Annotated in this window: 51 protein-coding genes (1 of these 51 running past the window's edge); 24 read left to right on the top strand and 27 right to left on the bottom strand. The window is 67.9% G+C overall.

Annotated features, from left to right (window positions below; all coding sequences use genetic code 11):
• Both ACZ4TW_RS20695 and ACZ4TW_RS20690 read right to left on the bottom strand, forming a co-directional pair.
• Positions 1–1,286 carry the start of a helix-turn-helix transcriptional regulator gene (locus tag ACZ4TW_RS20695; RefSeq protein WP_465545918.1) on the bottom strand. The gene continues 1,321 nt to the left of window position 1, outside the view, so only the first 1,286 of its 2,607 coding nucleotides appear in the window; the start codon lies at positions 1,284–1,286; its stop codon lies beyond the left edge, outside the window.
• 51 nt (positions 1,287–1,337) lie between these two features.
• Complete coding sequence (locus tag ACZ4TW_RS20690) at positions 1,338–2,132, bottom strand: hypothetical protein (RefSeq protein WP_465545916.1); 795 nt, start codon at positions 2,130–2,132, stop codon at positions 1,338–1,340.
• A 190-nt stretch (positions 2,133–2,322) separates the two neighbouring features.
• Here ACZ4TW_RS20690 and ACZ4TW_RS20685 point away from each other — a divergent pair, with 190 nt between their 5' ends.
• From ACZ4TW_RS20685 to upp, 5 genes are all read left to right on the top strand, one after another.
• Positions 2,323–2,811 (top strand): Fur family transcriptional regulator, encoded by a 489-nt coding sequence (locus ACZ4TW_RS20685; RefSeq protein ID WP_465545914.1) that lies wholly within the window; start codon positions 2,323–2,325, stop codon positions 2,809–2,811.
• A 36-nt stretch (positions 2,812–2,847) separates the two neighbouring features.
• The gene (gene katG / locus ACZ4TW_RS20680; RefSeq protein WP_465545912.1) at positions 2,848–5,064 is read left to right on the top strand and encodes a catalase/peroxidase HPI; all 2,217 of its coding nucleotides are present in this window, start codon (positions 2,848–2,850) and stop codon (positions 5,062–5,064) included.
• 263 nt (positions 5,065–5,327) lie between these two features.
• Positions 5,328–6,566: a GTP cyclohydrolase II gene (locus ACZ4TW_RS20675; RefSeq protein WP_465545910.1), complete on the top strand. Its 1,239-nt coding sequence runs from the start codon at positions 5,328–5,330 to the stop codon at positions 6,564–6,566.
• Positions 6,566–7,792: a URC4/urg3 family protein gene (locus ACZ4TW_RS20670; protein WP_465545908.1), complete on the top strand. Its 1,227-nt coding sequence runs from the start codon at positions 6,566–6,568 to the stop codon at positions 7,790–7,792. The genes ACZ4TW_RS20675 and ACZ4TW_RS20670 overlap by 1 nt, the downstream gene beginning before the upstream one ends.
• A gap of 20 nt (positions 7,793–7,812) precedes the next feature.
• Complete coding sequence (gene upp / locus ACZ4TW_RS20665; protein WP_465545906.1) at positions 7,813–8,463, top strand: uracil phosphoribosyltransferase; 651 nt, start codon at positions 7,813–7,815, stop codon at positions 8,461–8,463.
• Positions 8,464–8,492: 29 nt separating this feature from the next.
• On the opposite strand, the gene ACZ4TW_RS20660 is transcribed toward upp, so the two are convergent.
• A complete protein-coding gene (locus ACZ4TW_RS20660) occupies positions 8,493–9,191 on the bottom strand; it encodes a lysostaphin resistance A-like protein (RefSeq protein WP_465545904.1) in 699 nt (232 codons plus the stop codon).
• A gap of 95 nt (positions 9,192–9,286) precedes the next feature.
• On the opposite strand from ACZ4TW_RS20660, the gene ACZ4TW_RS20655 reads away from it, so the two are divergent.
• Entirely contained in the window at positions 9,287–10,900 is a 1,614-nt protein-coding gene (locus tag ACZ4TW_RS20655; protein ID WP_465545902.1) for an L-lactate permease, read from the top strand.
• Between the two features lies 1 nt (position 10,901).
• Here the strand turns inward: ACZ4TW_RS20655 and ACZ4TW_RS20650 are convergent, their stop codons facing one another.
• The 4 genes from ACZ4TW_RS20650 to ACZ4TW_RS20635 are packed head-to-tail and all read right to left on the bottom strand — an operon-like array spanning position 10,902 to position 14,261.
• Positions 10,902–11,510 (bottom strand): TetR/AcrR family transcriptional regulator, encoded by a 609-nt coding sequence (locus ACZ4TW_RS20650; protein WP_465545900.1) that lies wholly within the window; start codon positions 11,508–11,510, stop codon positions 10,902–10,904.
• On the bottom strand, positions 11,507–12,343 hold the full coding sequence (locus ACZ4TW_RS20645; protein ID WP_465545898.1) for an ABC transporter ATP-binding protein: 837 nt from the start codon (positions 12,341–12,343) through the stop codon (positions 11,507–11,509). Before ACZ4TW_RS20645 ends, ACZ4TW_RS20650 begins: the two co-directional genes overlap by 4 nt.
• Before the next feature lie 38 nt (positions 12,344–12,381).
• Complete coding sequence (locus ACZ4TW_RS20640) at positions 12,382–13,203, bottom strand: ABC transporter ATP-binding protein (protein WP_465545896.1); 822 nt, start codon at positions 13,201–13,203, stop codon at positions 12,382–12,384.
• Entirely contained in the window at positions 13,200–14,261 is a 1,062-nt protein-coding gene (locus ACZ4TW_RS20635) for an ABC transporter permease (protein WP_465545894.1), read from the bottom strand. Before ACZ4TW_RS20635 ends, ACZ4TW_RS20640 begins: the two co-directional genes overlap by 4 nt.
• Positions 14,262–14,332: 71 nt before the next feature.
• On the opposite strand from ACZ4TW_RS20635, the gene ACZ4TW_RS20630 reads away from it, so the two are divergent.
• Complete coding sequence (locus tag ACZ4TW_RS20630; protein WP_465545892.1) at positions 14,333–15,316, top strand: arsenic resistance protein; 984 nt, start codon at positions 14,333–14,335, stop codon at positions 15,314–15,316.
• A gap of 100 nt (positions 15,317–15,416) precedes the next feature.
• Here ACZ4TW_RS20630 and ACZ4TW_RS20625 read toward each other — a convergent pair whose 3' ends face one another.
• The gene (locus tag ACZ4TW_RS20625; RefSeq protein ID WP_465545890.1) at positions 15,417–16,151 is read right to left on the bottom strand and encodes a glucose 1-dehydrogenase; all 735 of its coding nucleotides are present in this window, start codon (positions 16,149–16,151) and stop codon (positions 15,417–15,419) included.
• 169 nt (positions 16,152–16,320) lie between these two features.
• Between ACZ4TW_RS20625 and ACZ4TW_RS20620 the strand changes: the two genes are divergently transcribed.
• From ACZ4TW_RS20620 to ACZ4TW_RS20610, 3 genes are all read left to right on the top strand, one after another.
• On the top strand, positions 16,321–16,662 hold the full coding sequence (locus tag ACZ4TW_RS20620) for a hypothetical protein (RefSeq protein ID WP_465545888.1): 342 nt from the start codon (positions 16,321–16,323) through the stop codon (positions 16,660–16,662).
• Positions 16,662–17,393, top strand: coding sequence for a hypothetical protein (locus ACZ4TW_RS20615; protein WP_465545886.1), 732 nt, complete (start codon positions 16,662–16,664; stop codon positions 17,391–17,393). Before ACZ4TW_RS20620 ends, ACZ4TW_RS20615 begins: the two co-directional genes overlap by 1 nt.
• Before the next feature lie 80 nt (positions 17,394–17,473).
• Positions 17,474–19,216: an alpha/beta hydrolase gene (locus ACZ4TW_RS20610; RefSeq protein WP_465545884.1), complete on the top strand. Its 1,743-nt coding sequence runs from the start codon at positions 17,474–17,476 to the stop codon at positions 19,214–19,216.
• Positions 19,217–19,235: 19 nt separating this feature from the next.
• Here ACZ4TW_RS20610 and ACZ4TW_RS20605 read toward each other — a convergent pair whose 3' ends face one another.
• From ACZ4TW_RS20605 to ACZ4TW_RS20590, 4 genes are all read right to left on the bottom strand, one after another.
• Complete coding sequence (locus ACZ4TW_RS20605; protein ID WP_465545883.1) at positions 19,236–19,718, bottom strand: nuclear transport factor 2 family protein; 483 nt, start codon at positions 19,716–19,718, stop codon at positions 19,236–19,238.
• Complete coding sequence (locus ACZ4TW_RS20600; RefSeq protein WP_465545881.1) at positions 19,711–20,214, bottom strand: hypothetical protein; 504 nt, start codon at positions 20,212–20,214, stop codon at positions 19,711–19,713. The genes ACZ4TW_RS20605 and ACZ4TW_RS20600 overlap by 8 nt, the downstream gene beginning before the upstream one ends.
• Before the next feature lie 331 nt (positions 20,215–20,545).
• A complete protein-coding gene (locus tag ACZ4TW_RS20595; protein ID WP_465545879.1) occupies positions 20,546–21,517 on the bottom strand; it encodes an amidohydrolase family protein in 972 nt (323 codons plus the stop codon).
• 74 nt (positions 21,518–21,591) lie between these two features.
• On the bottom strand, positions 21,592–22,266 hold the full coding sequence (locus tag ACZ4TW_RS20590) for a PaaI family thioesterase (protein WP_465545877.1): 675 nt from the start codon (positions 22,264–22,266) through the stop codon (positions 21,592–21,594).
• A gap of 75 nt (positions 22,267–22,341) precedes the next feature.
• Between ACZ4TW_RS20590 and ACZ4TW_RS20585 the strand changes: the two genes are divergently transcribed.
• Positions 22,342–23,169, top strand: coding sequence for a crotonase/enoyl-CoA hydratase family protein (locus tag ACZ4TW_RS20585; protein ID WP_465545875.1), 828 nt, complete (start codon positions 22,342–22,344; stop codon positions 23,167–23,169).
• 99 nt (positions 23,170–23,268) lie between these two features.
• On the opposite strand, the gene ACZ4TW_RS20580 is transcribed toward ACZ4TW_RS20585, so the two are convergent.
• Together ACZ4TW_RS20580 and ACZ4TW_RS20575 are read right to left on the bottom strand one after the other, a co-directional pair.
• Positions 23,269–23,706 (bottom strand): nitroreductase/quinone reductase family protein, encoded by a 438-nt coding sequence (locus tag ACZ4TW_RS20580; RefSeq protein ID WP_465545873.1) that lies wholly within the window; start codon positions 23,704–23,706, stop codon positions 23,269–23,271.
• Positions 23,707–23,786: 80 nt separating this feature from the next.
• Positions 23,787–24,410: a TetR/AcrR family transcriptional regulator gene (locus ACZ4TW_RS20575; RefSeq protein ID WP_465545871.1), complete on the bottom strand. Its 624-nt coding sequence runs from the start codon at positions 24,408–24,410 to the stop codon at positions 23,787–23,789.
• A gap of 77 nt (positions 24,411–24,487) precedes the next feature.
• Here ACZ4TW_RS20575 and ACZ4TW_RS20570 point away from each other — a divergent pair, with 77 nt between their 5' ends.
• Both ACZ4TW_RS20570 and ACZ4TW_RS20565 read left to right on the top strand, forming a co-directional pair.
• Entirely contained in the window at positions 24,488–24,913 is a 426-nt protein-coding gene (locus ACZ4TW_RS20570; RefSeq protein ID WP_465545869.1) for a hypothetical protein, read from the top strand.
• 36 nt (positions 24,914–24,949) lie between these two features.
• Positions 24,950–25,909, top strand: coding sequence for an N-acetylglucosamine kinase (locus tag ACZ4TW_RS20565; RefSeq protein ID WP_465545867.1), 960 nt, complete (start codon positions 24,950–24,952; stop codon positions 25,907–25,909).
• Between the two features lie 4 nt (positions 25,910–25,913).
• Here ACZ4TW_RS20565 and htpG read toward each other — a convergent pair whose 3' ends face one another.
• Complete coding sequence (gene htpG, locus ACZ4TW_RS20560) at positions 25,914–27,872, bottom strand: molecular chaperone HtpG (RefSeq protein ID WP_465545865.1); 1,959 nt, start codon at positions 27,870–27,872, stop codon at positions 25,914–25,916.
• Positions 27,873–27,993: 121 nt separating this feature from the next.
• Between htpG and ACZ4TW_RS20555 the strand changes: the two genes are divergently transcribed.
• Positions 27,994–28,752: a PIG-L family deacetylase gene (locus ACZ4TW_RS20555; protein WP_465545863.1), complete on the top strand. Its 759-nt coding sequence runs from the start codon at positions 27,994–27,996 to the stop codon at positions 28,750–28,752.
• Between the two features lie 62 nt (positions 28,753–28,814).
• On the opposite strand, the gene recD is transcribed toward ACZ4TW_RS20555, so the two are convergent.
• The 4 genes from recD to ACZ4TW_RS20535 are packed head-to-tail and all read right to left on the bottom strand — an operon-like array spanning position 28,815 to position 38,208.
• Positions 28,815–30,662, bottom strand: a complete 1,848-nt coding sequence (gene recD / locus ACZ4TW_RS20550; RefSeq protein ID WP_465545861.1) for an exodeoxyribonuclease V subunit alpha — start codon at positions 30,660–30,662, stop codon at positions 28,815–28,817.
• Entirely contained in the window at positions 30,659–34,120 is a 3,462-nt protein-coding gene (locus tag ACZ4TW_RS20545) for a UvrD-helicase domain-containing protein (protein ID WP_465545859.1), read from the bottom strand. The genes recD and ACZ4TW_RS20545 overlap by 4 nt, the downstream gene beginning before the upstream one ends.
• The gene (recC, locus tag ACZ4TW_RS20540; protein ID WP_465545857.1) at positions 34,117–37,698 is read right to left on the bottom strand and encodes an exodeoxyribonuclease V subunit gamma; all 3,582 of its coding nucleotides are present in this window, start codon (positions 37,696–37,698) and stop codon (positions 34,117–34,119) included. Before recC ends, ACZ4TW_RS20545 begins: the two co-directional genes overlap by 4 nt.
• 9 nt (positions 37,699–37,707) lie before the next feature.
• Positions 37,708–38,208 carry an acyl-CoA thioesterase gene (locus tag ACZ4TW_RS20535; RefSeq protein WP_465545855.1) on the bottom strand — a complete coding sequence of 167 codons (501 nt, stop codon included), beginning with the start codon at positions 38,206–38,208 and terminating at the stop codon, positions 37,708–37,710.
• A gap of 250 nt (positions 38,209–38,458) precedes the next feature.
• On the opposite strand from ACZ4TW_RS20535, the gene ACZ4TW_RS20530 reads away from it, so the two are divergent.
• Both ACZ4TW_RS20530 and ACZ4TW_RS20525 read left to right on the top strand, forming a co-directional pair.
• Complete coding sequence (locus tag ACZ4TW_RS20530) at positions 38,459–39,034, top strand: GNAT family N-acetyltransferase (RefSeq protein ID WP_465545854.1); 576 nt, start codon at positions 38,459–38,461, stop codon at positions 39,032–39,034.
• A gap of 135 nt (positions 39,035–39,169) precedes the next feature.
• Positions 39,170–40,594 carry an NAD(P)/FAD-dependent oxidoreductase gene (locus tag ACZ4TW_RS20525; RefSeq protein ID WP_465545852.1) on the top strand — a complete coding sequence of 475 codons (1,425 nt, stop codon included), beginning with the start codon at positions 39,170–39,172 and terminating at the stop codon, positions 40,592–40,594.
• Between the two features lie 18 nt (positions 40,595–40,612).
• Here ACZ4TW_RS20525 and ACZ4TW_RS20520 read toward each other — a convergent pair whose 3' ends face one another.
• The 8 genes from ACZ4TW_RS20520 to ACZ4TW_RS20485 all read right to left on the bottom strand — a co-directional run bounded on the left by ACZ4TW_RS20520 (position 40,613) and on the right by ACZ4TW_RS20485 (position 47,013).
• Entirely contained in the window at positions 40,613–41,341 is a 729-nt protein-coding gene (locus ACZ4TW_RS20520; RefSeq protein WP_465545850.1) for an urease accessory protein UreD, read from the bottom strand.
• A 7-nt stretch (positions 41,342–41,348) separates the two neighbouring features.
• Positions 41,349–42,059 (bottom strand): urease accessory protein UreG, encoded by a 711-nt coding sequence (ureG, locus tag ACZ4TW_RS20515; RefSeq protein WP_465545848.1) that lies wholly within the window; start codon positions 42,057–42,059, stop codon positions 41,349–41,351.
• A 55-nt stretch (positions 42,060–42,114) separates the two neighbouring features.
• Positions 42,115–42,777: an urease accessory protein UreF gene (locus ACZ4TW_RS20510; protein ID WP_465545846.1), complete on the bottom strand. Its 663-nt coding sequence runs from the start codon at positions 42,775–42,777 to the stop codon at positions 42,115–42,117.
• 10 nt (positions 42,778–42,787) lie between these two features.
• On the bottom strand, positions 42,788–44,509 hold the full coding sequence (locus ACZ4TW_RS20505) for an urease subunit alpha (RefSeq protein WP_465545844.1): 1,722 nt from the start codon (positions 44,507–44,509) through the stop codon (positions 42,788–42,790).
• A complete protein-coding gene (locus tag ACZ4TW_RS20500; protein WP_465545842.1) occupies positions 44,509–44,841 on the bottom strand; it encodes an urease subunit beta in 333 nt (110 codons plus the stop codon). Before ACZ4TW_RS20500 ends, ACZ4TW_RS20505 begins: the two co-directional genes overlap by 1 nt.
• A 12-nt stretch (positions 44,842–44,853) precedes the next feature.
• A complete protein-coding gene (locus tag ACZ4TW_RS20495; protein ID WP_465545840.1) occupies positions 44,854–45,156 on the bottom strand; it encodes an urease subunit gamma in 303 nt (100 codons plus the stop codon).
• Positions 45,157–45,266: 110 nt separating this feature from the next.
• Entirely contained in the window at positions 45,267–46,541 is a 1,275-nt protein-coding gene (locus ACZ4TW_RS20490) for a DUF6986 family protein (protein WP_465545838.1), read from the bottom strand.
• 31 nt (positions 46,542–46,572) lie between these two features.
• Positions 46,573–47,013 carry a PaaI family thioesterase gene (locus ACZ4TW_RS20485; RefSeq protein ID WP_465545836.1) on the bottom strand — a complete coding sequence of 147 codons (441 nt, stop codon included), beginning with the start codon at positions 47,011–47,013 and terminating at the stop codon, positions 46,573–46,575.
• Positions 47,014–47,366: 353 nt separating this feature from the next.
• Between ACZ4TW_RS20485 and ACZ4TW_RS20480 the strand changes: the two genes are divergently transcribed.
• The 8 genes from ACZ4TW_RS20480 (at position 47,367) to ACZ4TW_RS20445 (ending at position 57,541) form a co-directional block, all read left to right on the top strand.
• Positions 47,367–47,756, top strand: coding sequence for a BlaI/MecI/CopY family transcriptional regulator (locus ACZ4TW_RS20480; RefSeq protein ID WP_465545834.1), 390 nt, complete (start codon positions 47,367–47,369; stop codon positions 47,754–47,756).
• Between the two features lie 49 nt (positions 47,757–47,805).
• Positions 47,806–48,750, top strand: a complete 945-nt coding sequence (locus tag ACZ4TW_RS20475) for a M56 family metallopeptidase (RefSeq protein ID WP_465545832.1) — start codon at positions 47,806–47,808, stop codon at positions 48,748–48,750.
• Positions 48,751–48,819: 69 nt separating this feature from the next.
• On the top strand, positions 48,820–50,265 hold the full coding sequence (gene gndA / locus ACZ4TW_RS20470) for an NADP-dependent phosphogluconate dehydrogenase (protein ID WP_465545830.1): 1,446 nt from the start codon (positions 48,820–48,822) through the stop codon (positions 50,263–50,265).
• Positions 50,266–50,275: 10 nt separating this feature from the next.
• Entirely contained in the window at positions 50,276–51,712 is a 1,437-nt protein-coding gene (guaB1, locus tag ACZ4TW_RS20465) for a GMP reductase (protein WP_465545828.1), read from the top strand.
• Between the two features lie 2 nt (positions 51,713–51,714).
• Entirely contained in the window at positions 51,715–53,154 is a 1,440-nt protein-coding gene (locus ACZ4TW_RS20460) for a hemolysin family protein (protein ID WP_465545826.1), read from the top strand.
• Positions 53,147–54,223 carry a hemolysin family protein gene (locus ACZ4TW_RS20455; RefSeq protein ID WP_465545824.1) on the top strand — a complete coding sequence of 359 codons (1,077 nt, stop codon included), beginning with the start codon at positions 53,147–53,149 and terminating at the stop codon, positions 54,221–54,223. The genes ACZ4TW_RS20460 and ACZ4TW_RS20455 overlap by 8 nt, the downstream gene beginning before the upstream one ends.
• Before the next feature lie 2 nt (positions 54,224–54,225).
• Positions 54,226–55,152, top strand: a complete 927-nt coding sequence (locus ACZ4TW_RS20450; RefSeq protein WP_465545822.1) for a 3-methyladenine DNA glycosylase — start codon at positions 54,226–54,228, stop codon at positions 55,150–55,152.
• 205 nt (positions 55,153–55,357) lie between these two features.
• A complete protein-coding gene (locus tag ACZ4TW_RS20445) occupies positions 55,358–57,541 on the top strand; it encodes a malate synthase G (protein ID WP_465545821.1) in 2,184 nt (727 codons plus the stop codon).
• Positions 57,542–57,671 lie beyond the last annotated feature (130 nt).

Genomic DNA, 57,671 nt, shown 5'->3' with positions numbered 1-57,671 from the left:
AGCGTCGCGATGCGCTGCAGACCCCAGATGAGCAACTCCACCTCGGGCAGGGCGTCCGCGTCGAAGGCCAGCATGACCTGCTCGGCCTCCTGCCCGCGCCCCTGCCACATCAACGCGCGGGCCAGCAACGATGCGGCCGCGATGCCGCCGCCGGCGTCGGTGGCGCCGCGGGCGAAACGCTCGCCGAGCGGAACGTCGCCGAGCATCAGGGCGTCCCGTGCCGCGTGACCGAGGAGATCGGCGTCGACCGACTCGTCGCTGTCGAGGGCGAGACCGGCGAGCCGGATCCGGTCCGACGCGGTGACGACGTTGCGGGCCCCGAGCGCCTTGACCAGTTGCCCGCGCAGGCGGCGCGACGACGCGAACCCGAGGCGCCGGCGGATGACATCACCGAAGAGCGGGTGGGCGTAGCGCACGCTGAGCGCACGGCCCTCGCGGCTGATGCGGATGAGTCCGTCCACCTCGGCGCCCTCCACCGCCTCGTCGCCGGCCAGATCGGCGAGGACGTCGAGGTCGATGGGTTCACACAGAGCGAGCAGCTTCAGCAGGTGGAGGACATCGTCGTCGAGTTGATCGACCCGATTCTCCAGCAAGGACGCCAGTTCCGACGTGACCGAGGCACGTCCACGTAACTGCCACACACCGCCGACCTGTCGCAGCGCACCCGATTCCAGCGCGCCCTGCACCAGATGCTTGAGGAACAGGGCGTTGCCACCGGAGGCCTCCCACATCAGACCGGCGGAGAGCCCTTCCAACTGACCCCCGAGCATTCGCTCGATCAGTTCCACACTCTGCGCTTCGGTGAACGGAGACAACGTGATCCGCAGGACGTGATTGTCCTTCCACAGATTGGTGATGGCGTCCGGGACGGATTCGCCGCTGCGGATGGTGGCGATGATGTGCACGGCCCGGTCGATCGCGAGTTGATGCAGCAGCGTCGCGGACAACTCGTCGAGGAGATGGGCGTCGTCGACGCCGATGACCAGATGACCGTCGGCGAGCAGCGACTCGCGCGCCGCGGCCAGATACGTGACGGGGTCGCTGGATGTCGCGGGGCCCACCAGATGAGCGAAGACACCCAACGGGATTCCGCGTGCGGACTCGGTGCCCGCGACCCACCGGACGCTGAGATCCATGTCCCCGATGGCGTGGCGCGCAAGGGTCGTCTTGCCGACGCCTGCATCCCCGGTCAGGATGACCCCGCACCCCGCCGACGTCGCCGTGAAAGCGTCACGGATTCGCTGATATTCGCGCTCGCGCTCCAGTATGGGCCAACTCTGTGGCATACCTGAGAGTTTAGGCCCTGATCCGGCCTTCTAGCAGCGCAATCAGGGGTTTTACGAGCGTTGATCTCGGGTTGCAGGAAGGCGTGTGAGGCGGCGCTCACCGAACTTCGCAAACCCGACGCCGTCGAGGATCGGGGAGGACATGTGCTCGGCGTGCACGATCGCGAGGTCGGCGCCGTGGGCGTGCGCGTCCCGCAGTCGCGCGGCGGTCAGCGCGCGGTACACACCCCGGCCCCGCGCGGACTCCCGCACGGCCGCGCCGAACATCCGGGCCACCGAACCGACCTGCATGTACCCGGCGGCACCGACCGATGACCCGTCGACATCGGCGAGGAAGAGGCCCGCGTGATCGGAGATCTCGCCGAGACCCTCGAGTGCGGTGCGCTCGTGCAGGATCGGCGGCGGATATCCGAACACCTCGGTGGTGATCGCGGCGAATTCGGCATCCGATGCCGGCGAGTCGGCGGGGCGGATGACGATGTGGTCCGGATTGGGCAACGCGGCGAGCGTGGCGTCGGTGATGATCAGTGCACGGATGTCGATGACCGCCACCGTCTGCGCGCCGCGCCGACGCAGATCGGCGTCGTCGATTTCGGCGAACAATCCGGGCCCGACGGTCATGCGTAACGACGCGGCACCGCGCCCGCGCGCCAGAGCCAACGCGGCGTCGAGGACGTGCAGCGGATCGGTGACGTCACCGCGGTAATTGAGCAGCGTCACCTCGTAGTCGAGGTGATAGAACTCGAGGCCGTCGACGATTCCGTAGACCGAACGCGGCGGATGCCACGACGAGCGCCACCGCTGCGACTGCGCGACGATCCGTTCGGCAGTCCAGCCTGCTGACACCCCGGGACTCCTGTCGATAGGCATTACCGCGGATTCCACCCTATTAGGTGAGCCTCACTTGAGGTCCGAGAGAGGCACACACCGCCGGCGCGCCGTTCATCGCAGCATCCTGACCGGGACTTTCTGCCCTATTTTTGATCAGTTCCAGAAATGCGAGACATCCGGCCAGCCGCGCCCTATGGTGTAGATCGTGAGTACAGCCCAGGAACTCGCGGAACAGTTGCGCGCCGCCGACCTTCGGGTCACCCGGCCGCGGCTCGCAGTGCTCGCGGCTGTTGCGCAACACCCTCACGCCGATACCGACACCCTCGTCGGTGCCGTGCGCACCACCCTTCCGGACGTCTCGGTTCAAGCGGTCTATGACGTACTGCGTGCCCTGACCTCGACCGGACTCGTGCGTCGTATCCAGCCCTCCGGACACGTCGCGCGCTACGAGACACGCATCGGCGACAACCACCATCACGTGGTGTGCCGAGTCTGCGGCGTCATCGGCGACATCGACTGCGCTGTCGGCGAGGCCCCGTGTCTGACCCCCTCCGATGATCACGGCTTCATCCTCGACGAGGCCGAGGTCATCTACTGGGGCCTGTGCCCCACCTGCGCCGCAGCCGCGGCACCCCCGGCGAACGAGGAGACCTCGTCCGCACCCACGTCATCCGACTCGGGATCACACTCGTGATCACAGCCCGAATCACCCTCTCCCGAAAGGAAAGTCATGGCTGACAACGCCGCCGAGCATCCGCCCATCGCGGAGGCCAACACCGACGCCGGAGAAGCCGGCGGGTGTCCGATGCGCATCAAGCCGCCCGTGGAAGGCGGTGGCAACCGCGACTGGTGGCCCAACCAGCTGAACCTCAAGCTGCTCGCCCATGACCCCGCCGTCGTGCGTCCCTACACCGAGGACTTCGATTACGACGCCGAGCTCGCCGGCCTCGATGTCGACGGCCTCGTCGCCGACCTGAAGTCGCTCATGACCGACTCGCAGTCCTGGTGGCCCGCCGACTTCGGCCACTACGGCCCGTTCTTCATCCGCATGTCGTGGCACGCCGCCGGTACCTACCGCGTCGAGGACGGCCGCGGCGGTGCGGGTGCGGGTATGCAGCGTTTCGCACCGCTCAACAGCTGGCCGGACAATGCGAGCCTGGACAAGGCCCGCCGACTGCTGTGGCCGATCAAGAAGAAGTACGGCAAGGCACTGTCGTGGGCGGACCTGCTGGTGCTCGCCGGCAACGTGGCGCTGGAGGACATGGGCTTCCGCACCGCGGGATTCGCCTTTGGCCGCAAGGACGAGTGGGAGCCCGAAGAGGTCTACTGGGGCCCCGAGGCCGAGTGGCTCGGCGACGAGCGCTACACCGGAAAGCGGGATCTGGAGAACCCGCTCGCGGCTGTCCAGATGGGTCTGATCTACGTCAATCCCGAAGGCCCCAACGGCAATCCGGATCCGCTGGCCTCCGCCGTGGACATCCGCGACACCTTCGGCCGGATGGCCATGAACGACATCGAGACGGCCGCCCTGATCGTCGGTGGCCATACCTTCGGCAAGACCCACGGCGCGGGCGACGCCGAACTCGTCGGTCCCGAACCGGAGGCGGCACCGATCGAGCAGCAGGGTCTCGGCTGGAAAAGCGGCTACGGCACCGGCAAGGGTATCGACGCCATCACCAGCGGCCTGGAGGTCATCTGGACCCATACGCCGACCAAGTGGGACAACAGCTTCCTGGAGATCCTGTACGGCAACGAGTGGGAGCTGTTCAAGAGCCCGGCCGGCGCCAACCAGTGGCGTCCGAAGGACGGCGGTTGGGCCAACTCGGTCCCGGAAGCGTTCGGCAACAAGAAGACTCACCCGTCGATGCTGACCTCCGATCTCGCGATGCGGATGGATCCGATCTACGGCGAGATCACCCGCCGCTGGCTCGATCATCCCGAGGAGCTCGCCGACGAGTTCGCGAAGGCATGGTTCAAGCTGCTCCACCGCGATCTCGGTCCGGCCGTCCGCTACCGCGGACCCCTGGTGCCGTCGGAAACCTACATCTGGCAGGACAATGTGCCCGCCCCGCAGGGAACCGTCGTCTCCGACGCCGAGATCGATTCGCTCAAGAATCAGATCCTGTCGTCGGGCCTCACCACCTCGCAGCTGGTCAAGACCGCGTGGGCGGCGGCGTCGTCGTTCCGTGGCAGTGACAAGCGCGGCGGCGCCAACGGCGGCCGCATCCGTCTGCAGCCGCAGGCCGGCTGGGAGGTCAACGAGCCCGACGAACTGGCCCAGGTCCTGAGCAAGCTCGAGTCGATCCAGGAGTCGTTCAACGCCGAGGGCGCCTCGGTCTCCCTGGCCGACCTCGTCGTCCTCGGCGGCTCCGCGGCCGTGGAGAAGGCGGCCAAGGATGCCGGCTACGACATCTCGGTGCCGTTCACCCCGGGTCGCACCGACGCCTCGCAGGAGGAGACCGACGTCGACTCGTTCGCTCACCTCGAGCCCAAGGCCGACGGCTTCCGCAACTACGAGGGCAAGGCGAGCGAACTGCCCGCCGAGTACCGCCTCATCGACAAGGCGAACCTGCTGACCCTCTCGGCTCCCGAGACGACCGTGCTGGTCGGCGGCCTGCGTGTGCTGGGCGCCAACTACAAGGATTCGGCACACGGCGTGCTCACCGCGACCCCCGGGAAGCTGACGAACGACTTCTTCGTCAATCTCCTGGACATGAGCACCGAGTGGAAGCCGTTGCCTGCCGACGACGGCACCTACGTCGGCTCCGATCGCGACACCGGCGAGACACGCTGGACCGGTACCCGCGCCGACCTGGTGTTCGGTGCCAACTCGCAGTTGCGTGCCCTCGCCGAGGTCTACGCACAGGACGACGCCAAGGAGAAGTTCGTCAAGGACTTCGTCGCGGCGTGGACCAAGGTGATGGATCTCGACCGTTTCGACGTCTGATGTTCATCTGATGTCGAGGTGAGACACCTCCACGACGATGCCCCGTGTGCTCGCGCCGCGGGGCATCGTCGTCTTCCGCATCTGCCGTGGAGGACGGTGAGCGGCATTGTCGCCGAACGGTTTTCCGCCCACCCGGCGGGAAACACCGAACGTGGCTATGCTGGTGCCTTCCCGTCGGGCAGTGGCGCCCGTCGGGTTCCGATGTTTTTCGGGTCGCTACTCGAAGGTGCGCACCACGGCACCGACGAAAGAGGTGGAACACCATGGCAGCAGGCCACATCCGGCTGACCTCGCACAGCGGCGGCTCCGACGCGCCGCCGATCCACTGGGGTGCGAGCACCGCAGTCGAACGCGGGCCGGTGATCGGCACCACGGGAACGCGCGGGCATCGCAATGTCATCGGCACCCATAGCGGTTCCTACGGCGTATATCGCGCCCTCGCCGTCGCCGCGGGCGCGCTCTCCCGCGAGCACCGCGCCGACCTGACCAACACCTCACCGACCGACATGATCGGCCCGTTTCCGCAGTGGTCGGACGCCAAGGCGATGGTGAGCATCGATCCGTGGGGCGCCATGATCGCCGACGCCTTCCCCGGGTATCTCGCCGACGGATTCGACATCCGCCCGACCATCGCCGTCACCAAGGCCCATGTCATCCTGCCGGAGGTCGCCGACGCCATCGCCAAGGGACGCCTCGTGCCCGACGGGTCGGTATTGCTTCCCAACGGCGCGGCGCTCGTGACCAAGGCCGCCATCGAGCCCGTGTGGTACCTGCCGGGAGTGGCCGAACGCTTCGGCTGCAGCGAATCCGCTTTGCGCCGAGCGCTTTTCGAAGAGACCGGCGGCATGTATCCGGAGCTCGTCACCCGCTCGGATCTCGATGTCTTCCTCCCGCCCATCGGCGGGCAGACCCTCTACATCTTCGGCGCCGCGGCCGATCTCGCGAATCCGTCGGTCGAGCTGACCGCGCGCGTCCACGACGAGTGCAACGGATCGGACGTCTTCGGCTCCGACATCTGCACCTGCCGTCCGTACCTCACCCACGCCATCGAGGAATGTATCCGCGGCACCCAGCGCGGCGGCGTCGGACTGATCTCGTACTCCCGCAAGGAGGGGCGTGCGCTAGGTGAGGTCACCAAGTTCCTCGTGTACAACGCCCGCAAGCGCCAGGAAGGCGGCGACACCGCCGATCAGTACTTCGCGCGCACGGAATGTGTTGCGGGGGTGCAGGATATGCGCTTTCAGGAGCTCATGCCCGATGTCCTGCACTGGCTGGGCATCACCAAGATCCACCGCCTGGTCTCGATGAGCAACATGAAGTACGACGCCATCACCGGGTCCGGTATCGAGGTCGGCGAGCGCGTCAACATCCCCGACGAACTCGTCCCCGACGACGCCCGTGTGGAGATCGACGCCAAGATGGCGGCCGGCTACTTCACCCCCGGACCCGTTCCCGACGCCGACGCCCTCAAGCAGGTCAGGGGCCGGGGACTGGAGGGCTGATGCCGGCCGTGCACGACACGAGCGCCGTCACGCTGCTGCGCTCCACCGACACCATCCGGGCGCGCGCCCGTGAACTGCTGGCCCGGGCGCGGGCCGGCGAGTCGACGTGGTTCGTCGTCGACGACGCCGCGATGCTCGCGACGGCGTCCACGGTGGCGTCGGTGACCCGCACCAACTATCCGGATCTCGCGATCCCGTATCACAGCCGGTGGCGCCATTTCGAGGCCGGCGGAGTCGATCGTCGGGCGACCCTCGACGCAGCCCTCGTCGGGCACGACACGGCCGAGAAGGCGCGTGCCATGGTCGATCTCACGGTGATCAGCGTGCTCCTCGACGCCGGCGCCGGACCCTCCTGGTCCTTCGAGGCTCCCGACGGGGGTGTGTACGCGCGCTCGGAGGGCCTCGGCGTCGCCAGTTTCCATGCCTTCGTCGAGGGCATGTTCTCGAGCGACCCGAGCGATCCGCTGCGCGCCGACGCCACCGGCCTGCGCGCGGTGACCGTCGACGATCTCGCCCGAGCTTTCGCGGTCACCGAGACCAACCCGCTGGTCGGGCTCGCCGGCCGCGTAGATCTGCTCCATCGCCTCGGCGACGTCGTCGCCTCGACGCAGTCCCCCGCCTGCGACCGGCCGGGAATGATCTACGACGCGGTGATCGACTCCGCCGACGAGCGCGGGCGTGTCACCGCCCACCGAATTCTCGACGAGGTTCTGGAATCGTTCACCCCGATCTGGCCGTCGCGCGGCGAGATCGACGGAATACCCCTGGGCGACTGCTGGTTCCACGCATCCGTCGACGGCCCCGGGCCGACCGCCGGGTGGATGCCGTTCCACAAGCTCTCCCAGTGGCTCACCTACTCGCTGCTCGAACCGTTCGAATGGTCGGGGGTGACCGTCGACGGGCTCGACGCCCTCACCGGACTACCCGAGTACCGCAACGGCGGACTCCTGCTCGACACCGGGGTGCTGACGTTGCGCGACCCGTCGTGGGTCGAGGAGGTCTGGCCGGCGGACAGCGAACTCATCGTCGAATGGCGGGCGCTGACCGTCGCGCTGCTCGACGAGATGGCACCACTGGTCCGCACCGAACTCGGCGTCGACGACGCCGCACTCCCCCTGGCCTGCATCCTCGAGGGCGGGACGTGGGCTGCGGGACGTGTTCTGGCACAACAATTCCGGGGCGGACTCCCGCCTCTGGAACTCGACAGCGACGGCACCGTCTTCTGACAGCAGAGGAGAACCACCCGATGAGCAGCACCTCCACCCCCCAGGACAACGTCATCGTCGTCGAGCATCCACTGGTGCAGCACAAGCTGACCCTCATGCGGCAGAAACAGACCTCCACCAACGACTTCCGACGTCTGCTCGACGAGATCTCGATCCTGATGGCCTACGAGGTCCTCGCCGATGTCCCCATGCACGAGGTGGCCATCTCCACACCGCTGGAGGAGACGACCGGACGCGTCATCGACGGCAAGAAGGTGGTGTTCGCGTCGGTGTTGCGGGCGGGTTCCCCGATTGCCGACGGCATGCTCACCGTGGTGCCGGGTGCCCGCGTCGGGCATATCGGCCTGTACCGGGATGCGCGCTCGCAGGTCGTCGTCGAATACTATTTCAAGATGCCCGGATCGCTCGATGAGCGTGATGTCGTGATCGTGGATCCGCTTCTGGCAACCGGGCATTCGGCCGTGGCCGCCGTCGACCGAATCAAGGAGTACCGACCGAAGTCGATCAAGTTCGTCTGTCTGCTGACCTGCCCGGAGGGCATCGCCGAACTGCACAGCGCGCATCCCGACGTGCCGATCTACACCGCCGCCATCGACCGTGGACTCGATCACAACGGGTACATCCTGCCCGGCGTCGGCGACGCCGGTGACCGCATCTTCGGCACCGAGTAGGTACGGCGCCACGTGCCCGGCCCCCGCGATCAGCGGCCGGGCAAGTGCCAGGCCAGCGCCGCGCCCACCGCGCCGGCGGCGTTGAGGGACCAGTGCAGCGCGATGGGTGTCAGCAGACTGTCGGTGCGGTACCGGAGCCACGCGAGGATGACGCCCGCCGTGCCGGTCGCGATCACCGCGCCCAGGATGCCGGCGAGTTGGGCGAGCGTGCCGCTGCCGAGGACCGATCGGAAGCCGTCGTTCTGCTCGGTGAGCGCCAACGACGAAGCAATGTGCCAACATCCGAAGAGCACTGCACTGACACCGATGCCCACGCGCGGACTCCGGCGTCGGGTCAGCGCGCCCTGCAGCACACCCCGGAACATCACCTCTTCGGGGATGACCGTGCAGAACGGGATCACCACGAACGCGGCGATCACCGCGGTGGGTACTGAGTCATAGCGTTCGTTGAGGAAGAAGTGGCGCGTCGCCGGGATCAGGACGCCGACGGCGATCACCACCAGAACGGCGACGATGATCCGCAGCGCCCACGGCACGCCGCCGCGCAGTTGCCGCCGGGTGATGCCCAGCGCCGCTTGATCGAGATGATCGAGATGATCCGACCGCGCGAGGAGCAGGACGAAGAGGGCAGCGAGCGGCATCAGCACCAGGGCCGCGACGCCCCCGGCGAGGTGCGCGGTGATGTTCACCAACGCCAACACGGCCAGCACGGCGACGATCAACGGCATGCGCCATATCTCACCACAGTCGAGGGTCCGACAGTACGCTCAGACCAGCGGCGCGGCCGTGGCCTGATCACCGATCTCGGCGGAGGAGTCGACCGATGTGGAATCAGCAGTACGCACCGTTCGACAACGTCTACCTGTCCGCCCTCGTCGGCGCGATCCCGGTCCTCTTCTTCCTGCTCGCGTTGGTGGTGCTCAAGCTCAAGGGCATCACCGCCGCGCTGATCTCAGCGGTGCTCGCCGCGGTGGTGGCGTTCACCATCTTCGGTATGCCGTTCCCGAAGATAGTGGGTGCGGCACTCTACGGCGTCGTCTCGGGATTGTGGCCGATCGCGTGGATCGTGGTCCTCGCCGTCTGGCTGTACAAGATCGCGGTGAAGAGCGGGCAATTCACCGTGATCCGAACGTCGATCGGCGGCATCTCCACCGATCAACGCCTGCAGGTCTTGCTGATCGCGTTCTGTTTCGGTGGTCTCCTCGAAGGTGCCGCCGGATTCGGTGTACCGATCGCCATCTGCGCCGCACTGCTGGTCGAGTTGGGTTTCCGTCCGATCAAGGCCGCCATGCTCTGCCTGGTGGCCAACGCGGGTGCCGGCGCGTACGGGGCCATCGGTATCCCGGTCATCCAGGGCGCCAAGGTCGGTGGTGTCGATCTCGGTGAGCTGTCCACCTGGATGATTCCGGTCATCCAGGGACTCACCGCACTGATCCCGCTGATCCTGGTGGCGATCCTCGACGGATTCCGGGGTATCCGGCAGACGTGGCCGGCGTGGCTGATCATCGGCATCGTGTTCTCCGGTGCGCAGTCGCTGGTGTTGTGGTTGGCCGGTCCCGAGCTCACCGACATCTTGCCGCCGTTGTTGGCCATGGTCACCCTCGCCGGTCTGTGCCGGATCTGGCAGCCGTCGTTCACCTACCGGGAGGACTCCGCCGCCGCACCCGATACGACGAAGTATTCCGTCTGGGAGATCATCAAGGCCTGGTCACCGTTCTACTTCCTGACCGGTGCGATCCTGGTGTGGAGCCTGCCGTGGTTCAAGGACCTGTTCACCGAGGGCGGGCTGCTGCATTTCACCGTGCTCAACATCCACATGCCGTGGATCGACAACACCATCGTGCAGCATCCGCCGGTGGCCGCGGCGGCGGCGCCGATGCCCGCGGTGTGGCAGGTCAGCCTCATCGGTGCCAGCGGCACCGCCGTACTGGCGGCGATCCTGGTCACCGGCGCCTTCGCGAAGATCACCGTGCCCGAAGCCATCGATCAGCTGCGTGCGGCCATCTCCGACCTGTGGCGACCGATCCTGTTGATCCTGCTCGTGCTCGCGCTGGCCTATATCGCGAATCTGTCCGGCGCCACCGCGGCGATCGGCTTGGCGCTGGCGAATGTGGGCGAGGTGTTCCCGCTGGTCTCCCCGATCATCGGCTGGATCGGTGTGTTCATCACCGGCTCGGTGGTCAACAACAACACCCTGTTCGCCAAGTTGCAGGCAGTTACGGCTCAGCAGATCGGCGTCGACCCGACGCTGCTCGTCGCGTCCAACACCGGCGGCGGAACGATGGCCAAACTCGTGTCCGCGCAGTCGATTGCGATCGCCGCGGGCGCCGTCGGCGAGACCGGTAACGAGTCGGCGATCCTCCGGGCCGCGCTCAAGTATTCGCTCGCATTCCTGGTCGTGGTGTGTGTGACCGTCTTCCTGCTCGCGCAGCTGTGATCTACAAGTCCCCGGTGAGATAGCGGTGCACCGTCACCCCGACGGTGGATGCGAGCTCGTCGGCCGACGCCTCGGCGATCGGCGGGAGCGCAATAATGAAGCGGGACATCGCCAATCCCATCGTCTGGGAGACGGCCAGCGCGATGCGTTCCTCGGACCGATCCGGGCGGATCAGATCGCCGAGCATCCCCGACACCATCCCGACGACCAATGTTCGAAACGATTCGGCGACGTCGTCGTCGACGAGCGCCACCCGGATCAGGGCGATCATCCGGTGGCGGACCTCCGGGTGCTCATCCCAGAGCGTCACCACCGCCCGGACGAGTTCCACCCCGACCTCCCCCGACCCGGCGCGGACCTCGACGAGGCGTCGACGGACGTCGGCGGTCAGGTCCTCGGGCGGACGCAGCGCCGCGAGCAGCAGCCCCCGCTTGGTGCCGAAGTAGTGATGGATGAGTGCGGCGTCGACGCCGGCGCGGGTGGCGACCGAGCGCATCGTCGTACGTTCGAATCCCTTCTCGGCGAACAACTCACGCGCCGCGCCGAGAATGCCCTCGCGATTGCGCTCGGCGCCCGGCCCGCCCGGCGGACGGCCCCGGGGTCGGCTCACGCGGAGACCTCGCGGGACAGGGCGAGCATCCGCTCCTCAAGGGTCGCCGGGACCGGATCGACCTGCGCGGAGAGTCCGGCAGAGGTGAGCAGGGCGGTGATCGTCGGGATCGGGGTATCGACGACGCGGACATCGCGCCCGGCCAGGATCACCGGCAGGTCGGCGGTGTTGAGCACGTCGAAGGCGCGTGCCCAGTCGTCGACGCGGACCAGCGCGGCGCGGGTGTCCCCGATGACCTCGTCCTCGCTTCCCCGTCCGACGACCCGGCCGGATGCCATGAGCACCAGACGATCACACTGCTGCGCCTCCTCCATGTAGTGCGTGGTGACCAGGACGCCGACCCCGTCGTCGGCCTGGGATCGGATGGTGTCCCACAGCCGGGCCCGGGCCAATGCGTCCACCCCGGAGGTCGGCTCGTCGAGCACGAGTACCCGCGGCCGGTGCGCCAGCGCCACCGCGAAAGCAACCTGGCGCGCCGTACCCAACGGAAGATCCGACACCAGGCGATCACTCGCGGCGGTGAGATCACCGGTCGGCTCAGGAACATCGACACCATAGATCCCGCAGGCGAATTCGAGGTTCTCGGCGACCGTGAGGTCCTGATACAGGCCCAGTCCCTGCGGGACATAGCCAAGGCGTCGACGCCGCTCCCGGTCGGGTGAGCCGCCGAGCAGCGCCACCCGACCGGAGGTGACGCGCGCCAGCCCCAGCAGCATCGTGATGAGTGTCGTCTTGCCCGCGCCGTTCGCGCCGAGCAGACCGACGACGTCGCCGGCCATGACGTCGATGCTGACGTCGTCGACGGCCGTGACGTCACCAAACCGTTTGCTCACCTGTGTCGCGGACAGTACCGGCGCAGGCCGCGGCGCGGTCATGAGGTCACCACCAGACGACGCCTCAACGACAGCGCGATGACGATGTCCTCGAGATCCGGTTCGATGTGGTTCCGCGGGCCCGGATCGGTTCCGGGCGGCCAGTATTCATGCCGTGCCCGCCCCCGCCGCCACGACCACGGGGTACGGGCGGGCACCTCGTCGACGGTGATCGTGCCGGGGAATCCCGCGCGCACGTCGTCGAACGCCCCGTGGACCAAGGTGTGCCCGTCGTCGAGGACGAGTAACTCGCCCGCGCGCTCTGCCTCGTCGAGATAGGTGGTCGCGAGGATGACGCCCGCACCCTCGGCGGCGGCCTGCGACACCATGCGCCACATGTCCACTCGGCTCACGGGATCGACGCCGGTGGTGGGTTCGTCGAGCACGATGAAGGAGGGGCGGTGGATCATGGCCATCGCGACACCGAGCTTGCGGCGCATACCTCCCGACAGGGCCGCGGCCGGGCGATCCGAGGCGTGCGTCAGTCCCGCGCGGGCGATCATGTCGGTGCACCGCAGTGCCAGGCCTTCCCCGGCCAGACCATACGTGCCACCCACGAATTCGAGATTCTGCCGGACCGTCAGCGCCGCCCAACTCCCCGGACCGTCGGGCAGGAAACCGATCTCCCGTTTCCCGGGGGCCACGACGGTCCCGGTATCGACCGGGATCTCGCGGACCAGTGCGCGCAGCAACGTCGATTTCCCGGCGCCGTCACCACCGACCACCGCGACGATGCTCCCCGCCCCGACCTCGACGTCCACATCGGTCAGCGCACGGGTGTGCCCATAGGACACCCCGATGCCCCGTGCCGACGCGATCACGCCGGCACCGTGTCGTCGTCGGCGGTCGGTGACGCACCCGACGACGACCCGGGCGCCAGATCCCGTCGGAAGCGCAGAGTCGCCGCGGTGAAGACGACCACGGCCATCACCGCCAGGACCAGGATGGGCAGCCACAGCGAGGACAGCGTCGCACCGCGCAGCATGACGCCCTGCGAGATCATCGTGAAGTAGGTCAGCGGGAGCAGATAGCCGATCCAGCGGACGCCCGCGGCCATCGCATCGAGCGGAAAGATCATGCCGGACAACAGGATCTGTGGGAGCAGGAAGAAGAAGGCGGTCTGGATGGCCTGCCCCGCCGTCTGCGACAGCGTCGAGATCAGCAGCCCGAGACCCATGACGACGAAGAGGAACAGCGCCGCGCCGAGGACGAAGATGCCGACGTTGCCGTTGAACGGGACGCCGAAGAGCACCATCCCGAGGATCGTCACGATTGCCATGTCGAGTGCGGCGAGGAGGAAGTACGGGATGATCTTGCCCAGGATGACCTGGCTGGGCCGGATCGGCATGACCGCGAGCTGCTCCAGGGTGCCGGCCTCGCGTTCCCGGACCAGTCCGATGCTCGTGATGATGGTGCCGATGAAGGTGAGGATGAGACCGATGATCGCGGGCACCATCACCCACGAGGTCTTGAGGTCAGGGTTATAGAGCACCGTCGTCTGTACCCGGTCGCCCGCCCGGTTCAGCGCCGACACGGTCGATTGCGCGGCGAACAGATTGGAGCCGTCGACCAGTGCGATCACGGTTCCGCCGCCACTCCCGGTGACGAGCGCGACGTCGACCTTGTTGTCGCGCAACAACTCTTCTGCGGTGGCGCGGGTTCCCGCGGAGTCGGAGACGGTCACGTCGAAGAAGTCCGGGAGGGTGTGCTCGGCCTGGCTTGCCGCGGGCCCGACGGCCGCGGTCGTCACCGAGGAGACATAGAAGTTCGCGGCGTATCCGAAGATGACGAGGAGCAGCAACGGCATTGCTATCAGCATCGCGAGCGTCCGCCGATCCCGGACCAGTTCACGGAATTCCTTGACGATCATCGCCTTCATACGGTCGAGCGTATGCCGCGGAAGTATTTAGGTCAACGGTTGGTGAATTATGGATCGGACAGAATGGACGCGTGATCGATGGACGCGTGATGACCGAGACGACGGCGTGGCTGGATCGTCGGCAGGTACCGGTGTACGTCGGGGCGATCATCGTCGGCACCCTCTGCGGGCTCCTGACGCCCGACCTGGGCACAGCGCTGACCGGTCTGATCAACCCCGCACTCGCGGCGCTGCTGTATGTGACGTTCCTGCAGGTGCCCATCGCCGAACTCGGACGTGCACTGCGCGATCTGCGATTCGCCTCGGCGGTGCTGGTCGTCAACTTTCTGGTGGTACCGCTGGTGGTTGCCGGGTTGATCCGGTTCGCGCCGGATGATCGCGGCATCCGGATCGGCATACTGCTGGTGCTGTTGTGTCCGTGCGTGGATTACGTGGTGGTCTTCACCAGACTCGCCGGTGGCGCATCGGTGCGATTGCTCGCGACGACACCGGCGCTCCTGCTGGTGCAGCTGCTCATGCTGCCGCTGTATCTGACGCTGTTCTTCGACGACGATCTGGCCGACGCGCTCGACGTCCGACCCTTTGTCGAGGCGTTCCTCGTCGTGATCGTGATCCCGCTGGCGCTCGCCTGGATCACCCAATGGGCTTCTCGCCGAACTACTCTCGCGCAGCGCGTGGAGCGGGTCGGCGAGGTTGCGATGGTGCCACTGATGGTGGCGGTGCTGGTCATCATCACCGCGTCACAGGTGCCGCAACTCGACGGTCGGTTCGGCGACGTCGTCGCCGTCGCCCCGATCTACGTGGTGTTCCTCGCGGTCATGGTGATCCTGGGCGCCTGGCTGTCGCGGGCGTGGCGCCTGGACGTCGGGGCACGTCGTGCGGTGGCGTTCTCCGGTGCGACACGCAATTCCCTGGTCATCATGCCGCTGGCTCTCGCACTGCCCGCGGGCCTCGAGGTGGCCGCGGCGGTCGTCGTGCTGCAGACGCTCGTCGAGGTCATCGGCATGGCGATCTGCGTGCGCGCCGTTCCCCGACTGATTCCCGACCGGGCCTGATCCGGTCGGGGCCTGATCCGGTCGGGGCCTGATCCGGTCGGGGCCTGATCCGGTCGGGGCCTGATCCGGTCGGGGCCTGATCCGGTCGGGGCAGGCAAAGCTACTTGTGCGGAACGTCGGCGGACAGACCGCCGTCCATGACGAATTCCGATCCCGTCGCATACGACGACTCGTCACTGGCGAGGAAGACGACGAAGGTCGAGACCTCGGCGGAGTCGGCGGCGCGGCCCATCGGCACCTTCACCATGTCCTCCGGGATCCCCTCGGTCATCGGCGTGCGGATCAGGCCGGGATGGATCGAGTTGACCCGCACGTTGTGCGGCGCCAACTCCAGTGCCGCCGACTTCGCGAGTCCCCGCACATCCCACTTCGACGCGACGTAGCCGTGCGCCCACGGGCTGCCGCGCAGACCCTCCACCGACGACACGTTGATGATCGATCCGCCGCCGGCGGCGATCATCGGATCGGCGACGGTCTGGATGCCGATGAAGGTGCCCGTCAGGTTGACGTCGATGATTTGCTGCCACTTGTCGAGCCGGAACTTCTGAATCGTGGAGCCGTTCACGATGCCGGCGTTGTTCACCAACACGTTGAGTTTCCCGAATTCGTCGACGGCGGTACCGACGGCCGCCTGCCAGTCCTCGGGTGAGGTCACGTCGAGGTGCACATACCGGGCGGCGGGGCCGATCTCCTCCGCGAGAGCCTTGCCCTCCTCGTCGAGGATGTCGCCGATGACGACCTTCGCCCCCTCCGCAACCAGTGCCCGCGCATGCGAGGCACCCATGCCCCGTGCGCCACCGGTGATCACTGCAACTTTGTCGTCCACTCGTCCCATGGCGAGCACCCTACCTCGCAGAACGCGAAATGAGAACACGTTCTAGACGGCCGGGCGGCGGCCGTGATCTACTCATATGGACAGGAGTCCGGACATCTGTACATTGACCTGCGGCAACCCCGCGGAGACCCGGATCTCGACACTCACCGACGAGGAGAATCTTTCACCCATGACCATTCGTGTCGCTCATGTCGGAACCGGGAATGTGGGACGTCTGGCGCTCACCCAACTCATCGAGGATCCGCGCTTCGAACTCGTCGGACTCTGCGTCTCGACACCGGAGAAGGTGGGCCGCGATGCCGGTGAACTCGCGGGCCTGCCGGTGACGACCGGGATCACCGCGACCGACTCGCTCGACGAGCTGATCGCCACCGCCCCCGATTGCGCCGTCTACTGCGCGATGGGTGATACCCGCCCGATCGAGGCGTTCGAGGACTGCCGCCGACTCCTCGCCGCGGGCATCGACGTCGTGGGCTCGGCACCGGGCGGACTCCAGTCCCCTGGGGCGTGATGCCGGAGAAGGCCATCGCGAAGATCGAGGAGACGGCGACCGCGGCCGACGCGTCGATCTTCATCAGCGGCGTCGACCCGGGCTTCGCCAATGACCTCATCCCATTCGCCTTCGCCGGCACCTGCCAGCGGGTCGAACAGGTCCGCTGCATGGAGATCGCCGACTATGCGACCTACGACGGCAGCACGGTCATGTTCGACGTGATGGGTTTCGGCAAACCCGTCGACGAGACACCGATGCTGTTTCTGCCCGGCATCCTCGGGATGGCATGGGGCACCACGATGCAGATCCTGGCGGCGGGTTTCGGCGTCACCATCGACGAGATCCGTGAACACCACGACAGCGAGCCCGCACCGGAGGCGTTCGACATCGCCGCCCGGCGCGTGGAGAAGGGCACGCGGGCCGCGGTGCGCTTCGAGATCATCGGCATCGTCGACGACAAGCCGGCCATCGTGATCGAGCACGTCACCCGACTGCGCGATGATCTGCGCCCGGACTGGGCCCGACCGGCACAGGCCGGCGGCTCGTATCGGGTCGAGATCGTCGGCGAACCGTCGTATGTGATCGACATCTGTCCGACGAGTCGGCGGGGCGATCACAATCACGCCGCCATCGTCGCCGGCGCCGGTCGAGTCGTGAACGCGATCCCCGCCGTCGTCGACGCCCCGGCCGGCATCCGGACCACGCTCGACCTGCCGTTGATCATCGGCCCCGGTCTACGACCGTTCTGACCACGGTCGAGTTAAGCTTCTCGCGTCCATCGCCACCGGGCGCCGTCGACTCGCGACTGCCCATCGACATGAGGAGCGCCGTGAGCGACGTCGCCGAGACCGATTCTGCCAAGGTCCCCGAGTCCCCCGAGGTCGTCGACGTCGTCGAGGTCGAAGGCAGTGACGTCGAGCCGGCGCGCCCCGACTGGTGGCGACGCCAGGTCGCGAAGTACGAGTTCACCGGCATGGTGTTCGCGGTGATCTTCATGCTGCTCTCGGGCACACCGTCGTTGCTGCCGCGCGGCTCCTTCTTCCAGGGTGTCGTCACCGGCGCGTCGGCGGCCGTCGGATACGCCGTCGGCGTGTTCGTCGCCTGGCTCGCCCGGTTCCTGATCTCGCGGCCGACACGCTGGAATCAGCCCAAGGCACCGATGTGGATCGCCCTGGGTGTCGCCGCACTCATCGGCGTCATCTTCATGCTGTACGGATTCTCACAGTGGCAGAACGAGATCCGCGATCTGATGGGTGTCGAGCATCTGCGCGGCTGGGACTATCCGATCGCCCTGGTCGTCGCCATCGTCGTCTTCGCACTGTTGATGGCGATCGGTCGCGGCTGGGCGTGGTTGATGCGACGCCTGAGCCACGTGGGCGGCCGGTGGCTACCACCGCGTATCGCCGGGGCGATCGCCGCCGTGATCGTCGTGGTGCTCACGATCTTCGTCCTCAACGGTGTCGTCGCCGAATACGGGATGAAGGCCCTGAACTCGAGTTTCGCGGAACTGAACAACGAGACCACCGCGGACTCCGCACCACCCACCTCGCCGCTGCGCAGCGGAGGTCCGGAGTCGCTGGTGAGCTGGGATTCGCTGGGACGGCAGGGCCGCATCTTCGTCTCGAACGGCCCGACCGTCGAACAACTCACCGAGTTCAACGGCACCCCCGCGATGGAACCGATCCGCGTGTTCAGCGGACTCGAATCGGCCGACAACCTCAGGGAGAGTGCGGAACTCGCGGCCCAGGAACTCGAGCGTGCCGGTGGACTGCAGCGCAAGGTCGTCGCGATCGCGTCGACGACCGGAACGGGCTGGATCAACCGTGCCACCGTCGACAGCCTCGAGTACATGTACAACGGCGACATCGCGACAGTGAGCATGCAGTACTCGTATCTGCCGAGTTGGATCTCGTTCCTGGTGGACAAGGAGCGCGCACGGCAGGCCGGGCAGGCCCTGTTCGAGGCCGTCGACGAACGCATTCGTGCATTGCCCGAAGCTCAGCGACCGAAGGTCGTCGTCTTCGGTGAGAGCCTCGGATCGTTCGGTGCGGAATCGGCTTTCGGCACCATCCCGGACATCGCCGCCCGCACCGACGGCGCGCTGTTCAGTGGTCCGACGTTCAACAATTCGCTGTGGCGCGACACCACGCGCGATCGCGACGAGGGCAGCCCGGAGCGCCTCCCGATCTACGACAACGGCACTCAGGTGCGGTTTGCCGCCGAGGCACAGACCGACCTGTCCCGGCCGAGTGGGCAGTGGGGCGATTCCCGGATCGTGTATCTGCAGCACGCGTCGGACCCGATCACCTGGTGGTCCCCGGGCCTGATCCTCAACGAACCCGACTGGCTGAAGGAACCGCGCGGCAACGACGTTCTATCCGCGACACACTGGATTCCGTTCGTCACCTTCCTGCAGGTGTCCGCGGACATGGCGGTCTCGACCGGGGTTCCCGACGGCCACGGGCACACCTACCTGAGTGACATCCCGTACGCGTGGGCGGAGATCCTGCGCCCGGCGGGATGGACGCCGGAGAAGACCGCGAAGCTCGTACCGCTGCTGCGGCGGGACTGATCCGTGGGCCGACCGGGGCTCAGACGAGACCGGACGCGTCGAACAGCCAACTGGTGTCGGCGGCGGCCAGTTGCTGCATCCAGTCCGTCGGCGCGCCGTTGAGCAGCGTCGCCGAATCCCAGTAGTCCTTCCACACCGTGACCTTGCCGTCGACGACGCGGTGCACCGAGACGAACGGCAACTCGACGACCTCGCCGGTGGCGAAGTGCCACGTCTCGGAGTGTTCGTAGATCACGTCGGCGCCGTTGCTCACGATGATCCCGTCATGATTCGTGTACTGCGGCCAACGGTTCCAGGCCGACCTTGAGACGCTTGACGGTGTCGGCGGGCCGCGGGCCGCCAGCGCGGCTCCGTAGGGCACGTCGAGATAGATCGCGTCGTCGGCGATATGAGCGGCGACGGCGTCCCAGTCCCGGGCGGCCAGGGCGCGCCACATCGCCAGGACGATCTCCGCGTTGGCGTCGGTGTTCGGGTTCTGAGTGGTGTTGTCGCGGTCAGACACCGACGGCCACCTCCTCGGCAGCTGAGTGGGTATCGCCCGAAACCGCCGGCGCGGCAACACCGGCGCGCAGGAACTGGCCGGTCCGGGCAACCCCGGCGATGCCGGTGGGCACTCCCCGGTCGATCACCTTGCGGCCGCTGACGTAGACCGACCGCACCGTCTCGTCGTTGCGGTTGACCATCCGTCGCAGGCCGTCATATGCGGGCACCGGCGCCTCGTGATAGCTCTCGACGGAGTCGTCGAGGTGCTCGGGGTCGATGACGACGAGATCCGCCCGATCCCCCATCCGCAGATATCCCGCGTCGAGGTCGTACCACTTGGCCAGCTCACCGGTGAGCCGGTGCACCGCCGCCTCGATCGTGAGGAACGGCTGTCCGTCCCGCGAGGCATCCCGGACATGTTTGCGCAGACGCAGCCCGCAGTTGTAGAACGCCATGTTCCGCAAGTGTGCGCCCGCGTCGGAGAATCCCATCTGGATACCGGGCTCGCGGGCCATCTGCCGGAGCACCTCGGGGCGGTGATTGGAAATGGTCGTGCGCAGCGCAATTCGCGGCCATGCTCGAGGACGAGATCGAGGAAGGCGTCCACCGGGTGAACCCCGCCGCGCTCCACACCGACCTCCCCGAAGGACTTGCCGATCACCGACGCATCCGGACATTCGACGATGAGCGCGTCGAAGAAGTCGCGATGCCACACGCGGACACCGAATTTCGACTCGTAGTCGTGACGGAAGCGACGTCGGTACTCCTCATCGCGCAGCAACTCGTTGCGTTCGACCTCCTGCGACAGATGCAGCGCCGCCGCACCGGAACCGAACTCCTCGAAGGTCACCAGATCGATGCCGTCGGCGTAGACCTCGAACGGCACCGGCAGATGCTGCCAGCGGAGTCGCCGTCGTGGCGGTTGACGAAACCCGCGAGCGGACCCATCAGCTTGATGGCATACGGATTGGACTTGACGTCGGCCGCCGACAGCAGGCTCGTCTTGAGCAGCGGACGCCCGAAGCCCAGTGATGTCAGCGCCTGAGTGAAGACGTTCGCCGGATTCTGGATGTCGGGACCGGCCTGAAGGACCCGACCCGCCCTGCGCAACAACGACTTCAGCCGACGGAGTTCCCGAGCCTTGGCGTAGGTCGACGGCAGGGTGCGCGACCGGCACGTGTCACCGTCGACCTTGTCGAAGAGCAACTGCTGCGAGGACATGCTGACGAATCCCTCGTCGAGCGCGGCGGCGAGCCAGCGCTCCATGGTGCGTTGTTCGGCGCGCGTCGGTCGAACGGATTTCTGTGTGGCGCGGTCGAGTCCCATCGCGGCGGTCCGCATGTCGGAGTGCCCGATGAACGCGGCGATGTTCGGTCCGAGTGCGCGAGATTCCAGTGCGCTGACATAGTCGGCGGCACCGTCCCAGGTGCGGTGGGCGTCGACGATGCTCAGCACGTGCTCGCGGGGAATCGCCTCCACCCGACCGAACAGATCCCCCGCATCGGAGCCCCCGACGTGGATCGTCGACAGGGAGCACGACCCGACCAGGACGGTGGTGACACCGTGGCGCAGCGACTCCGACAGGTCCGGTTGCGCGAGCACCTCGACGTCGTAGTGGGTGTGGATGTCGACGAATCCCGGGAGTACCCAGTGACCGGCGGCGTCGACGACGTCGTCGCACCCGGTCTCGTCGAGTGGGTCGGCGGAGATCGCGGCGACGTGGCCGTCGCGGAGTCCGATCGTGCGGATCGCAGGCGGTGAACCCGTCCCGTCGAACCAGAGGCCGTCGCGGATGATGGTGTCGTAGCTCACACTCATCGGTTCATTAGAACCGACAACCGGCCATCAGTGGACAGAATTTGAGAAATGTCTACTCAACCCTGGCGGTGCCCTCAGGCGTCGCCGACGCCGGAACGGAGATGGGCGGCACTCGCCTCTCGGGCCCAGCGCGGCAGGATGAACACACCCTCGGCCTCGGCGCAGATACCGTCAGCAGTGGAAATGGTGCCCTTGGCAAAGGACTTCACACCCTCGACGCGATCGAGCCAGGCATCGGCGCGGACCCGTCCGAGTTTGGTGCCCTGCCGGTAACGGATCGTGAGGGTCCCGGTCATGCCGGGAGCGCCCGCGTGCTCGGCGGCGGCGCCCAGTGCCTGATCGAGGATGGCGGCCAACATGCCGCCGTGGACCAGGCCCGCAGGCCCCTCGTAGGCGGCACCGAGATCGAATTCGGCCCAGCAGATCTGATCCTGCGCGTCCGGGTCGGGGAAGACCATGTCGACCGGGGCAGCGATGGGATTCTGCGCACCCATCACCGCGTTACCCCAGGCCCGTTTGGTGCCGTCACGGCCGAAGCGCACGCCGAACGAGCCGTCGAGTTGTTTGTCGGCGAGCAGCGCCGTGGCCGCGGCGATGTGTTCCCGGGCGGCGGCGATCGCGGCGTCGTCGACCTCGGTCCGCACGGTCGCATCGATCAGTGCCCGCACGTCGTTTGTGAGCGGCCCGATCACCGCGTGCAACGCATCGATCTCGGCTGCCGTCAGATCGTCACTGAAATACCCACTCATCTTTTTGTTCTAGCAGGTCGTGCGCGGCAGCCCGCAGCCGAACCTCCGCTCGGGCGCCGGGTAACGTCTGCGTCCATGAGCGATCAACAGTGGAAAGCCTTCGAGGTGTCGGTCGCCGATCATGTCGCCGAGGTGACGTTGATCGGCCCGGGCAAGGGCAACGCGATGGGTCCGGATTTCTGGCGTGAACTGCCCGAGATCATGGGCCAACTCGACGCCGACGAGGCGGTGCGGGCCGTCGTCCTGACCGGTGCGGGCAGGAACTTCTCCTACGGCCTCGATCTCGGCGCGATGGCCGGCGATCTGGCCGAGGTCCTCTCCGAGGGAGCCAGGGCCGCGGCGCGGACCCGCTTCCACGACACGGTCCGTCGGATGCAGTCCGCCATCAGCTCGGTCGCCGACTGCCGCAAGCCGGTTGTCGCGGCCGTGTCCGGCTGGTGCATCGGCGGAGGCGTCGACCTGATCAGCGCCGCCGACATCCGCTATGCCGCCACGGACGCGAAGTTCAGCGTCCGTGAGGTCAAGGTCGCGATGGTCGCGGATGTGGGCACGCTGGCGCGCATCGGAACGCTGATCGGCGACGGCCACGTCCGGGAACTCGCCCTGACCGGCAAGGACATCGACGCCGCGCACGCGCTGCGGATCGGGTTGCTCAACGACGTCGCGGAGTCGCCGGAGGCCGCACTGGCGCAGGCGCGCGCAACCGCTGCCGAGATCGCCGCGAATCCCCCACTCGTCGTGCACGGGGTCAAGGCGGTGCTCGATCACAGTCGTCGGGCCGCGGTGGAGGACTCACTGCGCTACGTCGCCGCGTGGAACGCCGCCTTCCTCCCCTCGGCGGACCTCACCGAGGCCGTCGCCGCTGTCTTCGAGAAGCGGACGCCCGAGTTTCGCGGCGAGTGACCCTGCGCCGCGAGTGACGTTGCGTTGCAAGTGACGTTGCGCTGCGAGTGACGTTGCGCTGCGAGTGACGTTGCCGGCCCGACTGCTGCGCGGTGGGTATCACCGCTCGGTGGCGACCTCGGTGAGGCGGAACAGCGGGATCGCCCGGTTGGTGCGCTGCTCGTAGAGATCGAAGTTCGGCCAGACCGACCGCAGCTGCTGCCACCCGGCCGCACGGGCATCGTCGTGGAGTTCGACGGCGGTCACCGTGCGCGACGCACCCCGGTAGATCACCCCGAAGGACCGACCGTCGAGTGCGCGGATGTTGCCGACCCACTGCGGTGTGGTGTCGCCGCCGAAGAAAGACCCGGCGATGAGCCAGTCGTCGCCGTCGGGGACGGTCAGCAGCCGCGTCGTACGCACGATTCCGCTCTTGCGACCGGGCACCTGCAGGGTGATGTTGGGCAGTGCGGCGATGTCGAGCAAGCCGTAGCGCTGGCCGGTGAGGCGCTGAACTGCGTTGTCGCACTTGACAATCTGTGGGAGAAGCCGGGGCATCCAGCTGATGGAACCGATTTTCACGGCAAGACGTGTACGCAGGGGCATGAGTGTCAGTGTGTCATCCGCATCGCGGCCCGTCACTCGTGCGCGGTGAGGTAGGCGACGATCGCGTTGGTGAGTCCACGCCGAGCCTCGTCGAGATCGGCGTAGGTGCCGAGTTGCTTTTCCGAGACGATGCCGCGCATCGCCCCGGGGATGAACGCCGCGACCTCGCGCACCCGGACCGGATCGACGTCGAGTCCGTCGAAGGCGCTCAGACACAATTGCGCCCAGGTCTCCTTCCACGAGGCGAGTTCGGCTGCGGTACGGGGGAATTGGCGTTCGAGTTCGACATTATCGCGCGGTAGCGCCGCACGCAGGTTCTCGATGGCCCGGGACACGGGTGCGTCCAGTCCGGTGAACAGCGTGTCGACGATCGTCGTGACCCGATCACGCAGCGACAGATCGCCGTGGGCGCGCAATCCCATCCCGCCACGTTGTTCCGCGGTGTGATGCAGGACCGCCGCCCACAGTCCGTCGACGTCGCCGAACTGATACTTCACCGCGCCCCAGGTGGCACCGATGTCCTTGGCGATCCGGTTGGCCGAGACCGACCCGGGTTTTCCGGATGCCAACGACTGCACCGCGGCGGAGAGCATGTTCTCCCGCGTTGCCTGGCCGCGACGATTGGCGCGCCGTCCCTCGACGCCGAGATCGGTCATGGCGAGATCCTAACGTCGGCGCCGGGCCTGTGGATAACTCCGCGGGCCCCGACGCATTGCGCCGCATGATCATCGGCATGACAACACAACCGCATTTCGACGACGATCCCATCGACTCGGACATGATGATCGGCACGCCGGTCGTCGCCGACACCGCACTGCGCGACACCTGGCATCGGATGGTCCTGCCCCTCGGCTTCTCGAAACGGGAACTGTGGGTGATGATGCTGCAGGACGACTGTCTGACCAAGGTGCTCATCCGCATCGACGACTGGCCGCAGTTCGTCGACCGCACCGGTGTCGAAAATCTCATGACGATGATGACCAGACTCGATCTGCCCGACCTGTCCGCGGCGTGCCTGCTGATCCGCCCCGGTGCCGGCACACCGACCTTCCTCGACCGGCAGTGGGCCAAGACCATCGAGATCTGTGCGGCCGAGGCGGGTGTCCGCGTGCGTCGCACCCATCTGGCGACCGACGAGGATGTGCTCACGCTGCGGTGAGCCCAGACGAGGGAGTCGCGGAGTAGGTTGACCTCCATGGCACGGTTGCTCATCGACGGAGGTCAGACCGGCACCCGACTGCGCGTCGTCGACGATGGGCAGGTGCTGGCCGATGTCGAGGCCGGTGGCGTCCACACCGACGCACCGGTCGTACCGCAGATCGCGACGCTGGCCACGCAGGTCCTCGACGGTACGTCGACCAGCACGGCATCGGTGGCGGTCGAGTCGGTATCGGTCGAGTCGGTATCGGTGGGCCTGTCCGGTCTGACGCCGGAGGCCTCCCGCCCCGACGAATTGCGCGACGCGCTCACCGACCGCGGCGTCACGCAGGTTGCCCTGGCCCACGATTCGATCACCGCCTACCTCGCCGCCAACGGGCGCCACCGTGGCGCGGTGACCGCGGTGGGCACCGGTGTCGTGACACTCGGTGTGGGGGCAACCTCCACCGCGCGGGTCGACGGGTGGGGCCATCTCGTCGGTGATGCCGGCAGCGGCTATTGGATCGGGCGCGCCGGTATCGACGCCGCGCTGCGGGCCTTCGACGGCCGCGGTCGCACCACCGCACTCGAGGAAGCCGCCCGCGCCGCCTTCGGTCCGCTGCCGGAGCTCTATATGTCGCTCCAGGGAGATCCGGCGCGGGTCTCGCGCATCGCCGGTTTCGCGAAGACCGTCGCAGCAGTCGCCGATGACGGCGATCTCGTTGCGGCACAGATCAATCGGTCGGCGGCCGAGGAACTCGCGATCTCGGTGCACGCCGCGCTGGTGCGCTGCGGCTGGACGCCGGGCGACGCCGGCCGATGGCGGGTCAGCTGGATGGGTGCGGTACTCAAACACAACCGGCCGATCCGCGATCATTTCACCGAGTCGGTGGTGCGGACCGCACCGGGCGTCATCGTCGAACCTCCCGCCGGGGAACCGCTCGACGGTGTGGGCCTCCTGCTCGACGTGCCGCCGGCGGATCCGCTGTATCGCGAGATCCGCCGGGCGCCGTCGTGATCGGCTAGCCGGCCACCGTTTCGGTGAGGGACTCGGCGAGAAGTCGGGAGAACTCCGCCGGATCCGGTAGGTCGCCGCCCTCGGCGAGCACGGCCATCCCGTAGATGAGCTTGGCGGTGTCGGCGAGGTCCGCCTTGTCGTCGGTCCGCTTGTAGGCGGCGTCGAGACCGGTGATCAGCGGGTGATCGGCGTTGACCTCCAGCGCGCGCTTCGAATGCGGAACCGGCTGTCCCGATGCGCGATACAGCTTCTCGAGCTGCGGCGACATCGAGAACGCGTCACCCACCAGGCACGCCGCCGACGACGTGAGTCGATTGGAGATGCGTGCCTCGGTGATGTCGTCGGCGAGGACCTCCCCGAGCCAGCCCAGCAGATCGGCGTACTCGGCGGCCTTCTCCTCGGTGTCGTCGGCCGTGTCCTCGCCGATGCCGTCGAGATCGACGGTGCCCTTGGCGATGGAGGCGAACGCCTTGCCCTCGAACTCCAGGTCTCCGGCGGCCCACATCTCGTCGATCGGGTCGTCGAGCAGGAGGACCTCGATCCCCTTGGCGCGGAACGCCTCGAGGTGCGGGGAGTTCTCGATCTGCTGCCGGGACTCGCCGGTCATGTAGTAGATGGCCTCCTGACCCGGGACCATGCGGCCGACGTAGTCGGCGAGGGTCGTCGGATCGGTCTCGGAGTGCGTGGACGAGAACGACGACGCCTTCAGGATCGCGTCGCGGTTGTCGTAATCGTTGACGAGGCCTTCCTTGAACACGCGGCCGAAGTTCTGCCAGAAGGTGCGGTAATCGTCGGGACGCGAATCACGCAGTTCGGCGACGGTGGAGATGACCTTCTTCGTCAGGCGACGCCGGATGGCGCGGATCTGGCGGTCCTGCTGCAGGATCTCGCGGGAGACGTTGAGCGAGAGATCCGCCGCGTCGACGACTCCCTTGACGAAGCGCAGGTACTCGGGCATGAGCTCTTCGCAGTCGTCCATGATGAAGACGCGCTTGACGTAGAGCGAGACACCCGTGGTGCGCTCCCGCATGAACAGATCGAACGGCGCCTGCGACGGGATGAACAGCAGCGCCTGATACTCGAAGGTGCCCTCGGCCTTGAGGGTGATCGTCTCGAGCGGATCGTCCCACGCGTGCGCGATATGGCGGTAGAACTCCTTGTACTCCTCCTCGGAGACCTCGTCCTTCGACTTGGCCCACAGTGCCTTGCGGGAGTTCAGCGTCTCCGACTCGATGATCGTCGCCGGGGCGGCCTGGGCATCGGTGTCGCCGGAGGCGTCGTCGGATTCGGTTGCCGGCGCGGGCTTTTCGACGTCCATCCGGATCGGCCAGGCGATGAAGTCGGAGTACCGCTTCACCAGGGCGCGCAGCTTGTGCGGATCGGCGTAATCGTAGAGGTGATCCTCGGTGTCGACCGGCTTGAGCGCGAGAGTGACGGTGGTGCCCTGAGGGGCGTCGTCGACCTCGGCGATGGTGTAGGTGCCGTCGCCGCTCGACTCCCACCGCGTGCCGACGCTCTCCCCCGCCTTGCGGGTCACCAGCGTCACCGTGTCGGCGACCATGAACGTCGAGTAGAAGCCGATACCGAACTGTCCGATGAGTTCCTCGGACGCTGCCGCGTCCTTCACCTCGGCGAGCTTGCGGCGCAGTTCGGCGGTGCCCGAGCGGGCGAGCGTGCCGATCAGCGCGATGACGTCGTCGCGGCTCATGCCGATGCCGTTGTCGGCGACGGACAGGGTACGAGCCTGCTCATCCGGGATGAGTTCGATGTGCAGATCCGAGGTGTCCACGTCGAGATCGGAGTCCTGCAGCGATTCGAGGCGGAGCTTGTCGAGCGCGTCCGATGCGTTCGAGATCAACTCACGAAGGAAGCTGTCCTTGTTCGAGTAGATCGAATGCACCATCAAGTCGAGCAACTGGCGCGTCTCGGCCTGGAATTCATGGACTTCGGGCTGTGCGTTCACGGCGACCTCCTGCGATAGCGACGTTCTGCGGCCGCGGTCGACGAGACCATCCGGCGAGGTCAGTCGGCGTTTCGCGGCCGCGCAAAATTCTACCGGCGCCGCAACCGCTACCCTGAATCGGGTGGTGGGACGATTACTGTTCGTACACGCGCATCCCGACGACGAGTCGCTGTGGACCGGCGGATTGATCGCTGCCCATCTCGAAGCCGGCGGCGATGCGGATCTGGTCGTCTGCACCTGGGCCGAGGGCACCCGGCGGCACCTCGAGGTGACCGCCGCGGCGAAGGAACTGGGGCTACCCCGCCCGCCGATCACGCTGGGCTACGCCGATGACCGCATACCCGAGTCCGCACCCGGCGCGCCGCGGTTCTCCGAAGGCCGGTTCGACACCGCGGTCCGCGCGCTGGTCGCCGAGATCCGTCGCCTGCAACCCGACGCCATCGTCACCTACGACGCGATCGGTGTCTACGGTCATCCCGATCACATCCACGCCAACCGACTCGCCCACGCGGCCGCGACCGCCGCGGCGGTACCGAACATGTATCGGCGACTCGGCCCCGCGTGGCAGACCCGTTCCATCTACGAGGTGACCGGCGCGAAGTGGATGGTCGATCTGCTGTGGGCGACGGTCCTGAAGGAATCGACCGGAGACCGGTTGATGGGCACCCCCGACGATCAGGTCGTCACGGTGGACATCAGCGGCACCGAGGCCCTGGCCCGCAAATCGGCCGCGATCGCCGCGCATGTCACCGAGATGGACCGCAGCCGCACACTGCGGGCACTGATGTCGCTGGAACCGACGTTGCGCACGACCCTGCTGAGCACCGAATGCTTCCTGCGCAGGGACCTCGTGACGGGCGGATACGACCTGGATCTGTGAACTGGGCTGGATCTGTGACGGTGAGCCTGGCCGGATCTTGTGAGTCGAGCGCACCCTGCGCGTCAGGCGACCGGACGCGTCTGCGACCGCAACCCGCTCGCGCGCTGAACGGGCCGCTGCACCGCCGCCTTCAGCACGTCCAGTGTCCCGATGATCCGCACCCGCTGCTTCGCGCGCGTGATGGCGGTGTAGAGCAGTTCGCGGGTGAGCAGTTCCGACCCGGACGGCGGCAACACCACGGTCACCGCGTCGAACTGGCTGCCCTGGCTGCGGTGGATCGTCATGGCGTAGGCGGGCACGATGTCGGCCAGGCGGGCCGGATGAATCCGGGTGACCGTCGGGCCGCGCCGGAACGCCACCATCAGTGAGTCCGGGGTATCGGGATCGGCGCGGACCACGACGCCGCAGTCGCCATTGAAGGTATCGGTCTGTTTGTCGTTGGCGGTCACCAGGATCGGCGCGCCGATCACCGACATCGGTGCCACGAGTTGCTGCGACGACGATCCCCCGCCGTCGGGTCCCGGCCCGAGCCAGTCGACGATGCGCGCCGACCAGCCCTGCACACCCCAGAAGCCCTCGCGGTGCGCGCACAGCACGCGATGCGCATCGAGTGCGTCAAGCGCCGCCGCATCGGAGCCGCGCCATGCTTGGGCCCGCAGCTCCGTTCCCCAGGCGACGATGTCGCGGGCGACGCCGCCCAGGTCGGTCGGATCGACGAGGGTGACATCGGTCAGGCCGCCGGTCGTCAGCAGCTCCGCCACGGTCTCCGCATCGCCGGCGTTGACCGCCTCGGCGACCGCGGCGATGTCGGCGCTGTTGCGGTACCCCTCGCGCAAGGTCACGACACCGTCCCCGCCACCGGCGCGATCCACGAGATCGGCGAGGACGGCTCCGGCGTCCACCGACGCCAGCTGATGCGGGTCACCGACCAGGACGATGCGGGCGTCGCGCCGGACGGCGTCGAGGAGATAGCTCATCGCGGTCATGGACAGCATCGACGTCTCGTCGACGACGATGACGTCGTGCGGCAGGGTGTTCTGGTGATGATGGCGCGGCACCGCTCCAGGGCGCCAACCGAGCAGCGAGTGCACGGTCACCGCGCGCACCGACTGGGGTGCCGCCGGGTCCTTGGCCACCGATGCCTGCAGCGCGGCGGCAGCCCGTCCGGTCGGCGCGCACAAACCGATGCGCAGGCCGCGGGCGGCCAGATGATCGAGTGCGGTCAGAATCCGGGCGACGGTGAAGGTCTTGCCGGTACCGGGGCCGCCGGCGAGCACGGTCACCCACCGCGTCGCGGCGGTGCGTACCGCCAGTCGTTGGGCATCGTTGCCGGGATGCTCCGGATCGGCGTCGAAGGCAGCGGCGATCGCGGCGTCGACCTCGGCCGGATCGACGGTGAGCGTGCGGGATTCGCGGTCGGCGAGGACCTCGCGGATGATCTGTTCCTGTCCGTGGTACTTCTGCAGATAGAGCAGCGGACCGTCGTCGGAATCGACCAGGACGAACGGCCGCAGCGGTCCCGCCCCGGAGCCGGTGATGAGTGGACTCTTGCGGAGCGCGGCGACGAATTCCGCCGACGACGGCACCTGCAGATCGATCTCCGATGCAGCGGGCTCCCCGGCCTCTGCCGTCGCTGCGGGATGACTGTGCAACGCCGTGGCGACCGACGCCGCGACGCCGGCGAGTGCCAGACAGGTGGAACCCTGCCGCACCGCGCGGACGGCGAGCGCGGCGGCAAGCGTGGCCCTGTCGTCCACCGGTTCGGCGCACAGGGCGATGATCCGCGCGGTCACGTGCACGTCGGCGGCGGCGAGGACACCCGCCTCGTTCCACTCCGCGAGGATGCCGTCGGCAGACGAGACCCGCAGCGTCGAACCGACGTCGCGGCGCGGTGAACCGGGTGCGGTCATCGGGCGCCTCCCCTGCCGCCGCCGGCCCGACCGACGGGCCTGCCCGCGGTGGGCGTGCCGGCGATGAGGTCGGACAGGTCGGTGACCAGCGCCGACGGGATGCGCCATTCGAAGACGCCGCACCCCGGTGGCGTCGCCGGACCAACCATCGCCCGCACGAAGTGATACTGCACCGGGCCCAGGCGAACCGACGGATCGTAGCCGGGCAACCGCCACCGCAGATATCGGTGCAGCGCAACCGAATACAGCAGGGCCTGGAGCGGATAGTGGGCAGCCATCATCTCCGCGGCCATCGCGTCGACGGTGAAGTCCTCGGCGGTGAGGAACCCGTCGCGCAGTCGGTTGGTCTTGTAATCGACGACGACGTAGCGACCGTCGTCGGTCCGCAGCACCGAGTCGATGCTGCCGGTGAGAAACCCGCGGTACCGCTCGGCCGGCAGCGCCCGCAATTCGTCGGCGTACCTCGCCAGCGGATCGTCGGCGTCGAGATGAGTGGCGAGCAGATCGGCGACGTCGGCCAGCATCAGCCCCACCTCGGTGTCCGCGACGTGTGTGCCACCGGCGTTCGCGTCGGCACCGGCCGATGCCGCACCGGGCAGCGGGAACTCGAAGTCCAACTCCGCCAACCGGTTTGCCGGGGTGATGTCCCACAGCGTGCCGAAGCCCAGTGGCGTCGTCAGAACGCCGCAGAGCGCCGCGGTGAGCACGTCCACATCGATCTCCGACGATCCGGCCGCCTCGGCGCACAGCTCACGGACATGCGCCTGCATATCGGCGGCGGAGGTGTCGACATATTCGAGGGCTTCATGGACGACGGTGCCGAACGCCGCTCCGAAGGGCAGCCCGTTCATCAGCGACGGCGTCCCGGGCACCGCGTCGGCGACGGCGATCTCCGTCGCGGTCACCACGTCGGTCTCGTCGGGTTCCCATCCGCCGGTGTCCGGCTCGCTGCCGCTGGTGATCACCGGGACCGGCCCGCCGTGCGAGGCGCCGGCGGTGATCGCCGAATACGATGTCCGGCGCCACGTCTGATCGATCGTCCGATCGAACGATGCCACCGAGAGTGTCTGGGAGGCATGCTCATCCGGCGACGGGGACCACCGCTGGGCGCCGTGCTTCCCGGCGGCCTCGATGGCGATCCGGCAGTCGGCACCGACCGCGACGAGAGTCTGACGGACGGCGTCGTCGCCGGGCACCGCGACCCGGTCCGGGATCGTCCACGGCCCCTCGCCCGCGGCGGCGATGGCATCGGCGCGACCGAACAGCAGGCGGTGCAGCGGAGCACGATTCGCGTCGTGGGCGGGTGCCCACCACAGCACCAACTGGGACTGCGCCCGGGTCAGGGCGACGTAGAGCAGCCGCAACTCCTCCCCCGCCGATTCCGCATCGCCGATGGCGCGTCGGGCTGCGCGGCCCGGGGCGTCGCGACCGCCGACGTCCAGGAAACGGGTGCCCGCGGCGTCGTGATAGCTGATCGTGCCCTTGTCGTCGACCCAGATGGAATCCCACCCGAAGGGCAGATAAACGATCGGGAACTGCAGGCCCTTGCTCGCGTGGATGGTCATGATCTGGACCGCCTGTGCATCCCGATCGAGGCGTCGGCTCTGATCCTCGGCTCGGTTGCGACCGTCCTCGTCGATCCGCTCGGACAGCCACTCGACGAGTTCGGCTGGGCCGCAACCGGTGTCGACGACGTGCTTGTTGCACAGCGTCGCGATCTGGAGCAGGTCGGTGAGGGTGCGTTCGCCGTTGTCGAGGGACAGGATCGACGCCGACGCCCCGTACCTATCCATCAGCCGTTGCGACATCGCCGCGAAACCGGTGTCCACCAGGACCCGGCCCCATTCGACGAACTGGGCGGCCAGCTCGGCGAGGGCGGTGTCGTCGGCGTCGCCGAGGGTCTGCTCATCCCACCCGATCAACGGGGTCAACGCGGCGAGCCGGACACGATCGGTGCGGGCGGGCTGTTCCACGGCGCGCAGGACCCACAACCAGTGCCGCGCGGCGTCGGTGTGGAACACACTGGTCCCCGACCGAACCACCGATGCGATGCCGCGCGCCGCCAATGCCTGCTGCAACGGCTCGATCGCGCGGAGCTTGCGGACGAGGATCGCGATGTCGCCGGGTCGCACCGGACGGGTGACGCCGTCCTCCCCGGATGCCGTGCGCGTGGTAAGGGTGACGCCGCTGTTGAGGGTCGTCGCGATGTCCGCGGCGACGTCGGCGGTCACCTTCTGACGGATGTCGTCGACGGGCGGGTACCCGCGCACGCCGTGTGTGGTGAAGTCGGCACTGAGGAAGCCGCGCAGCCGCACGGGCGGCGACCCGGCCAGCCGGGACCCGGCGTGTGCCGCGGATACCGGATGGACGACGATCTCCGGATTGCCCAGTGTCGCACCGCGATACAGTGCGTCGAGGGAATCGACGACGGCGGCGTCGGAGCGGTGATTGGTGGCCAGGAACTGCATCTCGTCGGCGGTGGTGACCGCGGACAGGTAGCTCAGCACCTCGGCACCGCGGAAACCGTAGATCGCCTGTTTGGGATCACCGACGAGGACGAGCGGGGTGTGCCCGTGGAAGCACCGACGCACGATCTCCCACTGTTGCGGATCGGTGTCCTGGAATTCGTCGACGAGTGCGACGTCGAAGGAGGCCCGGATCCGCTCGCAGGCCTGCGTCCCGAAATCGGAATCCACGATGATGCGGTAGAGGATCGACTGGAGATCATCGTAGGTCCGCAGGCGGGACAGGCGCTTTCGGCTCTCGACGAGTTCCCGGATGCGGGTGGTGAAGGCGACCCGGCGGCGGGCCGGACGGGCGACGTCATCGGGGGCCCCCGCCAACTCCGCGGACGTCGGTGACAGCACGGCGGCCGGGTCCCGGACCGCCTCGCGCGCCAGCGAGAGGGCCTCGGCGAAACCGAAATCCGGATCATCGCGGTGGGCGTACCCGGCCAGATACCGATCACGGGCAACCTGCTCGGCGATGTCGTCGACGTCCTCGACGATGGAGGTCACCATCTCCCGCTCGCCGAGAAATCCGAGGGCCTCCAACATCCGGTTGCAAAAGGTGTGGGTGGTGGCGATCGTCGACGAATCGAAGTCCGACAGGGCCCGTGTGAGGTTCGCCCGGCGCCGATCGATCTCCTCGGGCGTACCCGTCGCGAGCAACCGCTCCAGATCATCCCCGGTTGCCCGGGCGACCTCGGGCGAGGCGAGTACCCGCACCAGATCCCGGACGCGTTCACGCATGCGTTCGCGGAGTTCGGCGCTGGCCGCACGACTGAACGTGACCAGCAGCAGCCGGTCGATGTGAGTCCCCTCGGCGATGTAGCGGGCGGCGATCGCCACGATCGCGTACGTCTTGCCCGTACCCGCACTCGCCTCCAGGACCGTGGTGCCCGCACCGGGCGCCGCGGCGATGTCGAACGGGATCGGGGTGCGTGCGGTGTCGGTCATGAGCGGTCCTCGTGAGCGAGCAGCGGCTCCCACACCGCGCGGGCCAGGCCGCAGAACAGCGGATCACCGGGATCGCCGGGCAGCGGTGGGTGCCATCCGTCGGGATCGGCGGCGATCGGCTCGGTCATCAGATCGTCGAAACCGATTGCGGCGTCGACACTTCCGCCGAAGGCCAGGCGCAGCCACCGATCGCGATGATCGCCGAACTTGTCGTCGAAATCCTTGCGTGCACCCAGCAGTCCGATCGACATCCGTTCGCCTCCGCGGCTGCGTTCGGTGTAAATCGCCGCGGCGTCGACCGCACTCGGCAACGGGCGTCGGAGTCCCCGGTCGCGCAGGGCGACGAGGCGCTCGAGGATCGCCACCGCATCCTCGGGTGCGGTGACGCGGGCCATGGCGACCGGATCGCGCGTCGATCCCCGTCCGACGACGACCGAGGAGGTGACCGCCGGGCGGGACGCGGCGGCGGTACCCGCGGTGACCGCGAGCAGCCGAATCCAGGAGGTGAGGCGGTGTTTCGCGCGGACCCGGGAGTAGGTGGCGGTGACGATCGCGTCGTCGAAGACGTCGGCGATGGTCCCGTGAATGCGCCGCCCGTCGGCGAGCGGGATCACCGCGTCGACGGTCTGCGGACGCAGCGTCGTCGAGTTGCGGGTGCGCAGGGGGATGGTGGCGTCGTAGATCTTCTCCACCTGAGGCGCGATCCGGTCGAGTTCACGAGCACCGAACCGGAACGGCGGCAGAGTGCCTCGGCGGAGTTCGGCGGCCTGACATTCCGCGAGTGTGGCGCCGGTGAACATCCGCGCGAGGAACCGGTCGCCGACGCCCCAGCGGTCCAGCGGATCGAGTTCGACGTCGAGTTCGTCGGGATGCGGGCGGTCCTGATCCGGAATCCAGATGCCGAGTCGCTGACGGAAGAAGTTCTCGACCGGCGCCACGTGGAAGGCGATCAGGGCGGCGAGATCGATGTCGACGGGATCACCGGAATCGGTGGGTGCGGCACCGATCCGGACGTGCGCGGGCAGGGTGCGCTCGGTGGCGGCGCCGGATTGCAAGGCGCGGGCGCCCGCGAGCAGTTCGCGATCGTGACTGAGCGGCCCGACGACTCCGACGACGCCGCCGTCGACGAAATTGCGCGCGTCGAAGCCGTGCAGGGTGTGGTGGCCGATGACGGCCTCGGCATCGGTGGCACCGGTCAGCGCGGCGACCGTGTCGGCGAGTTCACTGACGACGACGGCCGGCGGGATCCGCCGACCGGAGACCGGATCGGCACCGCTGTAGAAGACGAGCAGGTTCTCCTGCGCGGCGCAGATCGCGTCGAGGAAGGTCTGGCGGTCCTCGTCACGCGGATGCCGTTCTCCGACAAGGGGTTCGACACCGAGAATGTCGTCGCCGTCGATACGTTGCACACGGGGGAAGGCGTCGGCCTCGATACCCAGCGCGACGATGACGCGGTGCGGCACCGACCGCATCGGCACCATCGAGCACACCGTCAACTCCCCGGTGCGGAAGTTGGAGCGTGTGGGGCGACCCACCGCGAGACCGGCCATGAGGTCACGGACGTCGGACAGGCGCAGCAGCGTCGGCTCGTCGGTGTCGCCATGTGCCGCCGCGCGCGCCCGATCACCTAGGGCACGGTCCACCGTGCGGATCGCGGCGGCTGTCATCCACTCCTCGCCGGCCGGCGGCAGCGTCACCTCGTCGACGACGCCGGTGAGGATATCGGCCCAGGCGTCGACGGTGACAGGCCCGGCGGTCATCCATCCGACGGTGGCGTCGAGCCGGGCGAGAAACTCCTCGAGCCTGCCGACGAGATCCAACGCGGTGCTCTCCACCGCGTCGAGCGGCAGTGCCGCCCCGAGCCACTGGCCGTCGGCGCCGTCGGCGACGGCACCGAGCGCCAGCCGGTCCAGACCCGCGGTGAACGTGCCGTCGGTGAAGTCCCGCAGATCGAATCGAGTGCGTTCACGCTCACCGAGACCCCAGCGAATGTTGCCGCGCGCCAACCAGTCCCGGACCGTTTCCAGATCATCGGGGTCCATCCCGAAACGTTCGGCGACCGGCGCTCGGGTCAGCAGATCCACCACCTCCGAGGTGGTGGCGCGCCCCGCGGCGAGTTCCACCACCGACGCCACCACGTCGAGGACCGGATTCACCTGCCGCAGACCACGATCGGCGAGCCGCACCCGCAGCTGATAGGCCGGATGGTCGCGCCCGGTCTGAGCGAAGGCACCCCGGATCAACGGACTGAAGGTCTCGACGTCCGGGCACATGATCAGCACGTCGCGGGGCTGCAGCGTGGAATCCGCGGAGAACAGGTGCAGCAGCCGGTCGCGCAGCACCTCGACCTGCCGCTCCGGGCCGTGACATGCGTGGATCTCGACGGTCGAGTCGGGTGCGACCGACAGGGTCGGTGGGGTGTCCGCGTGGATGCCCGCCTGCAGCGCACCGAGGACCGTGGCCGGATCCGGTGGCGTGAGCTGCGGGTGATGGAGGTCGTGCTCGGCGAGGCCGGCCAGCCGCACCTGCAGTTCGGTGACGTCGCGGGACAGCCCGGCCGACAACGGGTGTGCGACATGCGGCCGCTGCCACGCCGATCGTCGGAGCGCGCCGACCTCGTCCGCCGGCGGCACCGCCGGAGCCGTCGCCGCCCACAGGGCCGGGCTCGGATGCGGCAGGAACAGGTGCACATCGTGGTGGACCGACACGGCGGCGACGATCTGCCGGAACGACTCGGTGATGCGGGTCGGGCCGAAGACACAGAGTCGTTCGGGCAGGTCACCGGCGGAGGAATCCTCACGCAGCCGACGGCAGACCTCGTCGAGTTGTTCGGCGGGATGAGGGCTGCCGATCTCGGCCCGGACCGCCCGCCAGAAATCCGGTTGCCAGGTCAGATCTCCGGCAATCGTCGATCCCGCCCCATCGGCGTCACCGACATCGGCACCGGGCGATTCGTGGCGGGCCCAGGCGGCGATCATCGCGGGCCGCGCGGTGCCGTACCGGTCGAAGAGATCGGCGATGTGCCGGGCGGTGGCATACCGACGGCCCTGCCGGTGTTCGCGATCGGTCACGGCGTCAGAGGTGGCGGCGTCGGAGGTGACGGCATCGGAGCTAACGGCATCGGAGGTGGCGGAGGTGCGGGAGTCATCGGAGTCGGCCTGAACAGGCACGCCGATGTGACGGGCGATGATGCGCAGGCGGGGATCGTCGAGCGACGCGTCCAGGACGCGCAGAACCGGCCAGACCAATCGGTTGGCCCGCCACGGATTGATCTCCCAATCCCGCCGGGCGGCAACGATCGATGTGTTCGCGAGGACGGCGTCGGCGATCTGCGCGGCCAGCGCGTCGGGCGGATCGAAATCGATGTTCGCCGCGATCCCGTCCGCTTGGCGCACTCCCGCCGCGTCGTCGCCCGTGCCGAGCCGCACCGCGAGGCGCTGCTGCAGCCACCGCTCCACCCCGCGCGCCGGCACGCTGACGATCTCGGAGCGCATCGGATCGGCGAGGGGCACCGCGAGCACCTCGGCCAACGAATCGGCGAGGGTGTCGGTGCGCTCGGCACGATGCAGGACGAGCATGGCGGTGAATCAGCCCTCGCCGTGGAACGCGGGCCGAGTGCCCTGCCAGCGCCGCATGACGGCCTTGGGGCCGTCGGGGATCGGGATCGACCTGCCCGTCGCAGGATCGACGGCGACCATCGAGGTGGCCGCCACCGCGGTCAGCGTGCCCGACGGCGCGCGCAGCGTCGCACCCACGGTGAACGAGGAAGTGCCGATCCGCGTGATTGCGACGGTCATCGTGACCGGTTCGACCGAATAGTCCAACGGCGCACGGAACTCGATATCCTGCCGGGCCACCAGGATCGGCAGCGGACGCACCTCGCCGAACCACGCCGAGAACGCACGTACCCGGCCCTCCTCGAAGAGCCGCGCGAACTGCACGTTGTTGATGTGGTTGTTGATGTCCATATCGCCCCAGCGCAACGAGATCTCGAACTCGATGCCGCCGTCGGCGGCGGGGCGGTACCCGGCGGGCAACTCCCCGGTCGGGGCGGGAGAGATGGTGTCCTCGGCTGTCTGATCGTGCACGTGGAGAACCCTAGCGCCCGACCCCGACAGCGTCGCCGAGGACGCCGTCGAGGACGCCGTCGAGCCCGGCGAGCGGCGCGACACTCCGGCCGACCTGCGACACGCGACGACCGTGCCGCGCGGGCGCTGTGCTGAGTACACTTCTGCCCGGGGGTCACGCCGGTGCGGGAGGTAGCGCCGACGCTATGTTCTTGCTGTTCTTGCCACCGACGAGCGATGTGGGGTCACTGTGATCATCGAGACACCCCGGATGCGGATGGTTCCGGCCGGTGCCGATGACATCGACGTCCTCGTCGCCCTCGACGCCGATCCTGCCGTGATGCGGTATGTGAGCGGTGGTCAGGCGACGCCGCGCGACGTCGTCGAACATTGGGTCCTCCCCCGCGCGAGGACGCAGGAGAACACCGGTCGCGGTGGACTGTGGATCGCGACGGAGCGTCGGGGTGGCCGATTCCTGGGATGGGCGGCGCTGCGTACCCCGCGCCACAGTCCGCGGCCGGAAATCGAACTGAGCTACCGCTTGGCCCGCTCCGCCTGGGGTAATGGCTTCGCGACCGAGGCCGCCGCCGCCCTGGTGATCCTCGCATTCGACGATCTGGGCACCGGTCGGCTCTTCGCGTCGACCACCGCGGCCAACATCCGGTCTCGTCGGGTGATGGAGAAGATCGGGATGCGTCTGGTGGCGGTGAATTACCCGGAGAACGAGTCGGGTACCCCGGACGGCAACGTCGATCTCGCCGAGGTCGAGTACGAGTTGCTGCGTGCACACTGGGAGGCACGGACCGTCGGGTTCGGCGCACGCGGTGGCCGACATCGAGCCGGGTGAGGGTTTCGTCCGATCTCACCGCGACCGGAGCACGATGATTGACTACCGTTACCGGTGGTGGAGCAGATCGCGCGGACCACAGCCAGACCACGTCGCCGATCATGCGACAAACAACCGACAGGAGATGTCACGCAGATGAGCACCAACCGCCCCCATGTGGTCATCATCGGCTCCGGCTTCGGCGGCCTGTTCGCCGCGCAGCGCCTGCGTAAGGCCGATGTCGATATCACGCTGATCGCCCGTACCACCCATCACCTGTTCCAGCCGATGCTCTATCAGGTGGCCACCGGCATCGTCTCCGAGGGCGAGATCGCCCCGGCCACCCGCGTCGTCCTGCGCAAACAGCGCAATGTCCAGGTGCTCCTCGGCGACGTCTTCTCGATCGACCTCGACGGCGGCAAGGTCACCTCCCGGCTGCTCGAGCGGGTCACCGAGACCCCGTTCGACAAGCTGATCATCGCCGCCGGCGCCGACCAGTCCTACTTCGGCAACGATCAGTTCGCCGAGTACGCGCCCGGTATGAAGACCATCGACCATGCACTCGAACTGCGCGGCCGTATCCTCGGCGCCTTCGAGCAGGCCGAGCTCTCCGATGATCCGGAGGAGCGAGCCCGGCTGCTGACCTTCGTCGTGGTGGGCGCCGGCCCGACCGGCGTCGAACTCGCCGGTCAGATCGCCGAGATGAGCGACAAGACGCTCCAGGGCACCTTCCGCAACATCGATCCGACGCAGGCGCGGGTCATCCTCCTCGACGCCGCGCCCGCGGTTCTGGGGCCGTTCGGGGAGAAGCTCGGCCGCAAGGCCGCCGCCCGTCTGGAGAAGATGGGGGTGGAGATCCAGCTCAACGCGATGGTCGTCGACCTCGATTACGACGGCCTGACCGTCAAGGAGAAGGACGGCACCACCCGACGCATCGAGTCGCAGTGCAAGGTGTGGTCGGCCGGTGTGCAGGCCAGCCCGCTGGGCAAGCAGCTCGCCGAACAGTCAGGTGTGGAGCTCGATCGTGCGGGACGTGTGAAGGTCGGTCCCGATCTGGCGATCCCCGGTCACCCGAACGTCTTCGTCGTCGGCGACATGATGGCCGTCGACGGCGTGCCCGGTGTCGCTCAGGGAGCGATTCAGGGCGGCCGGTATGCGGCCGACGCGATCAAGGCGGAGCTCACCAAGGGACAGACGCCCGATCAGCGCAAGCCGTTCAGCTACTTCGACAAGGGTTCGATGGCCACCATCTCGCGCTTCAGCGCGGTGATGCAGGTACCGCTTCCGTTCACCTCGAAGAAGTTCGAGACCGAGGGCTACTTCGCCTGGCTCGGATGGTTGGCGCTGCACCTCGTGTACCTGGTCGGCTTCCGAAATCGCCTGAGCACCATCGTCAACTGGTTCTTCGCGTTCAGCACGCGCGGACGCTCCCAGCTCGCCGTCACCGAGCAGCAGGTCTACGCGCGCACCGCGATCGGCGCGCTGAGTCAGCTCGAGCACAGCCCGATCCCCCGGGTCGAGGCCGAATCCGCCGGTGCGCTCGACGACGAGAAGAAAGCCAAAGAGGCCGAGGCGAGTTAGCACCGGTCGGCGCGGCACTCAGCCCGGCGCGAGTGCCGCGCTCTCCATCCGGTCACACAACCGGCGTGCTGCCGATGTGCCGTCGGCGAGGGCCGTCGTCAGCGATGCGGGTGTGTCACCGACCGGCGCCAACCGCAACCGGGCCACGTACGCGTCGGGATCGACGGCGTCCGGCCGATCGTCGGGGTACCGGAAGACGCTGCTGACCGCGCGAAAACGTGGTGTCGTACCCGATGATTCGCCGGCGGCTCGCGGCGTTGCGCCCAGTGTCATCCGATGCCGCAGCATGGGTATGTCGTCGACGTCGACAGTCAGCCCACCGGCCCAGCGGCCGCGGCCGACCTCCGCGTGCCGACCGAGCTGCGCATGTTCGGCGACGACGACCCGGGCGTCGGCGGCCAGCGACACCGACGTCTGACTGTGGTGCACCGCGTCGGCTGCGACGATCATCGGCTCCGGTTCACAGAACAGCGCGCCGCCCGACGCGACCTCGATCTCCCACCGGGTGCTGGACTCGAGGCAGTGCGCCGAGGGAAGCGCGATCGTCGCGGCGACGGTCCGCAGATCCAACCGCGCACCCTCCGCCACGACGACGCGGATGATGATCTCGTCGCCACCGAGCGGGGTCGCTGCGGTACCGATCAGGTGGATGCCGGTGGCTCCGGTCTGCCGGACCGCCAGCCCACCCTGCTCGCGGTACCGCACCGTCCGGCCGCGGGCGGCGACGATGCTGATCTCGGTACGCACTGATCGATCACCCGGGGGTGTCGGCGGTGTGTGCGTCCGCGTGTGCCGCGGCCGCGAGTTGCTCACGCACCCAAGCGAGTACGTCGGTGGCGGCGGGATCGTCGGTCAGCGAGATCATCGCCGTCGGACGTCCCTCACGGACGCGTTCGGCATCGCGGCGCATGACGTCGAGGTCGGCGTTGACCCGCTCGGCGAGATCGATCTTGTTGATCACCAACAGATCCGAGAACGTCACTCCCGGACCTCCCTTGCGGGGCACCTTGTCCCCGCCGGCCACGTCGATGACGAAGATCTGCACGTCGATGAGTCCTGTCGAGAAGGTTGCGGTGAGGTTGTCGCCGCCGGATTCCACGAGGATGAGATCGAGCGGCGGGTTCGCGGCGACGAGATCGTCAATCGCGTCGAGGTTGGCGGTGATGTCATCGCGGATGGCGGTGTGCGGGCAGCCACCGGTCTGCACCGCGGTGATCCGCTCGTCGGGCAGCACCGCGTTTCGCCGGAGGAAGTCGGCGTCCTCGGTGGTGTAGATGTCGTTGGTCAGCACCGCGACTGACAGTTCGTCACGCAGTTGACGGCACAGCGCCGCGACGAGTGCCGTCTTGCCCGAACCCACCGGACCACCGACTCCGATCCGCAACGCCTCACCGGGTTCACGGTGCCGGCGGGGACGTCCGTGATCATGTCCGTGGGGTTCACCGTCGATCAGATGCGGTGGCATGGTGGGGTACTCCTTGTCGAATGGGTGCAGGACGGGTCGGGCGGGTAGAGGTGGATCAGGACATGAACAGCGGCATCGGTTGCCGTTCATGGCGTTCGGCGAAGATGTCGAGGATCGGATCGGACTCGTCGGCGAGTTCCACCGCGGCCTGCGCGGCGATCCGCTCACAATCGGTGCCCAACTCGGCGATCATCACCGCGACATCGGCGGGATCGAGGGCGAGCCGCCGCTGACCGGCCGTGGCCGATCCGCTGACCGTCGTGTAGACGAGGACCAGTGCGGTGTGGAAACCGGACAGCCCGCTGACCCGGCCGATCGATCCACTGATCACCGGCAGATGGGTTGTGGGCCGGTGGGCGGAGAAGTCGTCGTCGGGAAACATCCGACCGGCCAGCCGCAGCATCCCGCGCCCCTGCGCGAGCGAGGCCTTGCGGGCTGCCGCCGACGGCGTGCGAGCATCTGTTTCCCGTTGTGCGGCAGCGACATCGAGCACTCCATCGGCCACGGCGGCGGCGATGGACGCGGCAACCAGTCCGGTCGTCGTGAGTCGGCGGTGCAGGTAGTCGGCCAGGGTCGTCGTCGAGCGGACCACGCCGTCGGCGATGGCCTGCTCCACCCCGCCGGAGTGCACGTGTCCACCGACCGGTAGCCGCGAGTCGGCGAGGCTGAGCATCATCGCCAGCGGTGCACCTGCCGGGTGGAGGGGATCAAGGGCCATGATGCGGCGCCTAGAACAGGAAATAACGTTGGGCCATGGGCAGTTCGGCGACCGGGGCGGCATCCCAGACCTCACCGTCGACCCGCACCGTGAATGTGTCCGGATCGACCTCGATGCGCGGCTGCGCGTCGTTGCGGGGCATGTCGGCCTTGCCGACCGAGCGGGTGTTCTTCACGGCGACGAGCCTGCGATCGAGCGCCAGGCGCTCGGTCAGCCCGTCGTCGATCGCGGCCGGTGCCACGAACGACACCGATGTCGACGCCGCCATCCGCCCGCTGCCGCCGAACATCGGTCGCGGCAGGACCGGCTGCGGCGTCGGAATGGACGCATTGGCGTCACCCATTGCGGCCCAGGCGATTCCGCCACCCTTGATGACCAGATCGGGACGGACGCCGAAGAAGGCGGGATCCCAGAGCACGAGGTCGGCGAGTTTGCCCGTCTCGATCGAGCCGATCTCGTCGTCGAGGCCATGGGCGATCGCGGGGCAGATCGTGTACTTGGCGACATACCGCTGGGCGCGATTGTTGTCGGCGGCGCCGTCGCCCTCGAGCGCGCCGCGCTTGAGCTTCATGACGTGCGCGGTCTGCCAGGTCCGCAGGACGACCTCACCGATCCGGCCCATCGCCTGCGCATCCGAACCGATCATGGAGATCGCGCCGAGATCGTGCAGGAGATCCTCGGCCGCGATGGTCGAGGGCCGAATCCGGCTCTCCGCGAAGGCAAGATCCTCCGGCACCGTCGGATTCAGATGATGACACACCATCAGCATGTCGAGGTGCTCGCTGAGGGTGTTGGTGGTGTGCGGCCGGGTCGGGTTGGTGGAACTGGGCAACACGTTGGCGTAGGACGCGACGGTGATGATGTCCGGGGCGTGGCCGCCGCCGGCGCCTTCGGTGTGATAGGCGTGGATACCGCGACCGGCGATGGCACCGAGCGTCTCCTCGACGAAACCCGCCTCGTTGAGCGTGTCCGAGTGTAGGGCGACCTGCACACCCGTCTCGTCGGCGACCCGCAGGCAGGCGTCGATGGCCGCGGGGGTGCTCCCCCAGTCCTCATGGAGCTTGAAACCCGAGGCGCCGGCGAGGATCTGCTCCCGCATCGCCGCCTCGCCGACGGTGTTCCCCTTGCCGAGGAGCGCGATGTTCATCGGCCAGTGATCGGTCGCGACGAGCATCGACGCGAGATGCCAGGCACCCGGCGTCACCGTGGTGGCCTTGCTTCCTTCGGCCGGTCCCGTGCCGCCGCCGATCATGGTGGTGATGCCGTTGCCGATCGCCTCGTCGAGGATCTGCGGGCAGATGAAGTGGACGTGACAGTCGATGCCGCCGGCGGTGACGATCTTGCCGTTGCCCGCGATGATCTCCGTCGACGGCCCGATCACCAGGTCGGGATGAACCCCGTCCATCGTGTCCGGGTTGCCGGCCTTACCCATCGCGACGATCCGGCCGTCTCGAATACCCAGGTCCGCCTTGATGATTCCCCAGTGATCGAGGATCACCACGCCCGTGATGACGGTATCGGGTGCGCCGTCGGCGCGGCTCGCCCGACTCTGCCCCATCGACTCCCGGATGACCTTGCCGCCGCCGAAGACGGCTTCGTCGCCGGCGCGGCCCGGGCCGCCACTGCGATCCTCGGTGACCTCGATGAGCAGGCGGGTGTCGGCGAGGCGAATCCGGTCGCCGACGGTCGGTCCGAACAGTTGCGCATATCGGTCGCGTCCGAGCCGGGCCATCAGTCGATCCTTCCCGGCGCATCGAGGGAGATGCCGTACACCTCACGCGATCCGCCCAGTTTCACCAGGTTCACGGTCATCTCTATGCCCGGTTCGAAGCGCACCGCGGTGCCCGCGGGGATGTCGAGGCGGCGGCCGCGGGCGGCATCGCGATCGAAGTCGAGGGCAGCGTTGGACTGCGGGAAATGGACATGCGATCCGACCTGGACCGGACGGTCACCTCGATTGACGACGACGAGTTCCACCGCGTCGGAGGCCGCGTTGAGTTCGATCTCCCCCTCGGCGGGGATCACCTCACCGGGAATGAGGCCCGATCCGGCGCGCTCGGCCATCTCCACCTGCCTTCAGTCGATCGGATTGTGGACGGTGACGAGTTTGGTGCCGTCGGGAAAGGTGGCCTCGACCTGAACGTCGTGCAGCATCTCGGGTACGCCCTCCATGACCTCGTCGCGGCCGAGAACCTCTCTGCCCGAGGCCATCAGCTCGATGACCGAGCGACCGTCCCGCGCGCCCTCGAGGACGTGATCGGTGATCACCGCGACGGCTTCGGGATGATTGAGTAACAGCCCCCTGGCCTGCCGGCGCCGCGCGAGTTCTGCCGCATAGGAGATCAGCAACCGTTCCTGCTCATGGGGTGACAGACGCACCGGATAACACTCCTCCCGGGTCGGGACAGCCCCGGATCGACGTCATTGTGCTGTCATCCTGCCACGCCTCGTCACCGGTGGCGCGCCAACCGTCGTGGCGATCGGCGACCTCAGTCGGCGGCCCCCAGCGCGCCGCCGGAGGCCCGCAACGCCGCCAGGCGCTCCGGTGTGCAGGACGGCGCCACCGCGGTGACCTCCGCGGCGGTGAACGCACCGGCAGCTGCGCCCCGGCCGACGACCGCGGCCAACGACATCGCGGTCGCCGGCTCGTCGACGACGTCGCCGGATCCGGGCGAGCCCAGCGACGGGGAATCGGGTTGCCGGTCGAAGTAGGCCTGCAATCGTCCGGCCGCCACCGGCATGGCGGAGCGGAAGAACCCGGCCACGGCGAGGCGTCGGGTGACGAGGTGACCGGGATGCATGTCCCATCCCTGATAGATGCCGCGTTCGAGTGAACGCGTCACCAGGGCGTGGTGACGACGCAGCGCACTCTCGACCTGCTCCGGGGATCCGGTCGGCATGACCTGCGTGGAACCGTCACTGATCCACACCCCGGTCTGCGCCGCCGCGGCCTGCATGACCGCCTTGGCGTGATCGGCCACCGGATGTGCCAGCGATTGCTGCGCCGAGACGATCCCGCAGGCCGCACTGTAATCGTATGTGCCGTAATGCAATCCGACGAGACGCGGCACCCCGCGGTGGATCGCTCGCGCGAGCGTGGCGGTCCCGTCGGCACCGAGTACCGCCTGCGGGATCTCGATCTGCAGCTCATAGTTGAGCGCACCCTCGGCGAGTCCGTGGACGCGCTCAAACTCGGCGCACAGGAGATTCACGGCGTCGACCTGGCGGACGTCACGGAGTTTCGGCACGGTGAACACGAATCCGTCGGGAACACCGCCGGCGCCGTCGAGGACCAACTCCAGGGTGCGCAGCCCCCGCGGACGTTCGGCGGCGCCCAGCCCCTTGGCACGGACGCCTGCGATCCGGGGCGGCAGTGGGTGTGCGTCGGCGATGCCGCGGCGCGCCGCCCACTGGCTCAGGACCTGACCGGCTGCGCGGGCGTGGGCGTCCTCGACGGTGTCGAGGCGCCACCCGTATCCGTCCTCGAGATCGATGCGGAGATCCTCGATCGGGTCGGTGGCCAGGCGGCCGGTGGCGATGTCGACGGTCGCCTCGTCACCGTCGGCGAGATCGAGCAGCACTGCTCCATGGGCATCGGCGATCGCGGCGGCCTGCTCACCCCAGAGACGCGGGGTGTCGACGGTGACGTCGGCGGCACCGACATAGACGGTGTGCACCGGCTGCGGCGCACTGCGATCGCCCGGATATCCCGCTGCGAGATCGCCGTCGACGGCTCCGAGGATCTCCTCGATAGCGGCTCGCACGCTCGGATTGAATTTGGCAGAGGTCATCGGATCACTCGCCGGCGTCGACGGCCGGTTCGATGTTCTGCAACCGCAGCTGGGTGCGCGCGACGAGTCGACCGTCGTCGTCGGTCATCTCGATCAACCACAACTGCTGACGTCGCCCCCGGTGGATCGGCGTCGACCGCGCGGTGACGGTGCCCGAACCGATGGACCGGAGAAAGTCGGTGTTGTTGTTGACGCCGACGGCATGACCGCCGAGCCCGGTTTCCTGCAACCAGTAGAACCCGCTCATGCTGCCCACACTCTCGGCGATGGCGCAGTAGACGCCGCCGTGCACGATTCCGAACGGCTGGTGATGTCGGGGCGTGATGTCCATGGTCGCGACCATCCCGTCGATGGTCACGTCGATCACCTCCAACCCGAGCTCGTGATCGAGACCGAGCCGGGCCGACGATTTCATGCGCTCACTGTTGCTGACCGAATCGCTCATGCCTGACAGCGTTTCACGGTCACCACCACGAGCGCATTCCGAGGCCCGCAACGCGCGGCACGCGGCCCATGGGAACCGAAAGGCCCCACATCCCGTTGGGGATGTGGGGCCTTTCGTGGCGTGGACCGGGGGTCTCTGCAGCCCTCAGGACTCTCGCTCGGTCCGACGTAAGACTTAATGTAGGCTACCCTTACAAACGTGTCAAGCGCCGAATCGTCGACACCACTCCGACGACCCGGCCCCACCGATGAGATACCAGGTCAGAACCGATAAAAGAACTTTCTCGACACCGTCGCGCCCCGGCCGGCGACCAGTGATTCGCGAGCAGGAGGAACAGCAGTAAAATGCGAAAGATGAATGGCTTGGGCGACCTCGAACGCGCGGTGATGGACAGTCTCTGGGAAAGCCCGGAGCCCCAGACCGTCCGTCAGGTGCATGCGACGCTGTCGCGCACCCGCTCACTGGCCTACACCACAGTGATGACCGTCCTGCAGCGTCTCGCCAAGAAGAATCTCGTCACTCAGATCCGCGACGACAGAGCACACAAGTACGTCCCCACACACCCTCGTGAGGATCTCGTCGCGAGCCTGATGGTCGACGCCCTCAGCGAAGCCGACGCTCCTGGATCACGCCACGCGGCGCTGGTCTCGTTCGTCGGACGCGTCGGGGCCGACGAGGCCGCCGCCCTGCGCAATGCACTCGATGCACTCGAAGCAGCCCGCGGAGCCGCCGACAACCGGTAGATTCGCACCGCATCACGTCCCCCGTCCACACAGCCCCGAGGATGACCCGATGACCGCGTTGCTCTTTGGCATCGTGACGTTGGTGTTGGTGGGGCCGGCACCCGAGGCACTGTCTCGCGCACGCTGGCCGATCCGCTGCCCACGCGCCGCGATGACGCTGTGGCAGGCGATCACCCTGGCGGCTGTCCTCTCGGCATTCAGCTGTGGACTGGCGATCGCGTCGAATCTCCTCGCGCCCGGTCCGGACGGAACCCCGACGACCCACCCGATCGACGAGATCGACCGCATGGGTTGGCCGTTGTGGATGATCTGCGTGGCCGTCTTCGCCCTGACCCTCGTCATCGGCGCGCGGCTGTTCTTCACCGTGATCCGGGTCGGCGTCCGAACCCGTGCACGCCGCTCGACGCACCGTCAGCTCATCGACATCCTCGATCGCTGCGATCATCACGACACGGCGCTCTTCGGGCCCGATGTGCGGATGATCGACGTCGAGCAACCGCTCGCCTACTGCCTGCCCGGGATCCGTCAGCGTGTCGTCGTCAGCGAAGGTGTCGTCACCCGACTCTCACGCGACGAACTGCGTGCCGTCCTCGCCCACGAGCGCGCGCACCTGCGAGCACGTCACGATCTCGTCCTCGAGGCGTTCATCGCGCTGCACGAGGCATTCCCGAGGTTCGTGCGGAGTAGTTCCGCACTGGGTGCCGTGGAGTTGCTGGTCGAGGCGCTCGCCGACGACCACGCGGTCCGCGCGACGACCCCCACCACCCTGGGCCGCGCTCTCGTCGCGTGCGCCGACGCCGTCGCCCCGCGCGGTGCCCTGGCCGTCGGCGGTCCCACCACCCTGGTCCGCGTGCAGCGCCTGCGCGACGGGCACGCGCCCGCGTGGGTTGCCCCGGTGGCCTATCTGGCCGCCGCCGCGATCCTGGTGATTCCCACGCTCGCCGTGGCGATTCCGTGGCTGACCGAGCTGCATCGGCTTTTCTCCGGTCACTGACCCGCCGGATGGTCTCGGAAAACGCTCCGGGGTTCTCGTCGCAGACCCGCAACCCATAGGGTGAGAAGCATGACGAACTCCTCAGGTTCCACCGCACAGATCGGGGTCACCGGCCTCGCCGTGATGGGCTCCAACATCGCCCGCAACTTCGCCCGGCACGGATACACCGTCGCCCTGCACAATCGCAGCATCGCCAAGACCGATGCGCTGTTGGCCGAGCACGGCGGCGACGGACAATTCATCCGCACGGAGACGATGGACGAGTTCGTCGCCGCGCTGGAACGTCCGCGGCGCGTGCTGATCATGGTCAAGGCCGGCGAGGCCACCGACGCGGTCATCAACGAGCTGGCCGACGCAATGGAACCCGGCGACATCATCATCGACGGCGGCAACGCCCTCTACACCGACACCATCCGCCGCGAATCGGCGCTCGCCGAACGCGGTCTGCACTTCGTCGGCGCCGGCATCTCCGGCGGCGAGGAGGGCGCGCTCAACGGGCCGTCGATCATGCCCGGCGGCCCCGCCGAGTCCTACAAGTCGCTCGGCCCCCTCCTCGAGTCGATCTCCGCCCACGTCGACGGCGAGCCCTGCTGCACCCACATCGGACCCGATGGCTCCGGCCACTTCGTGAAGATGGTGCACAACGGCATCGAGTACGCCGACATGCAGCTCATCGGCGAGGCCTACGACCTGCTCCGCCAGGCGCTCGACCTGCCCGTCGCCGACATCGCCGAGGTGTTCCGCCAGTGGAACACCACCGAACTCGAGAGCTACCTGATCGAGATCACCGCCGAGGTCCTGAGCCAGGTCGACGCCGAGACCGGCAAGCCGCTCGTCGACGTCATCGTCGACGAGGCGGGTCAGAAGGGCACCGGCCGCTGGACGGTGAAGTCCGCACTGGATCTCGGCATCCCCACCACCGGTATCGCCGAGGCGGTCTTCGCCCGCGCGCTGTCGAGCTCCACCGCACAGCGCGCCGCCGCCCACGGCCTGGCCTCCGGTTCGCTGGGCGATGCGCCCACCGACCGCGACGCCTTCGTGGAGGACGTCAAGACCGCGCTCTACGCGTCCAAGGTCGTCGCCTACGCCCAGGGCTTCGATCAGATCGCCGCAGGCAGTGCCGAATACGGCTGGGATGTCGATCGTGGTTCGCTGGCCACCATCTGGCGCGGCGGATGCATCATCCGTGCGCAGTTCCTCAACCGCATTCGCGAGGCCTACGCCGACGACCCGACGCTGCCCAGCCTCCTGCTCGCACCGTACTTCCGTGAGGCCGTGGAGGCCGGCATCGACAGCTGGCGCCGCGTCGTCGCGACCGCGACGCTGCTCGGCATCCCGGTCCCGGCGTTCGCGTCGTCGCTGTCGTACTACGACGGTCTGCGTGCCGAGCGTCTGCCGGCGGCGCTGACCCAGGGTCTGCGTGACTACTTCGGCGCGCATACCTACCAGCGCGTCGACAAGCCCGGCACCTTCCACACGCTGTGGAGCGGGGACCGCACCGAGATCGAGGAGTGATCAGCAGCCCGTGCGATTCATCGAGGGCCACCATCCGACGCACGACCTGACCTACGACGACCTGTTCATCGTGCCGAACAGGTCGGATGTCACCTCGCGTTTCGACGTCGACATCTCGACCGACGACGGCAGCGGCACGACGATCCCCGTCGTCGTCGCCAACATGACCGCCGTCGCCGGTAAGCGGATGTCCGAAACCGTCGCCCGGCGTGGGGGTTTGGTGGTGCTGCCGCAGGATCTGCCGATCGCGGCGGCCACCGATTCGATCTCGTTCGTCAAGTCGCGGCACCTCATCGCGGACACGCCGGTCACCCTCGGACCCGAGGATTCGGTCTCCGATGCGCTCGGGCTGTTACCCAAGCGCGCACATGGCGCCGCAGTCGTCATCGACGATCACCGACGACCGATCGGTCTCGTCACCGAGAGCCGCTGCCAGGACGTCGACCGGTTCACACGCGTGCGTGACGTCCTCGATCCCGATGTCCTGACGTTGCCGGTCGACACCGACCCGCGCAAGGTGTTCGACGCGCTGTCCGACGGACACGTCGGCCTCGCCGTCCTCACCGATGACAGCGGCCGGCTCGCGGGTGTCCTGACGACACTGGGCGCCATCCGCCACGGCATCTATCGCCCCAACACCGACGCCTCCGGCGCGCTGCGGATCGCCGCGGCGGTCGGGATCAACGGCGATGTCGTCGGCAAGGCCGCCGCACTGGTGGCGGCCGGTGCGGATCTGCTCGTCATCGACACCGCCCACGGTCATCAGCAGAAGATGCTGACCGCGCTGCGGTCGGTGGCCGATGCGGATCTCGGCGTACCGATCGCCGCGGGCAACGTCGTCTCCGCCGAGGGCACCCTCGATCTCGTCGCGGCCGGCGCGTCGATCATCAAGGTCGGGGTCGGCCCCGGCGCGATGTGCACCACCCGCATGATGACCGGTGTGGGTCGTCCGCAGTTCTCGGCAGTCGCCGAATGTGCTTCTGTCGCACGGCAACACGGCGCTCACGTGTGGGCCGACGGCGGCGTCCGACATCCACGTGATGTCGCCCTCGCCATCGCGGCCGGGGCGTCGAATGTGATGATCGGGTCGTGGTTCGCCGGAACCTACGAGTCGCCCGGCGAGTTACGACGCGACGCCGACGGCGAGTTCAAGGTCGGCTACGGGATGGCATCCAAGCGTGCCGTCGCCGCCCGGTCCGCCGGTGACGGCGCCTACGACCGGGCCCGCAAGGCCCTCTTCGAGGAAGGGATCTCGAGTTCGCGCATCCGCGTCGACCCAGAGCGCCCCAGCGTCGAGGATCTCATCGACCAGATCTGCTCGGGCCTGCGCAGCACGGCCACCTACACGGGGGCCCGTACCCTCGCCGAACTCCACGACAGAGTGGTCCTCGGCATCCAGTCGCCGGCAGGTTTCGCCGAAGGGCGTCCCCTGCCGCGTGGGTGGTGACGGTGGAGATCATCCTCTACATCGCCAGTCTTGTCGGATTCGTCGCGCTGACCCTCGGGACCGCGCTGTTCGTCGCCTCAGAGTTCTCGCTGACTGCGCTGGAACGATCGACCGTCGAGGACGATGTCGCCACACGAGGCGACCGGCGGTCGCGGCTCGTCCGCAAAGCCCATCGCACACTGTCCTTCCAGCTCTCCGGCGCGCAGCTCGGGATCACGATCACCACCCTGATCACCGGCTACATCGCCGAGCCGGTCCTCGCCCGGATTCTGGATCCCGCCTTCACCGCACTCGGCCTGAGCGAGTCACTCTCGAGTGGGCTCTCGCTGGCGTTGGCCCTGATCATCGCCACGTCACTGTCGATGGTGCTCGGCGAGCTGATTCCCAAGAACCTCGCCATCGCCAAGCCGCTGGCGGTCGCGCGGGCCACCGCCGGGCCGATGACCATCTTCTCGGCCGTGTTCCGGTGGGCGATCAACGGACTCAACGGAACCGCCAACTGGATTGTCCGGCGCCTGGGCATCGAGCCCGCGGAAGAGCTGCGGTCGGCTCGGTCGCCGCAGGAGCTCGTCTCCCTCGTCCGCAATTCGGCGCGGCGGGGGTCCATCGACGAGGACACCGCCGCCCTGGTCGACCGATCGCTGAAATTCGGTGAGCTCTCCGCCGAGGACCTCATGACGCCGCGCGTCAAGGTGGACTGTCTCGACGCCGAGGACTCGGTGCGTGATCTGGTGATCGCCGCGTCGGAGACCGGTCACTCCCGCTTCCCCATCGTCAACGACGGCGACCTCGACGATCTCCTCGGCGTCGTCCACATCAAGCAGGCCTTCACCGTCGCACCCGACCGCCTCTCGACGACCCGCCTCGCCGAACTCGCCCGCCCGGTACCGCGGGTGCCGGCCAGCCTCGACGGCGATGCCCTCGCCATGCGCATCCGTGCCCACGGCATGGAGGTGTGCATGGTCATCGACGAATACGGAGGTGCGGCGGGCATCGTCACCTCCGAGGACGTCATCGAGGAGATCGTCGGCGACGTGACCGACGAGCACGATCACGAGCGTGCCGACGTGCAACCCGACGGCGACGGCTTCCTGTGCGCCGGACTCCTGCGTCTCGACGAACTCTTCGACGCCACCGGCTACCGCGCCCCCGAGGGCTCCTACGACACCCTCGGCGGCCTCGTCATGTTCGAGCTCGGGGTGATACCCGCTGTCGGGGACAGCGTCGAGCTGCCCAACCGATCCGCCGTCGTCGAGGACGACGACGAGGAACTGCCCGACATGCCCGGCATCGAGAAGAACTGGCGGGCGACGGTGATGCAGATGGATGGACGCCGCGTCGACGTCGTCGCCCTGCGACCCGTCGATCACACCGAGACGCCTGATCACGCCGAGACACCCGACCCCGACACAGCCGACGCCGGGGAGCCCGCCGATGGGTGACGTCGGCGCCATGCTTCTCGCGGTGCTGCTGCTGGCCGGCAACGCCTTCTTCGTCGGTTCAGAGTTCTCGCTCATCTCCACGCGCCGCGACCGTCTCGAGGCGCTCGAGGAGGACGGCAAGAAGCGCGCCCGCACGGTGATCCGGGCAGGCGAGCGCCTGTCGCTGATGCTGGCGGGCGCACAGCTCGGCATCACCATCTGCTCGATCCTGCTCGGCCGGGTCGCCGAACCCGCCGTCGCGCATCTGATCGAGAAACCGCTCCATCTGCTGCACATACCCGACGCCCTCCTGCATCCGATCGCCTTCACGATCGCGCTGGCACTCGTCGTGGTGCTGCACATCCTGCTGGGCGAGATGGTCCCGAAGAACATCGCCCTCGCCGGACCGGAGAGCGCCGCCATGCTGCTGGTGCCCATCCATCTCGTCTTCATCCGACTGGCACGGCCACTGATCGCCTTCTACAACTGGCTCGCGAACATCTCGCTGCGGGCCATGCGGGTCGAGCCCAAGGACGAGCTCGACGCGACGGTCTCCCCCGGCGAACTCGCCCAGATGCTCGGCGAGTCCAAGCAGGAGGGATTGATCGACGCCGAGGAGCACGAACGTCTCACGCGCGCCCTGAAGTCGGTGAGCAGGCAGGTCGTCGAGGTGATGATCCCGCTGGATCAGATGCGCAGCGTCGGTGTCGAACGCGATCCGGAGACCGGTGGCACCGGACCCACGCTCGGCGCGCTCGAGGAGGCGGTCAGCACGACGGGATTCTCCCGGTTCCCCGTGCGTGGCCCCGACGGCACGTTCACCGGGTATCTGCATCTCAAGGACATCCTCGACGACATCCTGGATCCGCATGTCGGCCCGCACACCATCATCGGGATCGACAAGATCCGGCCGCTGCCGGTGATCGCGTCGACGACGCCGCTCGATGAGGCCACCACCGCGTTGCGCCGCACCAGCTCTCACCTCGGCGCGGTGGTCGACGATACGGGCCGCACCATCGGCATCGTCGCGCTCGCCGATCTCGTCGAGGAGTTCGTCGGCACCGTTCGCGACGAGACGCATCGGGTATGACCATGTCCGCCATCGCCCTCGACGGCCCCGCCGTACTGGACACCGCGACGTGGCTCGCCCGCCGTGACCGCCATGCGCGGCGCGTCGATGATCTCGTCGGCGATTACCTGCGCGGCCGACGCCGCGGCGAGAAGCATCCGGTGATCGACTTCCTGTTCACCTACTACGCGTCGCGGCCCGCGCATATCCGGCGCTGGCATCCCGGCCACGGCGTCGTGCTGATCACCTCCGACGACGACCGGACCGCACGCACCGCGACCAGCGAGCTCCTCGTCGGCCGCGGATACCGGCAGACGACGATCGGGTCGACGATCGGCGTCACCGTCGACGACGCGTTTCTCCTCGGACGGCGCACGCACCTGCGCGCGGCGTCGGCGTTGCTGGCCGCCACCGCCGCCCGGCCCCGACGCCTCGGCTGCTTCGGCCTGCACGAGTGGGCGATGGTGTATCGCGACGACGCCCCGCGCCATGACATTCCGCTGCGCCTCGGTGCCGCCGGCACCGACCGGGTCGTCGAGTCGATGCCGTTGCGCTGCACCCATTTCGACGCGTTTCGGTTCTTCACGCCGTCGGCGCGCCCACGCAACGACCAGGAACTGACCCGGGCCGATCAGCTCGATCACGAACAACCCGGCTGCCTGCACGCGACGATGGACCTCTACCGGACCTGCTTCACCCTGCAGCCGCTCCTGCCCGCCGAGCTGACACTCGACGCGTTCGCCCTGGCTCTACGGGCCCGCGAACTCGACATGTGCGCGAGCCCGTACGACCTCCGCGATCACGGGTATCAGCCGGTACCCATCGAGACGCCCACCGGCCGAGCCGAGTACGTACGCCGACAGACCGAGATCGCCGATGCCGGCGCCGTCCTACGCGCACGCATCGGTGCACACTGCGCGCACCTGCTCGCGACGATCGACGAGAACTGACGGAACTGCGGCCACCTCGGGGCCGTGACCTGCGTCGCATCCGTCTACACGGCGACGAGGGCGATGAACCGAGACGCCCGGGACTGTCCAGGACGCCGGGCGCGGAGGGCGATTACCGCCGAGTAGGATGGACGCGTCAATCATCCGTCCTCGTCCCCGCCGGGCGCGCGCGACGCTGCGCTGCGCCGACGATAGAAAGGCAGACATGTCCGACCGGATCTCCGTCCACGGCCTACAGGTCGCTCCCGTCCTGTATGACTTCATCAACAACGAGGCACTGCCCGGGACCGGCGTAGATCAGGATGCCTTCTGGGCGGGTGCCGCCGCGGTCATCAATGACCTCGCTCCGCGCAACCGCGAACTGCTGGCCATCCGCGATGATCTGCAGGCCAAGATCGACGCCTGGCATCTCAATCACCCGGCCGCACCGGGCGAGCTCGACTTCGACGCGTACAAGTCCTTCCTGCAGGAGATCGGCTACCTCGTCGACGTCCCCGCGGACTTCCAGATCTCCACCGCCAATGTCGACCGCGAGATCGCCGACACCGCCGGCCCGCAGCTCGTCGTGCCGATCCTCAATGCGCGATTCGCGCTGAACGCCGCCAACGCCCGCTGGGGTTCGCTCTACGACGCGCTGTACGGCACCGACGTCATCCCCGAGGCCGACGGCGCGGAGAAGGGCAAGGGCTACAACAAGGTTCGCGGCGACAAGGTCATCGCCTACGCCAAGGACTTCCTCGACAAGGCCGTCCCGCTCGAGCAGTGCAGCTACACCGATGTCGCGAAGTTCACCGTTGCCGAAGGTTCGGTCCAGGTGACCCTGGGCGACGGCACGACGTCGACTCTGGCCGATCCGTCGGCATTCGCCGGCTACCGCGGTGAGCCGGGCACGCCGTCGTCGATCCTGTTGCGCCACAACGGTCTGTACCTCGACATCGAGATCGACCCGTCCTCCCCGATCGGCTCCACCGATCCGGCCGGCATCAAGGACGTCGTCATGGAGTCCGCGATCACCACGATCATGGACTTCGAGGACTCGGTCGCCGCCGTCGACGCCGACGACAAGGTCGTCGGCTACCGCAACTGGCTCGGCCTCAACCGCGGCGATCTCGCCGAGGAGGTCAGCAAGGGCGGCAAGAGCTTCACCCGCGTCCTCAACGGCAACCGCGAGTACACCGCACCCGACGGCACGGGCTTCGATCTGCATGGCCGCTCGCTGCTGTTCGTCCGCAACGTCGGTCACCTGATGACCAACGACGCCATTCTCGACGCCGAGGGCAACGAGGTTCCCGAGGGCATCCTCGACGGACTGTTCACCTCGCTGATCGGCATCCATGGTCTGTCCGGCGGTGAGTCCGGTCTCGCGAACTCGCGCACCGGCTCGATCTACATCGTGAAGCCCAAGATGCACGGCCCCGACGAGGTCGCGTTCACCGTCGAGCTGTTCGGCCGGGTCGAGCAGGTCCTCGGTCTGCCGGAGAACACCCTCAAGGTCGGCATCATGGATGAGGAGCGCCGCACCACGGTGAACCTGAAGGCCGCCATCCAGGCCGCCGAGGCCCGCGTCGTGTTCATCAACACCGGTTTCCTCGACCGCACCGGCGACGAGATCCACACCTCGATGCAGGCCGGCGCGATGATCCGCAAGGGCGAGATGAAGAAGCAGAAGTGGATCTCCGCCTACGAGGACTTCAACGTCGACACCGGGCTGGCCGCGGGTCTGCAGCACAAGGCGCAGATCGGCAAGGGCATGTGGGCGATGACCGATCTCATGGCCGACATGGTCGAGCAGAAGATCGGCCAGCCGCTGGCCGGTGCCACCACCGCCTGGGTGCCCTCGCCCACCGGTGCCACCCTGCACGCCATGCACTATCACCTCGTCGATGTGTTCGAGCGGCAGGACGAGATCGCCAAGCGCGATCCTGCATCGGTCGACGACATCCTGACGATCCCCCTCGCCCCGAAGACCGACTGGTCCGACGAGGAGAAGAAGGAAGAGCTCGACAACAACTGCCAGTCGATCCTGGGCTATGTGGTCCGCTGGATCGATCAGGGCGTCGGCTGTTCCAAGGTGCCCGACATCCACGACATCGCCCTCATGGAAGATCGTGCGACGCTCCGGATCTCGAGCCAGCTGCTCGCCAACTGGCTGCACCACGGCATCATCAGCGAGGCTGACATCGTCGCCGCTCTCGAGCGGATGGCGCCGGTCGTCGACCGGCAGAACGCCGGCGATCCGACGTACTCGCCGATGGCACCCGACTTCGACTCCAACATCGCCTTCCAGGCGGCCAAGGAGCTGATCCTCGAGGGCGCCAAGCAGCCCAGCGGCTACACCGAGCCGATCCTGCATCGTCGTCGTCGTGAGTACAAGGCCGCCAACGCCTGATCCGTCCTCTCACCTGAGTCGAGGGGGGGAGCCCCCAGGTGTTTGTCTCTGCTTCTTTTTTGTTGTTTTTTTCTTTTTGTTTTTTCCTCGGTGGGGGTGTTGGGTTGTTCCGCGGTTCCCCCCCCCCTCT

The sequence above is a fragment of the Agromyces sp. NPDC029043 genome (assembly GCF_055564615.1).
The sequence above is the reverse complement of the archived record's forward strand: the minus strand, read 5'-3'. Positions and strand labels throughout refer to the sequence as shown.

What these genes read in the sequence shown, in the direction of transcription:
- ACZ4TW_RS20570 (WP_465545869.1), top strand. Translation starts at nt 24,488, where the DNA reads ATGACAACACAACCGCATTTCGACGACGATCCCATCGACTCGGACATG.
- gndA (WP_465545830.1), top strand. Translation starts at nt 48,820, where the DNA reads ATGACGAACTCCTCAGGTTCCACCGCACAGATCGGGGTCACCGGCCTC.
- ACZ4TW_RS20445 (WP_465545821.1), top strand. Translation starts at nt 55,358, where the DNA reads ATGTCCGACCGGATCTCCGTCCACGGCCTACAGGTCGCTCCCGTCCTG.
- ACZ4TW_RS20565 (WP_465545867.1), top strand. Translation starts at nt 24,950, where the DNA reads ATGGCACGGTTGCTCATCGACGGAGGTCAGACCGGCACCCGACTGCGC.
- ACZ4TW_RS20595 (WP_465545879.1), bottom strand. Translation starts at nt 21,517, where the DNA reads ATGAGTGTGAGCTACGACACCATCATCCGCGACGGCCTCTGGTTCGAC.
- ACZ4TW_RS20580 (WP_465545873.1), bottom strand. Translation starts at nt 23,706, where the DNA reads ATGCCCCGGCTTCTCCCACAGATTGTCAAGTGCGACAACGCAGTTCAG.
- ACZ4TW_RS20590 (WP_465545877.1), bottom strand. Translation starts at nt 22,266, where the DNA reads ATGAGTGGGTATTTCAGTGACGATCTGACGGCAGCCGAGATCGATGCG.
- ACZ4TW_RS20510 (WP_465545846.1), bottom strand. Translation starts at nt 42,777, where the DNA reads ATGGCCCTTGATCCCCTCCACCCGGCAGGTGCACCGCTGGCGATGATG.
- ACZ4TW_RS20480 (WP_465545834.1), top strand. Translation starts at nt 47,367, where the DNA reads ATGAATGGCTTGGGCGACCTCGAACGCGCGGTGATGGACAGTCTCTGG.
- ACZ4TW_RS20455 (WP_465545824.1), top strand. Translation starts at nt 53,147, where the DNA reads ATGGGTGACGTCGGCGCCATGCTTCTCGCGGTGCTGCTGCTGGCCGGC.
- ACZ4TW_RS20585 (WP_465545875.1), top strand. Translation starts at nt 22,342, where the DNA reads ATGAGCGATCAACAGTGGAAAGCCTTCGAGGTGTCGGTCGCCGATCAT.
- ACZ4TW_RS20670 (WP_465545908.1), top strand. Translation starts at nt 6,566, where the DNA reads ATGCCGGCCGTGCACGACACGAGCGCCGTCACGCTGCTGCGCTCCACC.
- ACZ4TW_RS20525 (WP_465545852.1), top strand. Translation starts at nt 39,170, where the DNA reads ATGAGCACCAACCGCCCCCATGTGGTCATCATCGGCTCCGGCTTCGGC.
- ACZ4TW_RS20620 (WP_465545888.1), top strand. Translation starts at nt 16,321, where the DNA reads ATGACCATTCGTGTCGCTCATGTCGGAACCGGGAATGTGGGACGTCTG.
- ACZ4TW_RS20615 (WP_465545886.1), top strand. Translation starts at nt 16,662, where the DNA reads ATGCCGGAGAAGGCCATCGCGAAGATCGAGGAGACGGCGACCGCGGCC.
- ureG (WP_465545848.1), bottom strand. Translation starts at nt 42,059, where the DNA reads ATGCCACCGCATCTGATCGACGGTGAACCCCACGGACATGATCACGGA.
- ACZ4TW_RS20600 (WP_465545881.1), bottom strand. Translation starts at nt 20,214, where the DNA reads ATGGCCCGCGAGCCCGGTATCCAGATGGGATTCTCCGACGCGGGCGCA.
- ACZ4TW_RS20675 (WP_465545910.1), top strand. Translation starts at nt 5,328, where the DNA reads ATGGCAGCAGGCCACATCCGGCTGACCTCGCACAGCGGCGGCTCCGAC.
- ACZ4TW_RS20660 (WP_465545904.1), bottom strand. Translation starts at nt 9,191, where the DNA reads ATGCCGTTGATCGTCGCCGTGCTGGCCGTGTTGGCGTTGGTGAACATC.
- recD (WP_465545861.1), bottom strand. Translation starts at nt 30,662, where the DNA reads ATGACCGCACCCGGTTCACCGCGCCGCGACGTCGGTTCGACGCTGCGG.
- katG (WP_465545912.1), top strand. Translation starts at nt 2,848, where the DNA reads ATGGCTGACAACGCCGCCGAGCATCCGCCCATCGCGGAGGCCAACACC.
- upp (WP_465545906.1), top strand. Translation starts at nt 7,813, where the DNA reads ATGAGCAGCACCTCCACCCCCCAGGACAACGTCATCGTCGTCGAGCAT.
- ACZ4TW_RS20450 (WP_465545822.1), top strand. Translation starts at nt 54,226, where the DNA reads ATGTCCGCCATCGCCCTCGACGGCCCCGCCGTACTGGACACCGCGACG.
- ACZ4TW_RS20625 (WP_465545890.1), bottom strand. Translation starts at nt 16,151, where the DNA reads ATGGGACGAGTGGACGACAAAGTTGCAGTGATCACCGGTGGCGCACGG.
- ACZ4TW_RS20655 (WP_465545902.1), top strand. Translation starts at nt 9,287, where the DNA reads ATGTGGAATCAGCAGTACGCACCGTTCGACAACGTCTACCTGTCCGCC.
- ACZ4TW_RS20530 (WP_465545854.1), top strand. Translation starts at nt 38,459, where the DNA reads ATGCGGATGGTTCCGGCCGGTGCCGATGACATCGACGTCCTCGTCGCC.
- ACZ4TW_RS20505 (WP_465545844.1), bottom strand. Translation starts at nt 44,509, where the DNA reads ATGGCCCGGCTCGGACGCGACCGATATGCGCAACTGTTCGGACCGACC.
- ACZ4TW_RS20545 (WP_465545859.1), bottom strand. Translation starts at nt 34,120, where the DNA reads ATGACCGACACCGCACGCACCCCGATCCCGTTCGACATCGCCGCGGCG.
- ACZ4TW_RS20575 (WP_465545871.1), bottom strand. Translation starts at nt 24,410, where the DNA reads ATGACCGATCTCGGCGTCGAGGGACGGCGCGCCAATCGTCGCGGCCAG.
- ACZ4TW_RS20500 (WP_465545842.1), bottom strand. Translation starts at nt 44,841, where the DNA reads ATGGCCGAGCGCGCCGGATCGGGCCTCATTCCCGGTGAGGTGATCCCC.
- ACZ4TW_RS20475 (WP_465545832.1), top strand. Translation starts at nt 47,806, where the DNA reads ATGACCGCGTTGCTCTTTGGCATCGTGACGTTGGTGTTGGTGGGGCCG.
- ACZ4TW_RS20485 (WP_465545836.1), bottom strand. Translation starts at nt 47,013, where the DNA reads ATGAGCGATTCGGTCAGCAACAGTGAGCGCATGAAATCGTCGGCCCGG.
- ACZ4TW_RS20635 (WP_465545894.1), bottom strand. Translation starts at nt 14,261, where the DNA reads ATGAAGGCGATGATCGTCAAGGAATTCCGTGAACTGGTCCGGGATCGG.
- recC (WP_465545857.1), bottom strand. Translation starts at nt 37,698, where the DNA reads ATGCTCGTCCTGCATCGTGCCGAGCGCACCGACACCCTCGCCGATTCG.